This window comes from Streptomyces sp. NPDC048664 (genome assembly GCF_040650555.1).
In the GTDB taxonomy this organism is placed as follows: Bacteria; Actinomycetota; Actinomycetes; order Streptomycetales; family Streptomycetaceae; genus Streptomyces.
The window spans coordinates 114,322-171,444 of record NZ_JBEZHK010000001.1 but is presented as its reverse complement, the minus strand read 5'-3'; the positions used below and the strand labels follow the sequence as shown (position 1 = coordinate 171,444).

51 protein-coding genes (2 of these 51 cut by a window edge) are annotated in these 57,123 nt (G+C 72.8%); 37 read left to right on the top strand and 14 right to left on the bottom strand.

Going from position 1 to position 57,123, the window contains the following annotated elements; all coding sequences use genetic code 11:
• The 5 genes from AB0C59_RS00745 to AB0C59_RS00725 form a co-directional block, all read left to right on the top strand.
• A protein-coding gene (locus tag AB0C59_RS00745) for an NAD(P)H-hydrate dehydratase (protein ID WP_362999966.1) crosses the window boundary here: on the top strand, positions 1–301 show its end. The gene continues 1,133 nt to the left of window position 1, outside the view; the window shows 301 of its 1,434 coding nt (coding positions 1,134–1,434); its start codon lies beyond the left edge, outside the window; it ends in the stop codon at positions 299–301.
• A 293-nt stretch (positions 302–594) separates the two neighbouring features.
• Positions 595–1,761: an alanine racemase gene (alr, locus tag AB0C59_RS00740; RefSeq protein WP_362999965.1), complete on the top strand. Its 1,167-nt coding sequence runs from the start codon at positions 595–597 to the stop codon at positions 1,759–1,761.
• Positions 1,762–1,829: 68 nt separating this feature from the next.
• Positions 1,830–3,059 carry an alpha/beta hydrolase gene (locus tag AB0C59_RS00735; RefSeq protein ID WP_362999964.1) on the top strand — a complete coding sequence of 410 codons (1,230 nt, stop codon included), beginning with the start codon at positions 1,830–1,832 and terminating at the stop codon, positions 3,057–3,059.
• A complete protein-coding gene (tsaE, locus tag AB0C59_RS00730) occupies positions 3,028–3,558 on the top strand; it encodes a tRNA (adenosine(37)-N6)-threonylcarbamoyltransferase complex ATPase subunit type 1 TsaE (protein WP_362999963.1) in 531 nt (176 codons plus the stop codon). The genes AB0C59_RS00735 and tsaE overlap by 32 nt, the downstream gene beginning before the upstream one ends.
• A gap of 160 nt (positions 3,559–3,718) precedes the next feature.
• On the top strand, positions 3,719–3,940 hold the full coding sequence (locus AB0C59_RS00725; protein ID WP_362999962.1) for a hypothetical protein: 222 nt from the start codon (positions 3,719–3,721) through the stop codon (positions 3,938–3,940).
• A gap of 43 nt (positions 3,941–3,983) precedes the next feature.
• Here the strand turns inward: AB0C59_RS00725 and AB0C59_RS00720 are convergent, their stop codons facing one another.
• Positions 3,984–4,538, bottom strand: a complete 555-nt coding sequence (locus tag AB0C59_RS00720) for a hypothetical protein (protein WP_362999961.1) — start codon at positions 4,536–4,538, stop codon at positions 3,984–3,986.
• Positions 4,539–4,642: 104 nt separating this feature from the next.
• Between AB0C59_RS00720 and tsaB the strand changes: the two genes are divergently transcribed.
• The 6 genes from tsaB (at position 4,643) to AB0C59_RS00690 (ending at position 9,075) form a co-directional block, all read left to right on the top strand.
• The gene (gene tsaB, locus AB0C59_RS00715; protein WP_362999960.1) at positions 4,643–5,296 is read left to right on the top strand and encodes a tRNA (adenosine(37)-N6)-threonylcarbamoyltransferase complex dimerization subunit type 1 TsaB; all 654 of its coding nucleotides are present in this window, start codon (positions 4,643–4,645) and stop codon (positions 5,294–5,296) included.
• Between the two features lie 38 nt (positions 5,297–5,334).
• Positions 5,335–5,832 (top strand): ribosomal protein S18-alanine N-acetyltransferase, encoded by a 498-nt coding sequence (rimI, locus tag AB0C59_RS00710; protein WP_363000144.1) that lies wholly within the window; start codon positions 5,335–5,337, stop codon positions 5,830–5,832.
• Positions 5,825–6,928, top strand: coding sequence for a tRNA (adenosine(37)-N6)-threonylcarbamoyltransferase complex transferase subunit TsaD (tsaD, locus tag AB0C59_RS00705; protein ID WP_362999959.1), 1,104 nt, complete (start codon positions 5,825–5,827; stop codon positions 6,926–6,928). The genes rimI and tsaD overlap by 8 nt, the downstream gene beginning before the upstream one ends.
• Positions 6,925–7,185 carry a hypothetical protein gene (locus AB0C59_RS00700; protein WP_362999958.1) on the top strand — a complete coding sequence of 87 codons (261 nt, stop codon included), beginning with the start codon at positions 6,925–6,927 and terminating at the stop codon, positions 7,183–7,185. The genes tsaD and AB0C59_RS00700 overlap by 4 nt, the downstream gene beginning before the upstream one ends.
• Positions 7,186–7,324: 139 nt before the next feature.
• The gene (locus tag AB0C59_RS00695; protein WP_362999957.1) at positions 7,325–7,681 is read left to right on the top strand and encodes a YciI family protein; all 357 of its coding nucleotides are present in this window, start codon (positions 7,325–7,327) and stop codon (positions 7,679–7,681) included.
• Positions 7,682–7,746: 65 nt separating this feature from the next.
• Positions 7,747–9,075, top strand: coding sequence for a sigma-70 family RNA polymerase sigma factor (locus tag AB0C59_RS00690; protein WP_362999956.1), 1,329 nt, complete (start codon positions 7,747–7,749; stop codon positions 9,073–9,075).
• Positions 9,076–9,227: 152 nt separating this feature from the next.
• Here AB0C59_RS00690 and AB0C59_RS00685 read toward each other — a convergent pair whose 3' ends face one another.
• Positions 9,228–10,400, bottom strand: coding sequence for a methyltransferase domain-containing protein (locus AB0C59_RS00685; RefSeq protein WP_362999955.1), 1,173 nt, complete (start codon positions 10,398–10,400; stop codon positions 9,228–9,230).
• A gap of 90 nt (positions 10,401–10,490) precedes the next feature.
• On the opposite strand from AB0C59_RS00685, the gene AB0C59_RS00680 reads away from it, so the two are divergent.
• From AB0C59_RS00680 to groL, 4 genes are all read left to right on the top strand, one after another.
• Positions 10,491–11,456, top strand: coding sequence for a polysaccharide deacetylase family protein (locus tag AB0C59_RS00680; protein ID WP_362999954.1), 966 nt, complete (start codon positions 10,491–10,493; stop codon positions 11,454–11,456).
• Positions 11,453–12,316: a polysaccharide deacetylase family protein gene (locus tag AB0C59_RS00675; protein ID WP_362999953.1), complete on the top strand. Its 864-nt coding sequence runs from the start codon at positions 11,453–11,455 to the stop codon at positions 12,314–12,316. The genes AB0C59_RS00680 and AB0C59_RS00675 overlap by 4 nt, the downstream gene beginning before the upstream one ends.
• Positions 12,317–12,564: 248 nt before the next feature.
• Positions 12,565–12,873, top strand: a complete 309-nt coding sequence (groES, locus tag AB0C59_RS00670) for a co-chaperone GroES (RefSeq protein ID WP_360972947.1) — start codon at positions 12,565–12,567, stop codon at positions 12,871–12,873.
• A gap of 150 nt (positions 12,874–13,023) precedes the next feature.
• Positions 13,024–14,646: a chaperonin GroEL gene (gene groL / locus AB0C59_RS00665; RefSeq protein WP_362999952.1), complete on the top strand. Its 1,623-nt coding sequence runs from the start codon at positions 13,024–13,026 to the stop codon at positions 14,644–14,646.
• A gap of 148 nt (positions 14,647–14,794) precedes the next feature.
• Here the strand turns inward: groL and AB0C59_RS00660 are convergent, their stop codons facing one another.
• The 3 genes from AB0C59_RS00660 to AB0C59_RS00650 all read right to left on the bottom strand — a co-directional run bounded on the left by AB0C59_RS00660 (position 14,795) and on the right by AB0C59_RS00650 (position 16,670).
• Positions 14,795–14,977, bottom strand: a complete 183-nt coding sequence (locus tag AB0C59_RS00660; protein WP_362999951.1) for a hypothetical protein — start codon at positions 14,975–14,977, stop codon at positions 14,795–14,797.
• A gap of 162 nt (positions 14,978–15,139) precedes the next feature.
• Complete coding sequence (locus tag AB0C59_RS00655; protein WP_362999950.1) at positions 15,140–15,913, bottom strand: SDR family oxidoreductase; 774 nt, start codon at positions 15,911–15,913, stop codon at positions 15,140–15,142.
• A gap of 88 nt (positions 15,914–16,001) precedes the next feature.
• Entirely contained in the window at positions 16,002–16,670 is a 669-nt protein-coding gene (locus tag AB0C59_RS00650) for an MOSC domain-containing protein (protein WP_362999949.1), read from the bottom strand.
• A 116-nt stretch (positions 16,671–16,786) separates the two neighbouring features.
• Between AB0C59_RS00650 and AB0C59_RS00645 the strand changes: the two genes are divergently transcribed.
• Positions 16,787–17,683, top strand: a complete 897-nt coding sequence (locus tag AB0C59_RS00645; RefSeq protein ID WP_362999948.1) for a LysR family transcriptional regulator — start codon at positions 16,787–16,789, stop codon at positions 17,681–17,683.
• 90 nt (positions 17,684–17,773) lie between these two features.
• Here AB0C59_RS00645 and AB0C59_RS00640 read toward each other — a convergent pair whose 3' ends face one another.
• On the bottom strand, positions 17,774–18,106 hold the full coding sequence (locus tag AB0C59_RS00640; RefSeq protein ID WP_362999947.1) for a WhiB family transcriptional regulator: 333 nt from the start codon (positions 18,104–18,106) through the stop codon (positions 17,774–17,776).
• Positions 18,107–18,487: 381 nt separating this feature from the next.
• Here AB0C59_RS00640 and AB0C59_RS00635 point away from each other — a divergent pair, with 381 nt between their 5' ends.
• From AB0C59_RS00635 to AB0C59_RS00620, 4 genes are all read left to right on the top strand, one after another.
• A complete protein-coding gene (locus AB0C59_RS00635) occupies positions 18,488–19,099 on the top strand; it encodes a response regulator transcription factor (RefSeq protein WP_003948568.1) in 612 nt (203 codons plus the stop codon).
• 257 nt (positions 19,100–19,356) lie between these two features.
• Positions 19,357–19,932 (top strand): sigma-70 family RNA polymerase sigma factor, encoded by a 576-nt coding sequence (locus AB0C59_RS00630; RefSeq protein WP_362999946.1) that lies wholly within the window; start codon positions 19,357–19,359, stop codon positions 19,930–19,932.
• A 177-nt stretch (positions 19,933–20,109) separates the two neighbouring features.
• Entirely contained in the window at positions 20,110–21,615 is a 1,506-nt protein-coding gene (guaB, locus tag AB0C59_RS00625; protein ID WP_362999945.1) for an IMP dehydrogenase, read from the top strand.
• Between the two features lie 138 nt (positions 21,616–21,753).
• Positions 21,754–22,878 (top strand): GuaB3 family IMP dehydrogenase-related protein, encoded by a 1,125-nt coding sequence (locus tag AB0C59_RS00620; protein ID WP_362999944.1) that lies wholly within the window; start codon positions 21,754–21,756, stop codon positions 22,876–22,878.
• A gap of 717 nt (positions 22,879–23,595) precedes the next feature.
• Here the strand turns inward: AB0C59_RS00620 and AB0C59_RS00615 are convergent.
• Positions 23,596–24,804 (bottom strand): nucleotide sugar dehydrogenase, encoded by a 1,209-nt coding sequence (locus tag AB0C59_RS00615; RefSeq protein ID WP_362999943.1) that lies wholly within the window; start codon positions 24,802–24,804, stop codon positions 23,596–23,598.
• 266 nt (positions 24,805–25,070) lie between these two features.
• Between AB0C59_RS00615 and AB0C59_RS00610 the strand changes: the two genes are divergently transcribed.
• Positions 25,071–26,777, top strand: a complete 1,707-nt coding sequence (locus AB0C59_RS00610; RefSeq protein ID WP_362999942.1) for a glycerol-3-phosphate dehydrogenase/oxidase — start codon at positions 25,071–25,073, stop codon at positions 26,775–26,777.
• A gap of 88 nt (positions 26,778–26,865) precedes the next feature.
• On the opposite strand, the gene AB0C59_RS00605 is transcribed toward AB0C59_RS00610, so the two are convergent.
• Positions 26,866–27,939, bottom strand: a complete 1,074-nt coding sequence (locus AB0C59_RS00605; RefSeq protein WP_362999941.1) for a serine hydrolase domain-containing protein — start codon at positions 27,937–27,939, stop codon at positions 26,866–26,868.
• A 283-nt stretch (positions 27,940–28,222) separates the two neighbouring features.
• Between AB0C59_RS00605 and AB0C59_RS00600 the strand changes: the two genes are divergently transcribed.
• The 6 genes from AB0C59_RS00600 (at position 28,223) to AB0C59_RS00575 (ending at position 40,456) form a co-directional block, all read left to right on the top strand.
• Positions 28,223–30,433: a serine/threonine-protein kinase gene (locus AB0C59_RS00600; protein ID WP_362999940.1), complete on the top strand. Its 2,211-nt coding sequence runs from the start codon at positions 28,223–28,225 to the stop codon at positions 30,431–30,433.
• A gap of 169 nt (positions 30,434–30,602) precedes the next feature.
• Positions 30,603–33,131 (top strand): protein kinase, encoded by a 2,529-nt coding sequence (locus AB0C59_RS00595; RefSeq protein ID WP_362999939.1) that lies wholly within the window; start codon positions 30,603–30,605, stop codon positions 33,129–33,131.
• A gap of 231 nt (positions 33,132–33,362) precedes the next feature.
• A complete protein-coding gene (locus AB0C59_RS00590) occupies positions 33,363–34,964 on the top strand; it encodes a serine/threonine-protein kinase (protein ID WP_363000143.1) in 1,602 nt (533 codons plus the stop codon).
• 105 nt (positions 34,965–35,069) lie between these two features.
• Complete coding sequence (locus AB0C59_RS00585) at positions 35,070–36,734, top strand: serine/threonine-protein kinase (RefSeq protein WP_362999938.1); 1,665 nt, start codon at positions 35,070–35,072, stop codon at positions 36,732–36,734.
• 203 nt (positions 36,735–36,937) lie between these two features.
• On the top strand, positions 36,938–38,578 hold the full coding sequence (locus AB0C59_RS00580; protein ID WP_362999937.1) for a succinic semialdehyde dehydrogenase: 1,641 nt from the start codon (positions 36,938–36,940) through the stop codon (positions 38,576–38,578).
• Between the two features lie 69 nt (positions 38,579–38,647).
• Positions 38,648–40,456: a GMC family oxidoreductase gene (locus AB0C59_RS00575; RefSeq protein ID WP_362999936.1), complete on the top strand. Its 1,809-nt coding sequence runs from the start codon at positions 38,648–38,650 to the stop codon at positions 40,454–40,456.
• Between the two features lie 98 nt (positions 40,457–40,554).
• Here the strand turns inward: AB0C59_RS00575 and AB0C59_RS00570 are convergent, their stop codons facing one another.
• Positions 40,555–41,184: an LPXTG cell wall anchor domain-containing protein gene (locus tag AB0C59_RS00570; protein ID WP_362999935.1), complete on the bottom strand. Its 630-nt coding sequence runs from the start codon at positions 41,182–41,184 to the stop codon at positions 40,555–40,557.
• 37 nt (positions 41,185–41,221) lie between these two features.
• On the opposite strand from AB0C59_RS00570, the gene AB0C59_RS00565 reads away from it, so the two are divergent.
• Together AB0C59_RS00565 and AB0C59_RS00560 are read left to right on the top strand one after the other, a co-directional pair.
• The gene (locus AB0C59_RS00565) at positions 41,222–41,629 is read left to right on the top strand and encodes a hypothetical protein (RefSeq protein ID WP_362999934.1); all 408 of its coding nucleotides are present in this window, start codon (positions 41,222–41,224) and stop codon (positions 41,627–41,629) included.
• Between the two features lie 120 nt (positions 41,630–41,749).
• Positions 41,750–42,859 (top strand): hypothetical protein, encoded by a 1,110-nt coding sequence (locus AB0C59_RS00560; RefSeq protein ID WP_362999933.1) that lies wholly within the window; start codon positions 41,750–41,752, stop codon positions 42,857–42,859.
• Between the two features lie 290 nt (positions 42,860–43,149).
• Here AB0C59_RS00560 and AB0C59_RS00555 read toward each other — a convergent pair whose 3' ends face one another.
• Positions 43,150–43,461 (bottom strand): chorismate mutase, encoded by a 312-nt coding sequence (locus tag AB0C59_RS00555; RefSeq protein ID WP_362999932.1) that lies wholly within the window; start codon positions 43,459–43,461, stop codon positions 43,150–43,152.
• A 325-nt stretch (positions 43,462–43,786) separates the two neighbouring features.
• On the opposite strand from AB0C59_RS00555, the gene guaA reads away from it, so the two are divergent.
• The 4 genes from guaA (at position 43,787) to AB0C59_RS00535 (ending at position 48,516) form a co-directional block, all read left to right on the top strand.
• Entirely contained in the window at positions 43,787–45,367 is a 1,581-nt protein-coding gene (gene guaA, locus AB0C59_RS00550) for a glutamine-hydrolyzing GMP synthase (protein ID WP_362999931.1), read from the top strand.
• A gap of 158 nt (positions 45,368–45,525) precedes the next feature.
• Positions 45,526–46,320 carry a class II aldolase/adducin family protein gene (locus AB0C59_RS00545; protein WP_362999930.1) on the top strand — a complete coding sequence of 265 codons (795 nt, stop codon included), beginning with the start codon at positions 45,526–45,528 and terminating at the stop codon, positions 46,318–46,320.
• 198 nt (positions 46,321–46,518) lie between these two features.
• Positions 46,519–47,796: a hypothetical protein gene (locus AB0C59_RS00540; protein WP_363000142.1), complete on the top strand. Its 1,278-nt coding sequence runs from the start codon at positions 46,519–46,521 to the stop codon at positions 47,794–47,796.
• A 165-nt stretch (positions 47,797–47,961) separates the two neighbouring features.
• On the top strand, positions 47,962–48,516 hold the full coding sequence (locus tag AB0C59_RS00535) for a DoxX family protein (RefSeq protein WP_362999929.1): 555 nt from the start codon (positions 47,962–47,964) through the stop codon (positions 48,514–48,516).
• A gap of 35 nt (positions 48,517–48,551) precedes the next feature.
• Here AB0C59_RS00535 and AB0C59_RS00530 read toward each other — a convergent pair whose 3' ends face one another.
• Both AB0C59_RS00530 and AB0C59_RS00525 read right to left on the bottom strand, forming a co-directional pair.
• Positions 48,552–48,788: a hypothetical protein gene (locus AB0C59_RS00530; protein ID WP_362999928.1), complete on the bottom strand. Its 237-nt coding sequence runs from the start codon at positions 48,786–48,788 to the stop codon at positions 48,552–48,554.
• Positions 48,775–50,370, bottom strand: a complete 1,596-nt coding sequence (locus AB0C59_RS00525) for a PspC domain-containing protein (RefSeq protein WP_362999927.1) — start codon at positions 50,368–50,370, stop codon at positions 48,775–48,777. The genes AB0C59_RS00530 and AB0C59_RS00525 overlap by 14 nt, the downstream gene beginning before the upstream one ends.
• 189 nt (positions 50,371–50,559) lie before the next feature.
• On the opposite strand from AB0C59_RS00525, the gene AB0C59_RS00520 reads away from it, so the two are divergent.
• Both AB0C59_RS00520 and AB0C59_RS00515 read left to right on the top strand, forming a co-directional pair.
• The gene (locus AB0C59_RS00520; RefSeq protein ID WP_362999926.1) at positions 50,560–51,855 is read left to right on the top strand and encodes a PspC domain-containing protein; all 1,296 of its coding nucleotides are present in this window, start codon (positions 50,560–50,562) and stop codon (positions 51,853–51,855) included.
• On the top strand, positions 51,852–52,580 hold the full coding sequence (locus tag AB0C59_RS00515; protein ID WP_362999925.1) for a response regulator transcription factor: 729 nt from the start codon (positions 51,852–51,854) through the stop codon (positions 52,578–52,580). The genes AB0C59_RS00520 and AB0C59_RS00515 overlap by 4 nt, the downstream gene beginning before the upstream one ends.
• A gap of 19 nt (positions 52,581–52,599) precedes the next feature.
• Here the strand turns inward: AB0C59_RS00515 and AB0C59_RS00510 are convergent, their stop codons facing one another.
• Complete coding sequence (locus AB0C59_RS00510; RefSeq protein ID WP_362999924.1) at positions 52,600–53,688, bottom strand: NlpC/P60 family protein; 1,089 nt, start codon at positions 53,686–53,688, stop codon at positions 52,600–52,602.
• A 438-nt stretch (positions 53,689–54,126) separates the two neighbouring features.
• Between AB0C59_RS00510 and AB0C59_RS00505 the strand changes: the two genes are divergently transcribed.
• Positions 54,127–54,480, top strand: a complete 354-nt coding sequence (locus tag AB0C59_RS00505; RefSeq protein ID WP_362999923.1) for a hypothetical protein — start codon at positions 54,127–54,129, stop codon at positions 54,478–54,480.
• Here AB0C59_RS00505 and AB0C59_RS00500 read toward each other — a convergent pair.
• On the bottom strand, positions 54,458–55,432 hold the full coding sequence (locus AB0C59_RS00500) for a tellurite resistance/C4-dicarboxylate transporter family protein (RefSeq protein ID WP_362999922.1): 975 nt from the start codon (positions 55,430–55,432) through the stop codon (positions 54,458–54,460). The genes AB0C59_RS00505 and AB0C59_RS00500 overlap by 23 nt on opposite strands.
• 164 nt (positions 55,433–55,596) lie before the next feature.
• Here AB0C59_RS00500 and pcrA point away from each other — a divergent pair, with 164 nt between their 5' ends.
• Positions 55,597–57,123 carry the 5' portion of a DNA helicase PcrA gene (pcrA, locus tag AB0C59_RS00495; RefSeq protein WP_362999921.1) on the top strand. Its footprint extends 993 nt past the window's final position, so 1,527 of the gene's 2,520 nt are visible here — the first part of the coding sequence; the start codon lies at positions 55,597–55,599; the stop codon falls past the right edge of the window.

Here is a 57,123-nt window from a genome sequence, read left to right as displayed (position 1 = left end):
GGCGCGCTATGGGGCGACCGTGCTCCTCAAGGGCTCCACCACGCTGGTCGCGGACCCCGGCGGCGGCCCGGTGCGGGTGAACTCCACCGGAACGCCCTGGCTCGCGACGGCGGGCAGCGGGGACGTGCTGTCGGGACTGTCCGGTTCGCTCCTCGCGGCGGGCCTCGCGGCGCGCGACGCGGGCAGCGTGGCCGCGTACCTGCATGGCCTCGCCGGCCGCTACGCGTCGAACGGCGCCCCGACCGGCGCCCACGACGTGGCCGCCGCCCTCCCGGAAGCCTGGCGCAACACCCGAGACTGACCCGAACCGCCCCCGTCAGGGGCGCGGGGAACGGCGCGAGCAACCACGACGTACCCGCACACGAACTCGCACCGCCACCCCCCGTCAGGGGCGCGGGGAACGGCGCGAGCAACCACGACGCACCGGCACACGAACTCGCACCGCCACCCCCCGTCAGGGGCGCGGGGAACGGCGCGACCAGCCACGACCTACCCGCACACGACCACGCACCCCCAGCCCCCGCCGCCGCCACCACTCACCCACCCCCGTGGCCCCGGCACCGCCCCCCACCCCCGATGAGACACTAAGCCGCGATGACCAGTTCTGAGACAGCACCCCTCCGCGCCCGCGCCGAGATCGACCTCGCGGCCCTGCGGGCGAACGTCCGCGCCCTGCGCGCCCTCGCACCCGGTGCCGCTCTGATGGCCGTGGTGAAGTCGGACGCGTACGGCCACGGCGCGGTGCCCTGCGCCCGCGCCGCGCAGGCGGCGGGAGCCGAGTGGCTCGGCACGGCCACCCCCGAGGAGGCGCTCGCCCTGCGCGCGGCGGGCCTGTCGGGGCGCGTGCTGTGCTGGCTCTGGACCCCCGGCGGCCCCTGGCGCCAGGCCGTCGAGGCGGACGTGGACGTCTCCGTGAGCGGCATGTGGGCCCTGCGCGAGGTGTGCGACGCGGCACGCGCCGCGGGCACGCCCGCCCGGGTGCACCTCAAGGCCGACACCGGCCTCGGCCGCAACGGCTGCCAGCCCGCCGACTGGCCGGAACTCGTCGCCGAGTCCCTGCGGGCCCAGGCGGCGGGCCTGGTCACCGTCGTCGGCCTGTGGTCGCACCTCGCCTGCGCCGACGAACCCGGTCACCCCTCCATCCGCTCCCAACTCGACTGCTTCCGCGAGATGGTGGCGCACGCCGAGGAGCAGGGCGTCCGGCCCGAGGTCCGCCACATCGCCAACTCGCCGGCCACGCTCACCCTTCCCGAGGCCCACTTCGACCTGGTCCGCACGGGCATCGCGGTCTACGGCGTCTCCCCGAGCCCCGAACTCGGCACCTCGGCCGACCTGGGCCTGCGCCCGGTGATGTCGCTGAAGGCCTCGCTGGCCCTGGTGAAGCGGGTCCCCGGCGGCCACGGCGTCAGCTACGGCCACCTCTACACCACCCCCGGCAGCACGACCCTGGGCCTGGTCCCCGTCGGCTACGCGGACGGCATCCCGCGCCACGCCTCCGGCACCGGACCGGTCCTCGTCGACGGCAAGCTGCGCACGGTCGCCGGACGCATCGCCATGGACCAGTTCGTGGTGGACCTCGGCGGCGACGAGCCCCCGCCCGGCACGGAGGCCGTTCTCTTCGGTCCGGGCGACCACGGTGAGCCCACCGCGGAGGACTGGGCCCAGGCGGCCGGCACCATCGCTTACGAAATCGTGACCCGGATCGGCACCCGCGTTCCCCGCGTCTATATGAATGTGGAAGACGAACACCACGACGTGTAACCCACACGGGTGAGTCTGGGCAGCCTACGGCTGTACGAGAGAAGCCGTCGGCAGGGAGGGAACGGGACGTGAGCGAGAACGGCGCCGAGGCCGCGGAGGCCGTCGCGGGCGCGGCCGCCTCCGCCGCCGGGATCGGGCGCATCGCCGGTATCGCCGGGGCCGCGATCGGCGTGGTCGCGGCAGGAGCCGCCGCCGGGGTCGCGATAGAGAGGCTGACCGTCGGCCGCGGCATGCGCCGCAAGGCCCGGCTCGCCCTCGACTCGACGGGCCCCTACGGCTCGCTGCGCGGCACCCCCGGCAAGGCGTACGCGGACGACGGCACCGAGCTGTACTACGAGGTGGACGACGTCGAGCCGGAGAGCGGCACCGCGCCCCGCCGGCGGCGGCTCTTCGGCCGCAAGGCCCCCACCCCCGTGACCGTCGTCTTCAGTCACGGCTACTGCCTCAACCAGGACTCCTGGCACTTCCAGCGGGCCGCGCTGCGCGGTGTCGTGCGGACCGTGCACTGGGACCAGCGCAGCCACGGCCGCTCCGGGCGGGGGTTCGCCCAGGCCGAGGGCACCGCCGTCTCCATCGACCAGCTCGGGCGCGACCTGAAGGCCGTCATCGACGCGGCCGCCCCCGAGGGGCCCGTCGTGCTCGTGGGCCACTCCATGGGCGGCATGACGGTCATGGCCCTCGCCGACCAGTACCCGGAGCTGATACGCGACCGGGTCGCCGGTGTGGCGCTGGTCGGCACGTCGGCCGGGCGGCTGGGAGAGGTCAACTTCGGACTGCCGGTGGCGGGCGTCAACGCCGTACGGCGCGTCCTGCCCGGTGTGCTGAAGGCGCTGGGCCAGCAGGCGGAGCTGGTGGAGCGCGGCCGCAGGGCCACCGCCGACCTGTTCGCGGGCATCATCAAGCGGTATTCGTTCGGCTCCCGGGACGTCGACCCGGCCGTGGCCCGGTTCGCGGAACGGATGATCGAGGGCACACCGATCGACGTGGTCGCCGAGTTCTATCCCGCGTTCACCGAGCACGACAAGACCACGGCGCTGGCCCGTTTCGCGGAGCTTTCCGTGCTCGTCCTCGCGGGCACCCGGGATCTGGTGACCCCCAGCGAGCACAGCGAGGCCATCGCCGATCTGCTGCCGGACGCGGAGCTGGTGCTCGTGCCCGACGCCGGGCACCTGGTGATGCTGGAGCACCCGGAGGCCGTGACGGACCGCCTCGCCGACCTCCTCATGCGCTCGGGCGCGGTCCCGGCAGGGGCTACCGTGGGTGGTTATGGAAGCAGCAGCACCGCACAGCCCGGCTGAGGCCCCCGCGTCGGGCGTCACCACCGAGTTCACCGTCACCTCCCCCGAACAGATGCGGGAGCTGGGCCGCCGGCTGGCCGAGCTGCTGCGCGCCGGGGACCTCGTGATGCTGAACGGCGAGCTGGGCGCCGGCAAGACCACCCTGACCCGCGGGCTCGGCGAGGGCCTCGGCGTGCGGGGCGCGGTCACCTCCCCGACGTTCGTGATCGCCCGCGTGCACCCGTCCCTCGGGGACGGCCCGCCCCTGGTCCACGTGGACGCGTACCGCCTGGGCGGGGGCCTGGACGAGATGGAGGACCTGGACCTCGACGTCTCGCTGCCCGAGTCCGTGATCGTCGTGGAGTGGGGCGAGGGCAAGGTGGAGGACCTCACGGACGACCGGCTGCACGTGGTCATCCACCGCGCGGTGGGCGACACCACGGACGAGGTGCGGCACATCACGGTCGCCGGGCTCGGCCGGCGCTGGGCCGCGGTGGATCTGGGCGTGCTCGCGGCGTGAGGGCCGCGGCGCCCGGTGCGGCGCCGCAGGCGCTCCCCGGCCGCGTTCCGACAACTCGTCGGCAAGGTGTTGCGCCTTGGGCGCCGGGCATGGTCACATGGACACGAGTGCGTGGTTAGGTCTACCTAACCACGTCGCCCCGCCACTTCAGGAGGCGTCCATGCCGGTTCCGGGACGAGACCAGACACCGCCGCGCGCGGGTGCCGGGACGGCGTCGGCCGGGGTGTCGATGCGGGACCTGCTGGCGTCGTGCGCCGCGGCCAAGGCGGTCTCCACCCCGCCGAGGGACCCCGTGCCCGAGGTGCGGGCGACGACAGCGGCGCAGGCCGCCCAGCCCTCCAGGACGGCGCACATCGCCGAGGAGCACCCCAGGGCCGCGTAGGGCCCGCGTGGGGGCCGACCCGCGCCGGCGCCGCTCGGCCTCGCTACTTCACGACGACCTTCCGGCCGGCCGTGGCGAACTCCCACACGGCCGTGCCGTCCGCGCGTGACTCGCGGATGCCGCCCAGCTTCTTCCCCGCGTCCGGCTTGGACATCGAACCGTCGGCCGCCGCGCTGAAGCCGATCACCACGCCCCCGTGGGACGCGAACCGCACGATGTGCTCGACCCGCGTGCCGTCCGAGCCGGTACCGGTCGCCGTACGGGAGGTCACGTTGTAGGTGCCCGACAGCGGGTCCACCGTCCCCGGCGTGACCTTGAAGGTGCGCTGGACCTTTCCGTCCGCGCCGACCAGCCAGACCCGGTCGTCGCCGAGCGCGTACACGACCCGCTCCCCGGTGCCGGAGCCGGCCGGCAGGGCGGCGGTCGTCGCCTGCCTGCCCCGCGACGGCTTGGGGGCCTGGGCCTTGGGCGACTCCTTCGTCCGGGGCCTGCCCAGCGAGTCCGGCACGTGCGCCGACGCCTGGTAGGCGAGGAACCCGACGACGGCGATCGCCGCCGCGGTGAGCCCGGCCACGAATCCCGAGCTGCCCCTTGCCACCTGTGCCCACCTCTCCGCCGTAAGTCGTCGCTGTGACGGTAGCAGCAGACATCGCGGGGACCGTCTCGGCCATGCGCCGGGCCCGGGCGCCGTACGCTGTTCGCGTGCTCTTGCTCGCTCTGGATACCGCCACCCCCGCCGTCACCGTCGCCCTGCACGACGGGACGTCCGTCGTCGCCTCGTCGAGCCAGGTGGACGCGCGCCGGCACGGGGAACTCCTGCTGCCCGCCGTCGACCGGGTCCTCGCCGAGGCGGGCACCCGCCTCGACGCCGTCACCGGCATCGTCGTCGGGGTCGGCCCCGGCCCGTACACCGGGCTCCGCGTCGGACTGATGACCGCCGACACCTTCGGCCTCGCCCTCGGGGTGCCCGTGCACGGCGTGTGCACCCTGGACGGGCTCGCCTACGCCTCCGACCTCTCGGTGCCGTTCGTGGTCGCCACGGACGCGCGCCGCAAGGAGGTCTACTGGGCCCGCTACGACGACTCCCGCACCCGGGTCACCGAGCCCGCCGTGGACCGGCCCGCCGACATCGCCGAGGCGGTCGCGGGACTGCCCGCCGTCGGCGCCGGGGCGCTGTTGTACCCGGAGGTGTTCCCGCAGGCGCGCGAGCCCGAGCACGTCACCGCGGCGGCGCTCGCCGCTCTCGCGGTGGAGAGGCTCACGGCGGGCGAGGAGCTGCCCGCCCCCCGCCCGCTGTATCTGCGCCGCCCCGACGCGCAGGTGCCCAAGAACTACAAGGTGGTCACCCCCAAGTGACCACGCCCGTGACGCCCGCGACCCCCGTGCTGCGCGAGATGCGCTGGTGGGACATCGATGCCGTGCTGGAGCTTGAGCGGGACCTCTTCCCCGAGGACGCCTGGTCGCGGGGCATGTTCTGGTCCGAGCTGGCGCACTCGCGGGGTGCGGAGGCGACCCGGCGGTACGTCGTGGCGCTCGACGGCGAGCGGATCGTCGGCTACGCGGGGCTGGCCGCCCAGGGCGACCTCGGCGACATCCAGACCATCGCCGCCGTCCGCGACCACTGGGGCACGGGGCTCGGCGGGATACTGCTGACCGAGCTGCTGCGGGCCGCGACCGCGTTCGAGTGCGCCGAGGTGATGCTCGAGTGCCGCGTCGACAACGTGCGCGCGCAGAGGCTCTACGAGCGCTTCGGCTTCGAACCCATCGGCTTCAGACGGGGCTACTACCAGCCGGGGAACGTGGACGCCCTGGTGATGCGGCTGACCACAGCGCCCGACGGCGGCTTCGCCCCGGACACCTCCTCAAGTCAAGGAACCGAGAACAATGGCTGACGAACCCCTGGTCCTGGGGATCGAGACCTCCTGCGACGAGACCGGTGTGGGCGTCGTCCGCGGCACCACCCTGCTCGCGGACGCCATCGCCTCCAGCGTGGACGAGCACGCGCGTTTCGGCGGAGTCGTGCCCGAGGTCGCCTCCCGCGCGCACCTGGAGGCGATGGTGCCGACGATCGAGCGCGCGCTGAAGGAAGCCGGGGTGAGCGCGAGGGACCTGGACGGCATCGCGGTCACCGCCGGCCCCGGTCTCGCGGGCGCGCTGCTGGTCGGCGTGTCGGCGGCGAAGGCGTACGCGTACGCGCTGGGCAAGCCGCTGTACGGCGTCAACCACCTCGCCTCCCACATCTGCGTGGACCAGCTCGAACACGGCCCGCTGCCGGAGCCGACGATGGCGCTGCTGGTGAGCGGCGGCCACTCCTCGCTGCTGCTGTCCACCGACATCACCTCGGACGTACGGCCGATGGGCGCGACCATCGACGACGCGGCGGGCGAGGCCTTCGACAAGATCGCACGCGTGCTGAACCTCGGCTTCCCCGGCGGACCGGTCATCGACCGCTACGCGCGCGAGGGCGACCCCGCGGCCATCGCGTTCCCGCGCGGTCTGTCCGGACCGCGCGACCCGGCGTACGACTTCTCCTTCTCCGGCCTGAAGACGGCCGTGGCCCGCTGGATCGAGGCCAAGCGGGCGGCGGGGGAGGACGTGCCGGTGCGCGACGTGGCGGCCTCCTTCCAGGAGGCGGTGGTGGACGTCCTGACCCGCAAGGCCGTACGGGCCTGCAAGGACCAGGGCGTCGACCATCTGATGATCGGCGGCGGCGTGGCGGCCAACTCCCGGCTGCGCGCGCTGGCGCAGGAGCGCTGCGAGGCGGCCGGGATCCGGCTGCGGGTGCCCCGGCCCAAGCTGTGCACCGACAACGGCGCGATGGTCGCCTCGCTGGGCGCGGAGATGGTCTCCCGGGGGCGCTCCGCGTCGGCCTGGGACCTGTCGGCCGACTCCTCGCTGCCGGTGACGGACACGCATGTGCCGGGCGAGGCGCACACCCACGACCACGATCACGTCCACGAGGTCAGCAAGGAGAACCTGTACTCGTGACGGTCGCCCTGATGTGGGAGGCGCGGGCGGTCCCCGGACGGGGCGGGGACCTGCTGGCCTGGGCCGCCGCCCAGGGACTGACACCCGCGCCCGGACGCCGTGAGACCTTGCGGGCGCCCCAGGACCGGGTCCTCGTGATCACCTGGTGGGAGGGCGCCGACCTCGCCGACGACCTGCCCGAACTCCCGGAGCCCGGCGGCGACCTGGTGACCCGGCCGGTGCACCGCTGGCGCTTCGAGTCGGTCGCGACGGACTGAGGACGGCCTGAAGACGGACCGAGGTCGCCCCCGGAAAAAATCCTCGAGGAATTCCGGCAGGTGTGTCGATCCGGCTCCCCGCCGTTCGACGCACAGGTGAGAGGCGGGGAGAGGCCCCGCACCCGTCGAAGGAGTCACCATGCCGCGCTACCTGTCCCTCGTGCGGATCGACGAGAACAGCGCCCCCGCCGAGGGGCCGAGCCCGGAGCTGATGCAGCGGATGGGCGAGCTGATCGAGGAGATCACCAAGGCGGGCGTCATGCTCGACACCGCCGGACTCACCCCCACCGCCCAGGGCACCCGGGTGCGCTGGGAGAGCGGCGAGCTGTCCGTCACCGACGGGCCCTTCACCGAGTCCAAGGAGGTCGTCGGCGGCTACGCGCTCATGCAGTGCAAGGACATGGCCGAGGCCGTCGAGTGGACGAAGCGGTTCCTGAAGGTGCACGAGGACTTCTGGACCGTGACCTGCGAGGTGCGGGAGATCGCCGAGGGCTGACCGCCCTCCGGCGTTCCCCGGTGTTCCTTGGCGTACGGCGGCCGGGGGGTGTTGCATGGGGGTTTGTGGAACCGCAGCCCACCCCTGCCGCCCCGGCGGCCGACGCCGCCACCGCGCTGGCCATCGAGACCGTCTTCCGCCTGGAGTCCCCCCGCGTCATCGCCGGCGCCGCCCGCGTCGTACGGGACGTCGGCGTCGCCGAGGAGCTCGCGCAGGACGCACTGGTCGCGGCGCTGGAGCGGTGGCCCCGGGACGGGGTGCCGGACAACCCCGGTGCCTGGCTGATGGCGACCGCCCGGCATCGCGCCGTCGATCTGGTCCGCCGCCGGGAGCGCTACGCGCGCAAGCTGGCGGAGATCGGCCGCGACCTGGAGCCCGCGGCACCCCCGCCGGAGCCCGCCGACCCGGACGACATCGACGACGACCTGCTCCGCCTCGTCTTCACCACCTGCCACCCGGTGCTGTCCGCGAAGGCGCGCACCGCCCTGACCCTGCGTCTGCTCGGCGGCCTCACGACGGCCGAGATCGCCCGCGCCTTCCTGGTGCCGGAGCCGACGGTGGCCCAGCGGATCGTCCGCGCCAAGCGCACCCTGGCGGAGAGGAAGGTCGCCTTCGAGGTGCCGTACGGGCCCGACCGGGAAGCTCGGCTCGGCTCGGTCCTCGACGTGGTCTACCTGATCTTCAACGAGGGGTATGCCGCCACGGCGGGGGACGACTGGCTGCGCCCGGGCCTGTGCGAGGACGCGCTGCGGCTGGCCCGCCAGTTGTGTGCCCTGATGCCCGGGGAGCCGGAGGTCCACGCGCTGGCCGCCCTCCTGGAGTTCCAGGCCTCGCGCACCGCCGCGCGCACCACCGCGGACGGCCGCCCGGTCCTGCTGGAGGACCAGGACCGGCGTCGCTGGAACCGCCTGCTGATCGCCCGGGGCGTGGACGCCCTCGCCCGCGCGGACTCGGTCGCCACCGGTCCCCCGGGCCCCTATGTCCTCCAGGCCGCGATCGCCGCCTGCCACGCCCACGCGCACACCTACGAGGAGACGGACTGGCCGCGCATCGCCACCCTCTACGACCTGCTGGCGGCCCGCGCACCGTCCCCGGTCGTCGAACTGAACCGTGCGGTGGCCGTCTCGATGGCGAAGGGCCCGGGCGCGGCCCTGGAGATCGTGGACCGCCTGGCCGCGGAACCCGCCCTGCGGGACTACCACCTGCTGCCGAGCGTACGAGGCGACCTGCTCGCGCGCCTGGGCCGCACGGAGGAGGCCCACCGGGAGTTCACCCGCGCGGCAACCCTGACCAGGAACGAACAGGAACGCCACCTCCTCCGCTCCCGCGCAGCCACCACCCGCGACCAGCCCCCACCCCAGAACCCCGACCCGCACCCCCAGCAACCGACGTAGGCCCGCACGGTCAGGGGCGCGGGGAACTGCGCAAATCACCACGACGCACCCGCAGGGACCGACGTAGGCCCGCCCGACCAGGGGCGCGGGGAACTGCGCGAACCACCACGACGCACCCGCAGGTGAAGCCCCCCGACCCCGCGGAGCGCACCTCACACAGGCCCCCCCAGCAACATCACCGGCGCCCCCGCCATCCGCGTGAGGAACACCGTCACCACCCCCGCCCCCCACCCCTTCGGCAACACCTTGCGCCGCAGTTCCTCGGGCTCCACCGCCGACCCCCGCTTCTTCACGGTCAGCACCCCCACCTCCCGCTCCCGAAGCAGCGCCTTCAACCGCTTCACGTTGAACGGCAGCCAGTCGGTGATCTCGTACGCGCTGGCGTACGGAGTGTCCCGGTACTCGTCCGCCGTCACATACGCGATCGTCTCGTCGATCAGCCCCCCGCCCACCTCCTCGGCCACCTCGGCCACCAGATGCGCCCGGATCACCGCGCCGTCGGGCTCGTACAGGTACCGCCCCAGCGCCCGCACCGCCGGATCGGGCAGCCCGCGCCCCCGCAGCGCGCGCGGCCCGGGCAGCAGCGTGGCCCGGACGAGCCCTGGCTCGGTCCCGAACCACAGCACCGCCTCCTTCACATCGCCGCCGTCCGAGATCCACTCGGCCTCCGCCCCGGCCGGCACCGCCTCGTGCGGAATGCCCGGCGCGACCTTCAGCGCGGCGTGGGCGGCCTTCGACGCGGTGGCCACGGCCCAGGACAGGGGCGGCGAGTACGCCTCCGGGTCGAAGATGCGGCCGCGTCCACCCCGCCGCGCGGGGTCCACGAAGACGGCGTCGTAGGACGACACGTCCACCTCGGCGACATCCGCCTCCCGCACCTCGATCAGCCCGGCGAGGCCCAGCGCGTCGGCGTTCGCCCGCGCCACCGCCGCCGTCAGCGGGTCGCGGTCCACGGCCAGGACGCGGATCCCGGCCCGCGCCAGCGCGATCGCGTCGCCGCCGATGCCGCAGCACAGATCGGCGACCGAGGTCACGCCCAGCGCGCGCATCCGCTCCGCGCGGTACGCGGCGACCGCCGTCCTGGTGGACTGCTCCACGCCGTTCGGGGTGAAGTACATGCGCTCCGCGTCCTGGGCGCCGAACTTGGCCGCGGCCCGTTCCCGCAGCCGCGCCTGCCCGAGGGCCGCCGAGACCAGTTCCACGGGGTGCTCACGGCGCAGCCGGGTCGCGACGGCCAGTTCCTGTGCCGGAGCGGTGCCGCGCACCTCGTCGAGCAGGGCCTGGCCCTCGGATGTGAGCAGTGCGGCGAAGGAGAGGTCGTTCACCCGGACATTGTCGGCCAGTCGGTGGATGACGTGCGCCCGGGCGCGGTGTCGGCGCCCGCGAGCGGGTGGCGGCTGGAAGGATCCCGCGCCATGGGGCTCGTACGACAAGATGACGAAGAGTGCGCGACCTGCCCTGCCCAGCGCGCGGGGCGCGCACGGCGCGCGGCCCGCGTCCGGTGCGCGACCCTCGTCCTGCTCGCCGTCGCCGCGTCCGCCACCGCCTGCTCCGACCCGCAGGCGCACGACCCGCACGCCCGGCCCGGCGCCCACGGCCCTCAGCAGCCCAAGGCGCCGGTCCGCGACTACTTCGCCACCCACCCGCGCGCCCTGTACGCCCGCCGGGCCGCGGCCATCAGGACCTGGGGCGTGGCCGAGGTGCCCCTGGCGGCCCCCGCGCCCCCGGCCAGGAAGCCGCGGATCGTCTCCAGGAAGGGCCTCGGGATCCAGGGCGGCACCGACCTGCCCCCGGTCTTCACCACGGTCCCCACCGCCGACAAGGTCGTCTTCCTCACGGTCGACGACGGCGCCGAGAAGGACCCGGACTTCGTCCGGATGATGGACGACCTGAAGATCCCGTACACGGCGTTCGTCCACGACTACCTCAACGACGACGACGGAGACGGCTACGGGTACTTCCGCAGGGCGCGCGACCTCGGCGCCGCACTGGGCAACGCCACCCTGCACGACCGCTATCTGCCCGGGCTGCCCTACGACGTGCAGCGGGAGGAGGTCTGCGGCATGCAGGACGTGATGGCGCGGGAGTTCGGCCGCCGCCCGACGGTCCTGAGACCGGTGGGCGGCAGCTACGACACCGACACCCTGCGCGCCGCGAAGTCCTGCGGAGTCAGGTACGTGCCGCTGTGGAACGCGGAGGTGTTCGCCGACCGCTGGGAGTTCCGCCAGTGGGACGGGCGCCTGCACCCCGGCGACATCGTCCTGACCCACCTCCCGGGCACGCCCCAGGCGCGGGGCACGATGCCCGGCGTGATGCGCCGCTTCCTGGAGAAGGTCACGGGCGCGGGATACGCGGTGGCGCGCCTGGAGGACTACCTGTGAGGGCGCGGGTGCCGTTCGCCGCGCTCCTCGCGGCCGCGCTCGCGGCCGGACCGCTGTCCGGCTGCGCCCCGTCCGTGGACCCCATCGAACGGCTGGGCAGGAAGGCGGCGCAGAAGGTCGGACCGCGGCACGAGCGGCCGGACCGCCCCTACCGCCGCTGGGGACTCGACGCCCCGCTGGCCCCCGCCCCGAGGCCGCCCCGGCCACCCGCCGACTGGTCGTCCCCGAAGCGAGCCGGACCGCCGAAGGTGCTGGACCGGGTCCCCACCCGGGACAGGGTCGTCTTCCTGACCTACGACGAGGGCGCCGAGCGCAACCCCCGGTTCCTCGACATGGTCCGCGAACTGCGGCTGCCCGTCAGCGTCTTCCTCGGCGAGGCGGCCGCCGGACCGGACGACGCGCGGCTCGCGCGGCTGCGCACGGCCGGCGCGGTCGTCGAGAGCCGTCCCCTGGGCCATCGGGCCCTGCGCGGTCGGCCGTACGGCGAACAGCGGGCCGCGATCTGCGGCCGGCGGGACCGGCCGCGGCGGCCGCCGGGGTCATCTCCCCGGCTGCTGCGCCCGCCCTACGGCGCCTACGACAGGACGACCCTGCGGGCGGCGGCGGACTGCGGCGTCACGGCCCTGATCCTCTGGCGCCCGCGCCCGTTCCCCCCGCCGGTGCCGGGCGCGGGCCCGGGGTCCCTCGTAGGGGGGACACCGGATCACGGTCCCCCGCGTGCGCCCCTCGGACCCGGCGACATCGTGCGCCCGCACGAGCCGGGCCACCCGCTCGCCGAACTTCCCGCGGAGACGGCCCGCGTGCTGCGCCGTGCCCAGGCCTCTGGCCTCACGGTGGCGCGCCTGGAGGACTATCTGTAGCGCCGCTCGCCCGGCCGATCGTAGGACCGCCGGTGCCGTCGCCGGCGTCCCCGTTCGCGCGCCGCGCCACGGTCGACTGGCACTCCGCTTGACCGAGTGCTAATCGCGGTCATAGTCTCGGCCCTGGCACTCCCCACTGGAGAGTGCCAACACGCGACGGGCAGGTCCGGCACCCGCGACGACGGATCCACCTGGTCGCCACCTCAGACAGTTAACCCCGTGAGATCTCCGAAGGGGGAGGTCGGATCGTGACGACCACCAGCTCCAAGGTTGCCATCAAGCCGCTCGAGGACCGCATCGTGGTCCAGCCGCTGGACGCCGAGCAGACCACGGCCTCTGGCCTGGTCATCCCGGACACCGCGAAGGAGAAGCCCCAGGAGGGCGTCGTCCTCGCGGTGGGCCCGGGCCGTGTCGAGGACGGCAAGCGCGTCGAGCTCGACGTCAAGGTCGGCGACGTGGTGCTTTACAGCAAGTACGGCGGCACCGAGGTGAAGTACAACAACGAGGAGTACCTCGTTCTCTCGGCTCGCGACGTGCTCGCGATCATCGAGAAGTAATTCACCCCAAGCAGACTGCTTGAGAACTGCGCCCCCGGCCCCCGCGACCGTTGAAAAGCCGGGTGTCGGGGGCGCGGTTCGTTTTTCCACGCGATGGCGGCCGCCCGGGAGAGGCGGCCGGGGATCGCGACGAGAGGACTGGAACGCTCCATGGCGAAGATCCTGAAGTTCGACGAGGACGCCCGTCGCGCCCTCGAGCGCGGCGTCAACAAGCTGGCCGACACGGTCAAGGTGACGATCGGCCCCAAGGGCCGCAACGTCGTCATCGACAAGAAGTTCGGCGCGCCCACGATCACCAACGACGGTGTCACCATCGCCCGTGAGGTGGAGATCGAGGACCCGTACGAGAACCTCGGCGCCCAGCTGGTGAAGGAGGTGGCGACCAAGACCAACGACATCGCGGGTGACGGTACGACCACCGCCACCGTGCTCGCCCAGGCGCTGGTGCGCGAGGGCCTGAGGAACGTCGCCGCCGGCGCGTCCCCCGCCGCCCTGAAGAAGGGCATCGACGCCGCCGTCAAGGCCGTCTCCGAGGACCTGCTCGCCACGGCCCGCCCGATCGAGGAGAAGTCCGACATCGCCGCCGTGGCCGCGCTGTCCGCTCAGGACCAGCAGGTCGGCGAGCTGATCGCCGAGGCGATGGACAAGGTCGGCAAGGACGGTGTCATCACCGTCGAGGAGTCCAACACCTTCGGTCTGGAGCTGGACTTCACCGAGGGCATGGCCTTCGACAAGGGCTACCTGTCCCCGTACTTCGTGACGGACCAGGAGCGTATGGAGGCCGTCCTCGACGACCCGTACATCCTCATCAACCAGGGCAAGATCACCGCCATCGCGGACCTGCTGCCGCTGCTGGAGAAGGTCATCCAGGCCGGCTCCTCCAAGCCGCTGCTGATCATCGCCGAGGACCTGGAGGGCGAGGCCCTCTCCACCCTCGTGGTGAACAAGATCCGCGGCACCTTCAACGCCGTCGCGGTGAAGGCCCCCGGCTTCGGTGACCGCCGCAAGGCGATGCTCCAGGACATGGCCGTCCTCACCGGCGCCACCGTCATCTCCGAGGAGGTCGGCCTCAAGCTCGACCAGGTCGGTCTGGACGTGCTGGGCTCCGCCCGCCGCGTGACCGTCACCAAGGACGACACGACCGTCGTGGACGGCGGCGGCAAGTCCGAGGACGTCGTCGGCCGCATCGCCCAGATCAAGGCGGAGATCGAGAACACCGACTCCGACTGGGACCGCGAGAAGCTCCAGGAGCGCCTGGCCAAGCTGGCCGGCGGTGTCTGCGTGATCAAGGTCGGCGCCGCCACCGAGGTCGAGCTCAAGGAGAAGAAGCACCGTCTGGAGGACGCCATCTCCGCGACCCGCGCCGCGGTCGAGGAGGGCATCGTCTCCGGTGGTGGCTCCGCGCTGGTCCACGCCTCCAAGGTGCTGGAGAGCGGCCTGGACAAGCAGGGCGACGAGGCCACCGGTGTCGCCATCGTCCGCCGCGCCGTCGTCGAGCCGCTGCGCTGGATCGCCGAGAACGCCGGCCTCGAGGGCTACGTCATCGCCTCCAAGGTGGCCGAGCTCGACAAGGGCCAGGGCTACAACGCGGCCACCGGCGAGTACGGCGACCTGGTCAAGGCCGGCGTCATCGACCCGGTCAAGGTCACCCGCTCCGCCCTGGAGAACGCCGCCTCCATCGCCTCCCTGCTGCTCACGACCGAGACCCTGGTCGTGGAGAAGAAGGAAGAGGAAGAGCCGGCGGCCGGTCACGGCCACGGTCACTCCCACTGACCCAGGCACTCCGTACGTCCGAAGGCCCGGCACCCCGTGTGCCGCCTTCGGCGTCACCGCCCGGCGGCGAAGCCGCCGCACCGCGCACCCACCAACGCCGGCGGGCCGTCACCGGATCAATCGGTGACGGCCCGCTGGGGTGAGGTGATCATGCGGCGAGGACGTTCAGCGCGCGGCGTGCGCGCTGGGTGACGCGCTCGGCGCGGCGCTGGAGGCGCATCGCGCGCACGAGGCGTTCTCGCTCCGCCTCCCGCATGCGCTCGCTCATCAGCTCTCGGGTCTGGTCCGCGTACAGCATCGTGTCCCCCTGGGGCGGCGGACCCTCAGGCATCCGGATGATGCCAACCTCGTCAGGTCGCGCCTTCTGCCTAGGATTCTACAACCATCCGCGCGCCATCGCCTTCGGTTTAATCCCCACGCTCGAAGATGACCTACCGATGACAGGTCCGTGCACGTCAGGAGACACGAAGGTGCAGGATCCGGGTCCGGGCGTCTACCGCGGACCGTACTTGCGCCCCGTACGCGAGGTGATCCCGCCGAGCAACGCACGAGGCGTCACCTTCACCACGCCCATCAGCGCCTTGTAACGGGGATCCGGGATCGACAGCGTCCTGCCCCGCGACAGGTCCGCGAGGGCCGCCGCGACCAGCTTGTCGGCGTCGAGCCACATCCAGTTCGGGATGTTGTCCGTGCCCATCCCGGCCCGCTCGTGGAACTCCGTACGGACGAAGCCCGGGCACAGCGCCATCAGCCGGACACCGGAACCGGCCAGGTCCCGTGCCGCCCCCTGCGTGAACTGCACGACCCACGCCTTGGACGCCCCGTACGTGCCGCGGGGCACGAACGCCGCGACCGAGGCCACGTTGACCACCCCGCCCCGCCCGCGCGTGCGCATCGCCTCCGCCGCCGCGCTGGTCAGCCGGAGCACCGCCTCGCAGTGCACCTTGAGCATGCGCAGCTCGTCCGCCATCGGCACGTCGAGATAACGGCCCTTGTTGCCGAAGCCCGCGTTGTTGACCAGCAGGTCCACCGGCTTCCTGCGGTCGGACAGCCGCGCCACCACCGCCTCGATGCCCTCGTCGCCGGCCAGGTCCGCGCTCAGCACCTCGACCTCGACGCCGTGCCGGTCGTGCAACTCCGTGGCCTGCTCCCGCAGTCGCTGGGAGTCGCGTGCCACCAGGACGAGGTCATGGCCGTCGGCGGCCAGCCGCCGTGCGAACGCGGCGCCGATGCCCGCGGTCGATCCCGTAATCAGAGCCGTTGTCATGGGCCAACGATAGTGACCCGGACCGGCCGGGTCCGCCCGCCGGACCGACTGCTCGACCGGCCCCCGGGCGGGCGCCCGCGGGCGCCGGTCAGTTGCGGTCGGCGTACTGCCGCACGTACTCCCGTGCCTTCGCCGCGTGCCGCGGGTGCAGCGCGTCGCCCGCCGCCAACAGGCCGGGCAGCAGATGCCGTTCCGTCGTGGAGGCGCGGAACTGGAGGGCGACCGTGACGTCGTGGGCGGGCCGGTGCACGACCGAGACGGGGTCGCCCACCCGGATCTCACCGCCCTCGATCACGCGCAGGTACGCCCCGGGTGCCGCCCGGTGCGTGAACTTCTTGACCCAGCCGTGCTCGCCCAGGTGGCTCTGGAAGGTGCGGCACGGGATCCGGCCGGAGGTCACCTCCAGTACCACCTCGGCCCCGACCCGCCACCGCTCACCGATGAGCGCGCCGGACACGTCGACGCCCTGGGTGGTGAGGTTCTCGCCGAAGCAGCCGTTCGACAGCTCGCGGCCGAGTTCCCGCTCCCAGTCGTCCAGGTCCTCCCGGGCGAAGGCGTACACCGCCTGGTCGTCGCCGCCGTGGTACCGCAGATCGCACACCGCGTCGCCGGCCAGGCCGCTCGCCCCGCCCGGCCCGGGCGCGGCCACCCGCACGGGCCCGTCCACCGGCCGCTTGTCGATGCCGGTGACCCCGTCGGCCTGGTCGGTGTGGTCGACGGCCACGGGCCGCCCCAGGTTCAGTGACAGAAGCCTCATGCCAGCACCGTAGACGACGGTGGCACGACGGGGGCAGCCGTGCGACGGGGTCCGCCGTCCTCAAAGTCCCGCCGCATCGTTCGCCCTCGTGTCCAAGTCCCGCTTATGCTCACGAGGTGATCGAGGCCCGACATCTCCGTGTGCTGCGCGCCGTGGCCGCCACCGGCTCCTACTCGGCGGCGGGGCGCGAACTGGGCTGCACCCAGCCGGCCGTCAGCCAGCAGATGAAGGCGCTGGAGGCGTCGGTGGGCACCCCGCTGCTGGTCCGCAGCGGACGCGACATGCGGCTGACCGAGGCCGGTGAGGCGCTGGTGCGGCACGCGGCCGGCATCCTCGCGGGGCTGACCGCCGCCGAGGAGGAGGTCGCCGCCATCGCGGGCCTGCGCGCGGGACGCGTCCGCCTCGTGTCCTTCCCGAGCGGCAGCTCCACGCTCGTCCCCACCGCGCTCGCCGCCCTGCGCGCCGCGCACCCCGGCACCCGCGTCTTCCTGGAGGAGGCCGAGCCGCCCGAGTCCGTGGAGAAGCTGCGCGCCGGAGACTGCGACATCGCCCTCGCCTTCCGGTACGAGGGCGCGGCGGGCGCCGAGGAGTGGGACGACCTGGTGGCGCGCCCGCTGCTGGTGGACCGGCTGGTCGCCCTCGTGCCCGAGAGGCACCCGCTCGCCCGCTCGGGGTCCGTCGCCATCGGCGAACTGGCCGACGAGTCCTGGATCGCGGGCTGCCCCCGCTGCCGCGGTCAACTGGTGCAGGCGTGCGCCAACGCGGGCTTCCTGCCCCGCATCGACTTCGCGACCGACGACTATCCGGCCGTGATGGGCCTGGTCGGCGCGGGACTCGGGGTCGCCGTGCTGCCGCAGCTGGCCCTCGAGTCCGTACGGCCGCGCGGGGTGCGCCCCGTGACACTGGAACCCGCGGTGCGGCGCGAGATCGTCGCCCTGACCCTGCCGGACCTGGAGCAGGTGCCGGCGGTGGCGGCGACGCTGGGAGAGCTCGCGAGGACGGCCGTCAGATAGCGGCCCCGCGCGGCGCCTGAGGCACGGCACCCCAAAACGGGCACACGTGTGCGCGCCCGTGGTGAAGACCCGTGCTGAAGAAACGTTCCTTCAATTGTTCGAGCCGGCCGGTCCTCCGCTGGTGGTGGAGGCCGGCACCAGCCGGTTCCGGGCCCGTCCCATGAGTTCCTCCCGCTCGTCCTCGGTCAGCCCGCCCCACACGCCGTACGGCTCACGCACCGCCAGTGCGTGCGCCGCGCACTCGGCGCGTACGGGGCACCTCATACAGACCTCTTTGGCCGAGTTCTCGCGAGCGCTCCGGGCCGCTCCGCGTTCGCCCTCCGGATGGAAGAAGAGCGAGCTGTCGACCCCACGGCAGGCCGCATGGAGCTGCCAGTCCCACAGATCCGCGTTCGGACCGGGAAGGCGTGAGAAATCTGCCATTGCGTGTCCCCTTGTTGCCGTTCTGGGCGGATATCTGTGCCCTCGACCGTACATCCACGATCTTAGGAGATGAAAATATGACTCATTGCGAATCTAGCCCTAGACACCAGCCAACGGGAAGAAAAGCGGCTAAATGGGGCATAGGTTGTGATGAAAGTTCGAGGGTCGGACGCGCATGTCTGCCCCGTATCCGCCCCCTCACGTACAGTGCCGAAGACGGCGTGCTGCACCGTAACTCTTTCGAGTGACCATCGTTGAGAGTGCGGAGGCGGTTGAAACAACAAGCGCTCGGGCTGGCGTCCGAGGGCGTCGACCGCACAGGTGACGATTCGTACCAGCCTGGAGGCTCAAGGTGACGCGCATCAGCTGCGGAGGGCGGTCATGACATCCGTCCTCGTCTGCGACGACTCCCCGCTTGCCCGAGAGGCGCTCCGCCGCGCGGTCGCGACCGTGCCCGGTGTCGAGCGTGTGACGACGGCGGCCAACGGCGAGGAAGTCCTCCGCCGCTGGGGTGCCGACCGCTCGGACCTGATTCTGATGGACGTACGCATGCCCGGACTGGGCGGCGTGGAGACCGTGCGGCGCCTGCTGTCCGCCGACCCCGGTGCGCGCATCATCATGCTCACCGTCGCGGAGGACCTGGACGGCGTGGCACTGGCGGTCGCCGCCGGGGCGCGCGGTTATCTGCACAAGGACGCCTCGCGCGCCGAACTGCGGGCGACCGTCACCCAGGCCCTCGCCGACCCGACCTGGCGGCTCGCCCCGCGCCGGCTGCGCTCGGCCGAGATGGGGGCCGCCCCCACGCTCACCGCGCGCGAGATCCAGGTCCTGGAGGGCATGAGCCACGGTCGCTCCAACGCGGAGATCGGCCGTGAGCTCTTCCTCTCCGAGGACACGGTGAAGACCCACGCCAGGCGACTGTTCAAGAAGCTCGGCGCCTCGGACCGTGCGCACGCGGTGGCGCTCGGTTTCCGGTGGGGCCTGGTCCGTTAAGTGGACCACCGCGGGGGCAAGCGGATCCCCGCCTACCGCATGGTGGGCGGGATCGGCAACATGGCCTGCCGGGTGCCCGCTGCTCGTTTCGCCGCGGATGCCGCATCCTTGGAGGTGTGGAGTTCCTCGGGGACGAGTCGATCGAGCGGCAGGGGAGGGCGCAGGAGATGAGTTCCGGCGCACCTGCTCATAACGCTTCGGTGCACAACTATGGACGCGGTGCTACGGATCGCGCGGCGCCGAGGCACCATGGACCGATGCGCGACGACGAGACGACGGTGATCGGTGCGCTCGTTCATCTCGCCGTCGACGGCGACGAGCAAGCCACCCATGACCTGCTCGCCCGCGTCCATCCGCTGGCCCTGCGCTACTGCCGTACCCGGCTGTCCCGGCTGCCGGGCGACGCCCGGCACTTCGTGGAGGACCTCGCGCAGGAGGTGTGCGTCGCGGTCCTTCTCGCGCTGCCGCGCTACAAGGACACCGGGCGGCCCTTCGAGGCGTTCGTCTTCGCCATCGCCGCGCACAAGGTCGCCGACCTCCAGCGCGCGGCGATGCGCCATCCCGGATCCACGGCGGTGCCGTCGGACGAGATGCCGGAGCGCCCGGACGACTCGCTGGGCCCCGAGGAGCGGGCGCTGCTCAGCAGCGACGCCGAGTGGGCCAAGAAGCTCCTCGCCAACCTGCCCGAGAACCAGCGTGAGCTGCTTCTGCTCCGTATCGCGGTGGGCTTGACCGCCGAGGAGACCGGGCAGATGTTGGGAATGTCACCAGGAGCGGTGCGCGTGGCTCAGCACCGGGCGCTGAGCAGGCTGCGGGCGCTGGCCGAGCAGTAGGACATCGCGGCCGCGGGCCTGTTCCCAGGGCTCGGGCGCCGCATGGCCGCGCCGTCGCGGCCGGTGCGTTCGGAGGAACGTATGAAGTCCTGGAGCTCCTCGCCGCGTGGAAGGGGAGCCCGGCGCTTCCCGTTAGCATGGACATCCGCACCGATCAAGGCCATTGGGGAAGGTGTCATGACTGCCAACGTCGACGGAGTGCCCGAGAAATTCGCGACACTCGGGCTGACCTACGACGATGTGCTGCTGCTGCCGGGCTCGTCGGACATGGCGCCCGACGAGATCGACACCGCCTCGTACATCTCCAGGAACGTGCGGGTCAGCGTCCCGCTCCTGTCCGCCGCCATGGACAAGGTCACCGAGTCGCGCATGGCGATCGCCATGGCCCGACAGGGTGGCGTCGGCGTGCTGCACCGCAACCTGTCCATCGAGGACCAGGCCAACCAGGTCGACCTGGTCAAGCGCTCCGAGTCCGGCATGGTGGCCAACCCGATCACCATCCACCCGGACGCCACGCTCGCCGAGGCCGACGCGCTGTGCGCGAAGTTCCGCATCAGCGGTGTCCCGGTCACCGACCCCGCGGGCAAGCTCCTCGGCATCGTCACCAACCGCGACATGGCCTTCGAGAACGACCGCTCCCGCCGGGTGAGCGACGTGATGACGCCGATGCCGCTGATCACCGGCAGGGTCGGCATCTCCGGTGACGAGGCCATCGAGCTGCTGCGCAGCCACAAGATCGAGAAGCTGCCGCTCGTCGACGACTCCGGCGTCCTCAAGGGCCTGATCACGGTCAAGGACTTCGTGAAGGCGGAGAAGTACCCCCGGGCCGCCAAGGACGCCGAGGGCCGTCTCGTCGTCGGCGCCGCGGTGGGCGTGGCGGGCGACGCCTTCGAGCGGGCCCAGGCCCTGATCGAGGCGGGCGTCGACTTCATCGTGGTCGACACGGCGCACGGTCACTCCAGGCTGGTCGGCGACATGGTCGCCAAGATCAAGTCGAACTCGTCCGGCGTCGACGTCATCGGCGGCAACATCGCCACGCGCGACGGCGCCCAGGCCCTGATCGACTCCGGTGTGGACGGCATCAAGGTCGGCGTCGGACCGGGCTCCATCTGCACCACGCGCGTGGTCGCCGGCATCGGCGTCCCCCAGGTCACGGCCATCTACGAGGCCTCGCTCGCCGCCAAGGCGGCCGGCGTGCCGGTCATCGGCGACGGCGGCCTGCAGTACTCGGGCGACATCGCGAAGGCCCTGGTCGCGGGCGCCGACACGGTGATGCTCGGCTCCCTGCTCGCGGGCTGCGAGGAGTCGCCGGGCGAGCTGCTGTTCATCAACGGCAAGCAGTTCAAGTCGTACCGCGGCATGGGCTCCCTGGGCGCCATGCAGTCCCGTGGCGAGCGCAAGTCCTTCTCCAAGGACCGCTACTTCCAGGAGCGCGTCGCCTCCGACGACGAGCTGGTCCCCGAGGGCATCGAGGGCCAGGTCCCCTACCGCGGCCCGCTCTCCTCGGTCGTCCACCAGCTGGTCGGCGGTCTGCGCCAGTCGATGTTCTACGTCGGCGGCCGGACGGTCCCGGAGCTCCAGGAGCGGGGCCGGTTCGTGCGCATCACCGCGGCGGGCCTCAAGGAGAGCCACCCGCACGACATCCAGATGACGGTCGAGGCGCCGAACTACAGCAGGAAGTGATCCGCTGACCCGCGGTTTCGCGTCCCAGGGGCGGTCCCGGAATCCCGGGACCGCCCCTGTCGCACCTCCGAGGCGGCTCGCACCCTGGCCGTCGGCGATACTGGAAAGCGCTGAAACGCAGAGGGAAAGGCCACAGACGTGACTGAGATCGAGATCGGGCGCGGCAAGCGCGGCCGCCGGGCGTACGCCTTCGACGACATCGCCGTCGTCCCCAGCCGCCGTACGCGGGACCCGAAGGAGGTCTCGATCGCCTGGCAGATCGACGCCTACCGCTTCGAGCTGCCCTTCCTGGCCGCACCCATGGACTCGGTCGTCTCCCCGGCCACCGCCATCCGCATCGGTGAGCTGGGCGGCCTCGGCGTCCTCAACCTCGAGGGCCTGTGGACGCGGCACGAGGACCCGCAGCCGCTCCTGGACGAGATCGTCTCGCTGCCCGACGAGGTCGCCACCCGCCGCCTCCAGGAGATCTACGCGGCTCCCATCAAGGAGGAGCTGATCGGGCAGCGCATCAAGGAGGTGCGCGACTCGGGCGTCGTGACCGCCGCCGCGCTCTCCCCGCAGCGCACGGCCCAGTTCTCCAAGGCCGTGGTGGACGCGGGCGTGGACATCTTCGTCATCCGGGGCACCACGGTGTCGGCGGAGCACGTCTCCCACTCGCACGAGCCGCTGAACCTGAAGCAGTTCATCTACGAGCTCGACGTGCCGGTGATCGTCGGCGGCTGCGCCACCTACACCGCGGCGCTGCACCTCATGCGCACGGGTGCGGCCGGCGTGCTGGTCGGCTTCGGCGGCGGCGCCGCGCACACCACGCGCAACGTGCTCGGCATCCAGGTCCCGATGGCCACCGCCGTGGCGGACGTCGCCGCGGCCCGCCGGGACTACATGGACGAGTCCGGCGGCCGCTATGTGCACGTGATCGCGGACGGTGGCGTCGGCTGGTCCGGCGACCTGCCGAAGGCCATCGCGTGCGGTGCCGACTCCGTGATGATGGGATCCCCGCTGGCCCGCGCCACGGACGCGCCCGGCAAGGGCAACCACTGGGGCATGGAAGCGGTCAACGAGGAGCTTCCGCGCGGCAAGAAGGTCGACCTCGGCACGGTCGGCACCCTCGAGGAGGTCCTCACGGGCCCGTCGCACACCCCCGACGGTTCGATGAACTTCTTCGGCGCCCTGCGCCGCGCCATGGCCACCACCGGATACAGCGAGCTGAAGGAATTCCAGCGCGTCGAGGTGACGGTGGCGGACTCGCAGCACAAGCGGTGAGGTGACGCTCCGCTCGCACTGAGCGAGGCACCGAGGGGCCCGGCCACCCGAAAGGGTGGCCGGGCCCTTTCGTGTGCGTAAGTGCCCTGGTGGGGGCGCGTCTTGCGGGGGAGGGGCGCACGGTTGCGTTCGGGGCGAAAGGGTGAGGAACGGGCGGATCGAGCCGATAGTGTCCGTGATCGGCGACCCAGTTGTCCGGGGCCGCCCCCTTCTGCGGAGAGCGTTCCGGACCCCGGCCCTCGGGGCCCGGCCCGAACTCCAATGGACCGTCCACCGGGCTGACTGGGCGGCGTCATGGAAGGGGGCGCGCCCGTGGGCCGTCACCGCAAACCAACTCGCTGGGACCTGTTCCGTCTGCGGATGGTGCAGTGCCGGAGGAGGTGGATCTTGCGGATTTTCGGTTGGTGAGCGGCCACCCCTACAACAACTAGGGGTGGGCACTCCGTTCACCGGCTCGGAGCCTGCCGCAGCAGCCACTGCGGTGGGCTCCACCTTTTTGTACGGTACCGGATTCGCCGTGGGGCGGTCGGGTGCCGTGGGGGGTGGATCTTGCGGATCTTCAGTTGGTGAGCGGCTACCCCTACAGACAATAGGGGTGGACACTCCGTTCACCGGCTCGGAGCCTGCCGCAGTATGCCCCCTGCGGTGGGCTCCACCTTTTTGTACGGTACCCGATTCGTCCTGTTCCAGCGGCTTCCGCGCGCCTGTGCGCCTCCCTCACAACCGATGCGCCGCCCCCGTAGGAGTAGCGCCCCGGGTGTCGAACAGCAGCTGCGCCTTCACCGACAGGCCCTGCAGGTCGTACACGCGGTGCTGCTGGAGCAGGATCGTCAGGTCGGCGCCCGCCGCCGCCTCGTAGAGGGAGTCGGCGCGCGGGATCGGGCGGTCGAGGACGCTCCAGGCGGGGACGTGCGGGTCGTGGTAGCTGACGGAGGCGCCGAGTTGCATCAGCCGCACGGCGATCTCGTCGGCGGGGGAACCCTGCTGGTCCGCGAGGTCGGGTCTGTACGTCACCCCGAGCAGCAGCACGCGGGCGCCGCGAGCCGACTTGCCGTACTCGTTCAGCAGGGTGGCCGCGCGCTGCGTCACGTACTGGGGCATGTGCTGGTTGACCTGCTCCGCCAGTTCGACCATCCGCAGACAGCGGCCGGTCAGACCCGCCAGGTCCTGGGGTACCGCGTGGCCGCCGACGCCGGGGCCGGGGCGGAAGGCCTGGAAGCCGAAGGGCTTGGTCTCCGCACAGCGGATGACGTCCCACAGGTCGACGCCCAGGTCGTTGCAGAGCACCGCCATCTCGTTGACGAGGGCGATGTTGACCTGGCGGTAGTTCGTCTCCAGGACCTGCACGGTCTCCGCCTCGCGCGGCCCGCGGGCCCTGACCACCTTGTCGGTCAGGCGCCCGTAGAAGGTGGCGGCGGACTCGGTGCAGGCGGGGGTGAGGCCTCCGATGACCTTCGGGGTGTTGGCGGCGCCGAAGTCCCGGTTGCCGGGGTCGACGCGGCTCGGCGAGTAGGCGAGGTGGAAGTCGCGCCCCGCCCGCAGCCCGGATTCCTCTTCCAGCAGGGGCCGCAGGAACTGCTCGGTGGTGCCGGGGGGTACCGGTGACTCCAGGATGACGGTGGTGTGCGGGCGCAGCCGTTCGGCCAGGGTGCGGGCGGCCGCGCCCACCTGGCCGAGGTCGAGTCTGCCGTCGGCGCCGCGCTGGACGGGTGCGCAGATGACGGCGGTGCGGACCCGGCCGAGCTCGGCGGCGTTGGCGGTCGGGCGGAAGCCGCGGGAGAGCATCCGGCGCAGTTCGGCGGCGGTGAGGGAACCGGCCTCGGGGCCCGTCCGGTATCCGAGCGTGGGGATGCCGGCGGCGACGGCGGCCTGGGCCAGGGGCAGCCCTAGATGACCGAGTCCGATGACGGCGAGATCTGCTGGCATGGGGGGTGGGCCGTCCTTCCCAGTAGCCGAAGCGGTACAGGTGCGCAAGCTCTGTGGACAGAATGAGCGAGTGCAATGTCAGACTAGGAGTAAATATGACCGATTTGCGGGATTGACTCGGCGTGTTTCCTTGTGTGTTGTCCACAGGCCGTGAGCGCGTGGTGGCCGAAGCCGGTCATCAAGGTCAGACTTTGGGCATGGGGACGTGATCCGGGCTTCGCCGGACAGGTGCGGCCGACGCGACTGCTAGCGAGCGGGAGGCAGCGGTGAGGACAGGGACACTGGGTCCGGCGCAGCGCGCCGAGGCACTGGAGGCGATGGCCGAGCAGGAACTGGACGTGCTGGTGGTGGGCGCGGGCGTGGTCGGCGCCGGCACCGCCCTCGACGCGGCCACGCGCGGGCTGTCCACGGGCCTGGTCGAGGCCCGTGACTGGGCCTCGGGCACCTCCAGCCGGTCCAGCAAGCTGATCCACGGCGGCCTGCGCTACCTGGAGATGCTCGACTTCGCGCTCGTGCGGGAGGCGCTGAAGGAGCGCGGGCTCCTGCTGGAGCGGCTGGCGCCCCATCTGGTGAAGCCGGTCCCCTTCCTGTATCCGCTGCGGCACAAGGGCTGGGAGCGGTGGTACGCGGGTTCGGGCGTCGCGCTGTACGACGCGATGTCGATGGCCCGCGGACACGGCCGGGGACTGCCGGTGCACCGCCACCTGAGTCGCCGTCACGCCCTGCGTGTCGCGCCCTGTCTGAAGAAGGACGCGCTGGTCGGGGCGTTGCAGTACTACGACGCCCAGATGGACGACGCCCGCTTTGTCGCCACCCTGGTGCGCACGGCCGCGTGGTACGGCGCGAAGGTGGCCAACCGCGCCCGGGTGACGGGCTTCCTGAGGGAGGGTGAGCGGGTCGTCGGCGCCACCGTGCAGGACGTGGAGGGTGGCGGGGAGTACCGGATCCGCGCCCAGCAGATCGTCAACGCGACGGGTGTGTGGACCGACGACACCCAGGCGATGGTCGGCGAGCGCGGCCAGTTCCACGTGAGGGCGTCCAAGGGCATCCACCTGGTCGTGCCCAAGGACCGGGTCAGCTCCTTGACCGGGCTGATCCTGCGGACCGAGAAGTCCGTGCTGTTCGTCATCCCCTGGGGGCGGCACTGGATCATCGGCACCACCGACACCGACTGGAACCTCGACAAGGCCCATCCGGCGGCCTCCAGCGCGGACATCGACTACCTGCTGGAGCATGTGAACTCGGTCCTCGCCGTCCCCCTCACCCGTGACGACGTGGAGGGGGTCTACGCGGGACTGCGCCCACTGCTCGCCGGGGAGTCCGACGCCACCAGCAAGCTGTCCCGGGAGCACACCGTCGCCCATCCGGCGCCCGGGCTCGTGGTGGTGGCGGGCGGCAAGTACACCACCTACCGGGTGATGGCCAAGGACGCCGTGGACGAGGCGGTGCGCGGCCTGGACCGGCGGATCGCCGAGTGCGTCACCGAGGACGTACCGCTGCTGGGCGCCGAGGGCTACCGGGCGCTGTGGAACGCCCGGGCACGCATAGCCGCGCGCACGGGACTGCACGTGGTGCGCGTGGAACACCTGCTCAACCGCTACGGAGCGATGGCGGAGGAGGTGCTCGACCTGATCGAGGCCGACCCGTCCCTCGGTGAACCGCTCCACGCGGCCGACGACTACCTGCGCGCCGAGGTGGTGTACGCGGCCTCGCACGAGGGGGCGCGCCACCTGGACGACGTGCTGACCCGGCGGACCCGCATCTCCATCGAGACCTTCGACCGCGGCACGCGCAGCGCGCGGGAGGCGGCCGAGCTGATGGCGCCGGTGCTCGGGTGGGACGTGGACCAGATCGCACGCGAGGTCGAGCACTACGAGAAGCGGGTGGAGGCGGAGCGGGAGTCGCAGCGTCAGCCCGACGACCTGACGGCGGACGCGGCGCGACTGGGCGCACCGGACATCGTGCCGCTGTAGTGCCGCTGTGGTCCGGGCCGAGCCGGCCGACCGTGCTTCACTCGAACGGGTGCTCTGTCTCGGGATCCTTGTGCGGAACCGGCTCGTTCTACGAGGTGCGGGGGCAGAACTCGGCGGTGAGCAGGGCCCGCTCCAGTCCGGAGTTCGTGAACCCGTCCGTGTTCACACGGAAGGTGAGGACATGACGGCCGTCGGCGGTGGCCGCGGTGCGCACGAAGCTGCCGAGGATGCGCCCGTTGTGTCCCCACACCGTCGTGCCGCACGGAAGCCTCACCGGATAAAGGCCCATGCCGTACACGCCTTGTGCGGCCCGGGTGTCGCGCATCTCGCGCAGCTGGCGCGACGGCAGCAGCCGACCGCCCAGCAGGGCCGCGTAGAAGCGGTCCAGGTCGGCGAGCGTCGTCACCAGCTCGCCCGCGGCGCCGGCCACGCGCGGGTCGATGTCGGTGACGTCGGAGCCGTCGGCGGCAAAGGCGCGGCCGTGCGGTGCGGGCAGCGTGGTGCGTGCGCCAGGGAAGGAGGTGCTGGTCAGACGGAGGGGAGCGATGATGCGGCGCTCGGCCTCGGCGGCGTAGGAGCGACCGGTCACCTGCCGGATGACCATGCCGAGGACGACGTAGTTGGTGTTGGAGTACGAGAAGCGGCCCCGGGCCGCAGGAGGGCGGGTGAGCGCGATGCGTACGGCCTGAAGCGGGGTCAGGGGGATGCGGCCACCGGTGGCGGCGGTGAAGTCGGCCAGGCCGCTGGTCTGGGTGAGCAGCTGGCGCAGGGTCAGCAGGCGGCCGTCGTTGCCCGCGCCGCGCACCAGCCCCGGCAGATGCTCCTCCACCGTGTCCGACAGGGACAGTCGGTGCTCGGCGGCCAGCTGCAGCACCACCGTCGCGATGAAGGTCTTGGTGACGCTGCCTGCGCGGAAGTGGTCGAAGCGGGAGATGCCGTGACCCGCCTGCGCGAAGTGCCGGCCTTTACCGCTGCGGGTCAGCAGCGCGGCGGCGGGAGCCCCGCCCTCGGAGACGAGCCGCCGGAGCACCGCGTCCGTCGCCGGGACCGGCGAGGCGGCCGGAGCCGTCGGCGCCCCGGAGCCGGCCGGGGCGAGTCCGAGGACCAGGCACACCGTTACGGCCAAAAGAGTCCGCGTCCGGGGTGTCCGGCGCAGCGGCATCGGGTTCCCTCCTCTTCGGGGCCCATCATGGAGGACGACCTTACGGCGTGCGGTCCGCCATGCCCACCTCCGGCTCCCCCTGGCGCCGCGGCGGCGCCAGGGCCACGCGCGGGCCTCCCGCGGCGCGCGCCCGGACTCCGGCACCCGGGTGTTCGCCCCGCCCGAACGTCCCATAAGTCCCGGACGCGCGACGAGCCGGAGCAACAGGGCCCCCTGGGCGCCGGGCGGTCCGTGCGTGAGGGACAATGAAGGCTCTGTCAGGGCGGGTTGCATGAGGGGACGCATGTCGGAGGCGGAGCGGGCGGGGACATCCCGTCAGGACAAGAGTGAGCGTCTCCTCGCCGGGCGGTACCGGCTGGGGGACGTACTCGGCCGCGGGGGCATGGGCACGGTGTGGCGGGCCAAGGACGAGACCCTCGGACGCACGGTCGCCGTGAAGGAACTGCGGTTCCCGTCGAGCATCGACGAGGACGAGAAGCGCAGGCTCATCACACGGACCCTGCGCGAGGCCAAGGCCATCGCCCGGATCCGGAACAACGGCGCGGTGACCGTCTTCGACGTGGTGCACGAGGACGACCGGCCCTGGATCGTGATGGAGCTGGTCGAGGGCAAGTCGCTCGCCGAGGCCATCCGCGAGGACGGCCTGCTGACCCCGAAACGGGCCGCCGAGGTGGGCATCGCGGTGCTCGACGTGCTGCGCGCCGCGCATCGCGAGGGCATCCTGCACCGTGACGTGAAGCCCTCCAACGTGCTGATCGCCGAGGACGGCCGGGTCGTGCTCACCGACTTCGGCATCGCCCAGGTCGAGGGCGACCCCTCGATCACCTCCACCGGGATGCTCGTCGGCGCCCCCTCCTACATCGCACCCGAGCGGGCCCGTGGCCACAAGCCCGGCCCGGCCGCGGACCTGTGGTCGCTCGGCGGACTGCTGTACGCGGCGGTCGAGGGCGTGCCCCCCTACGACAAGGGATCGGCGATCGCCACGCTGACCGCGGTGATGACCGAGCCGGTGGAGGAGCCCAAGAACGCGGGCCCGCTGAAGGACGTCATCTACGGGCTGCTCGCCAAGGATCCCGAGCAGCGGCTGGAGGACCGCAGCGCGCGGGCGATGCTGAACGAGGTCCTCCACGCCCCTGACCCCGAGGAGGAGGTGCCGGCCGACGCGACCCGGGTCGTGGAGCTGCCGCCGGCGCCCGACAAGCCCTCGGGCAAGGCGTCCGGCAAGGAGCCCTCGGACACCGGGGCGGCCAAGCGGGGCGAGGAGGCCGGCGAGCGGCTGCGCGGGGCGCTGCGCTCCGTGCGCAAGGCCGCGGCGTCGGCGGGCGCGGCCACGGCCGCCGCGGCGGCCTCCGCACGGTCGAAGACGTCCGGCCCCGCCGCCGGGCAGGAGCCCGGGAGCACGGGCTCCGCGCAGGCGTCCGGGACCGAGTCCGCCGAGAAGGCGGGCTCCGGGGGAACGACGGCCAAGGCGACGAGCGCCAAGGGGACGAAGGCCAAGGGCACCGACGCCAAGGGCGCGGCGTCCGGCGGCGGGAAGGCGGCCGCGGCACCGGCCGCCATCGTCACCGGTGCGGCGGGCGAGGCGGGCGGCGCCCGGGACAAGAGCGCGGCCACCGGGTCGGACTCCGGCACGGGCAAGCCGCGTTCGGGCTGGCCCGTCGTCCCGGATCCGGACCGGCCGCCGCGGCCGGCCGTGCCGCCGAGGGCACCGCTCACCGACGTGGTGCCCAAGCGCACGCTGGTGATCATCGCAGTCGTCGTGGCGCTCGCCGTGCTCGGCACGGTGCTCGCGCTCACGCTGCCCGGCGCCGGCGGCGACGACGCGCGCGACGGCAAGGGGGGCTCGGCGAACCCCGCCGCGTCCTCGGCCGCGTCCACCGGGAAGGACGGCCAGGGCGACAAGGACGGCAAGGGCGGACAGAGCGGCTCGCACACCGACACCGGCAGCACGAGCGGCACCGCCGGAAACGGCTCCGACGGGCAGGGCAACGCGAACGGCACCCCCGGCACCGGCACGGGCTCGAACGCCGGCGGCGCGTCGCCCGGCGCCTCGGGCGGCGAGGTGGCGGTGACGACGTACCACGGCGACCAGGGGTACTCGATCGGGCTGCCGGCGGGCTGGAAGTTCAAGTCCTCGGACGAGAACGGCGACCGTTTCACCGGCCCCGGCGACCAGCGGCTGCTCATCGGCTGGACGTCCACACCCAAGGACGACCCGGTGGCGGACTGGGAGAACCAGGAGCACAGCATGGTGCGCCCCAACTACCACCGGATCCACATCGGCAAGGCGACGTACAACGACTGGAACACGGCGGACTGGGAGTTCTCCTACACCGACGGGGGAACCGAGTACCACGTGATCGACCGCGGATTCGTCGTCAACCCCCATCAGGGCTACGGACTGATGTACACGGCGAAGGCGTCCGACTGGGACGGCGCGCTGCGGCAGAGCACCTGGAAGGCGCTGACCGGGACCTTCCGGCCGAAGCCGTGACGTATCGCGCCCCGGCCCAGAGCACCGGCGGTCGGGGCGCGCGGAGATACGGCACTTCCGGGTTGCGGGTTGCCTCGGCCACGTATCGTGAAGGACCGCGGGGCGCCCGGAGCCGGAACGGGGCGCTGGACGAACGGAATTGACCAACCGTGCGGCCGGGGGAGGCATCGTGGACGACTACGCGGGACGGGTGCTCGCGGACCGCTACCGCCTGCCCCTGCCGCCGGCCGACGCCCACGAACCGGCCGAGACCCGGGCCTTCGACACGTACAGCGGCCAGGAAGTCCTCATCCGGCAGGTGCCGTTGCCCGAGGTGGTCGAGGCGGAGGTGCTCGACGCCGACGGCTTGCCCGAGGGCTATGTCGCCAAGGGCGGCGGCTTCCGCGGCGCTTCGGCCCGTGCGGCCACGCGGGCGTCCGCCGATCCGACCGTGCGGCGCGCGATCGAGGCCGCGCAGGCCGCCGCGCGGATACCCGACCACCCTCGGCTCGACCAGGTCTTCGACGTGTTCGCCGAGGGTGGTTCCCTGTGGGTGGTGAGCGAGCTGGTGGCCGCCCGGCCGCTGGCGTCGCTGCTCGCCCACCGGCCGCTGGCGCCCTACCGCGCCGCCGAGATCGCCTCCGACGTTCTTATGGCGCTGCGTGTGCTGCACGCCCATGGCTGGGTGCACCGCAACATCACCCCGCGCACCGTGCTCGTCTGCGCCGACGGCCGGGTGGTGCTGACCGGCCTGGCAGCCGGCGCGGCGGAGGAGGCGCTGTGCGGATACGACCCCGTTCCCGTGGGTGAGGCCGAGCACGAGGGCCGGGGGGACCGGACGGAGCCGCAGGCCAGGGTGGAGCAGCCGGAGCACGCCCCACGGCCGATCGACCCGGAGTCCGCGCGGCGGGCCGCGATCGAGGCGCGGGCGACCGGCACGCCCCCGGCCGGTGGCGGTACGGCCGGCGGTGGTGGGCCCGTCGCCGGCTCGCGGGCGCCGGAGTCCACCTCGGACGTGCGGGCGGCACGCGCCGGAGCCATCGCGGCGTACCGGGCGGGCGCACGGGCCGCGGCCCGGGGCTGGGACGAACAGGGCGGCGGGCCGCCCGCGCTGCCCGCCCCCAGGACGGCCGGCTCCGGCGAAGGCGCCCTGCCGGGGCAGCCGGGGGCAGGCCGTCCCGGGGCGGCCGTACCCGGGCAGATCGCCGACCCCTACGACACGGGGCGGACGGCGCCTTCGCACGGAGGCGTTCCGCGCCCGGCGGCCCCCGCCGATCCCGACTCCCGCCACGACCGCGACTCCCGCCCCGACCGGGACCCCGGCCACGGCCGGAACCGCGAGCTCCCCACCGGGCAGGACCCCGGCAGCGGGACCGGCGCCGGCCGCGGCCGTGTCGCCGCCCAGCCCGGCGGCACCCCCGCCGCCCCCTGGAGCCGTCGCGGGCCCGCCACCGCCCTCGCCGCCGAGCGGGCCCGGCAGGCGCGGATGGCCGTCGTCGGGCCCGTCACCGAGCGGTGGGCGCCCGAGCAGGCCGGCCCCGTGCACGAGAACTGGCAGCTGGCGGCACCCATCGGCCCGGCGACCGACCTGTGGGCCCTGGGCGCGCTGCTGTTCCGTGCCGTGCAGGGGCACGCCCCCTACCCGGAGGACGGCTCCGCCGAGCTCGTGCAGCTCGTCTGCGCCGAACCCCCCGCCTACGCCGAGGAATGCGGGCCGCTGCGCCCGGTCGTGGAGTCGCTGCTGCGTCAGGACCCGACCGAACGGCCCGACGTCGAGGAACTGAGCGGATGGCTGCGCTCCCTCATCCGCTCCGCGCCCGAACCCGAGGCGGGCGCCCACGTCGTCGTGGCGCCTCCGGTCGACTCCGCGCGGCTGCCGATCGTGCGGCGCCGTGGCGAGCTGGTCCGCCGGCGCCGCGCCGGGCTGCCCGCGACCGCGCACGCCCGCCACCGAAGGGCCAAGGACCAACGCCCCCGCCGGCCCGGCAGGCTGGGCCGCACCTTGGTCCTGCTGATCCTGCTCGCGCTGGCCGCGGCGATCGCGTACGCGCTGGCCTTCATGCCGAAGGCCGCACCCCGAGACGGCGGCGACGGCGCGGGCGCCGGGGGAGAGGGGACGGGCACCACGGCGCGGAGCGCACCCGCCCCGCGTCGGACCGGTTCGGACGCGGACCCGGGCGGCGCCCGGCCACCCGGCGCGACCGGCACCAAGAACCCTTCCTCGCCCGCCGGTTCCACCCAGACGCAGACCAGCGGCGCGCCGCTCGCCGAGGGCTTCACCCTGCGCTCCGACCCCGAGGGCTTCCGTGTCGCCGTGGCCGACGGCTGGAGCCGGACGCCCAGGAACGGTCAGGGCCAGGTGACCTACTCCCAGGGTGACTTCGAGCTGATCGTCGTGCCGGGACGGGACGCCACCAGCCGCTACGGCGCCGATCCGCTCACCTACCAGCGGGAGTCGGAGCCCGAACTCCAGCCGTTCCGCGACTCGACCTGGGCCACCTCCAGCGGGATGCGTCGCACCGACGTCGGCGGACTGACCATGGCGGAGGGCCAGTTCACCTGGACCGACGGCAGCGGGCGCGCCCTGTTCGTGCGCAACCTCGCCCTCGTCGTCGCCGGCCACTACCACGTGGTCCAGGTGCGCGGCCCGGAAGCCGAACGTGACGAGGTGACACGGCTGTACGAGCAGGCGCAGCAGAGCTACCAGGTGACGGGTTGACACCGCGCGGCCACGCGGCACTAGTTCGACCGACTCCGCGTCATCTCGCGTGGTCTGCACGCACCGTAGGCGGAAGCGGGTCCGATTGGCCTGCATGTGCGGTGGTTGCGACCTGTACGGGGAGGCGATAACCGTCACAGTGCGGTCAACGCTCGGCCCCGCCCGTTCCCTGTGCGGGGGCCGCTCTCTAGTCTGACCTCGTCAAGAGCATTGCGGGGAAACGTGAATCAGATGCAGGGCCTGCTCCTCGCGGGCCGCTACCGCCTCGTCGACACCATCGGCAGCGGGGGCATGGGCAGGGTGTGGCGCGCCCAGGACGAGGTGCTGTCCCGGACGGTCGCCATCAAGGAACTGACGGCCGCTCTGTACGTGACGGACAGTGACCGCGCGGTTCTGCTGGCCCGTACCCACGCCGAGGCACGAGCCGCCGCGCGCATCAACCACTCGGCCGTCGTCACCGTCCATGACGTCCTGGAACACGACAGCCGCCCGTGGATCGTCATGGAGCTGGTGGAGGGCGGCTCGCTGGCCGACGCGGTCAAGGAACAGGGCCGCATCGCTCCCGCGGAGGCCGCGCGGATCGGGCTGTGGGTGCTGCGGGCGCTGTGCGCCGCGCACGCCGCGGGGGTGCTGCACCGCGACGTGAAGCCGGGCAACGTCCTGCTCGCCTCCGACGGCCGCGTCCTGATCACCGACTTCGGGATCGCCCAGGTCGAGGGCGACTCTACGATCACGCGTACGGGAGAGATCGTCGGCTCGGTCGACTACCTCGCGCCCGAGCGCGTCCGCGGCCACGACCCGGGCCCGTCCTCCGACCTGTGGGCGCTGGGCGCCACCCTGTACACGGCGGTGGAGGGCCGGTCGCCGTTCAGACGCACCTCGCCGCTGACCACGATGCAGGCCGTCGTGGACGAGGAGCCGTCCCCCGCGCAGTACGCGGGCGTGCTGGAGCCGGTCATCACGGCCCTGCTGGCCAAGGACCCGGCGCACCGGCCCGACGGGCCGCTGCTGGAGCAGATGCTGGCCGAGGCAGCCGAGGGGCGGCGCCCGGCGGCCGCGCAGGAGTACGTGCCGACCCGGCACACGGACCTGAACGGCACGGAGGGCACGACCACGCATGTGCGCCGCAGGCAGGCGCGTGACGCGAGGACACCGGCCGGAACCGCGCAGCAGCCCGCTCCGCCGGCCGCGTCCCCGGGACGCGGGGCAGGGCGCGGGCGCACGGTCGCGCTCGTCCTCGCGGTGGCCGCGGTCATCGGCGCGGGCGGCGCCCTCGCGGTGAACCAACTGGGCGGCCACACGGGCGGCGAGCCGACGCCGTCCCGGTCGGGCACCGCCGAGCCCGGGGGGCAGCAGCCCGCGAGCTCGCTCCCGCCGGGCTGGGTGCACAAGAAGGACCCGGCGGGCTTCACCCTGGCGCTGCCCAGCGAGCAGTGGAAGCGGCGGAAGTTCGACGCCAACCAGACCGACTACTCGCCCGACGGCGGAAAGCACTTCATCCGCATCTCCATCGACAGCTCCCCGGACTTCGACGACGCGAACCAGCACCAGCTCGACCTGGACCAGCAGCTCCACCGGCTGGTCGACTACAAGCGGGTGACGCTGAAGCGGAACATCTACCGCGACTGCTCGGGCTCCCTGTGGGAGTACGCCTGGACGGCGCAGGCCAAGGACACCCCGTTCCCCGGACCGCGGCACGCGGTGGAGGAGACGTACTACTCGCGCGACGGCGTCGAGTACGCGATCAACATCTCCGGCCCCGAGGCCGACTGGGACACGACGCAGAAGCAGTTCGACACGATCCTCCGGGCGTGGCGCCAGCCGTCGGGCTGACGGCGCGTACGGACACCTCGTCCGCGCGCCCCCTTGCGTCGCTTGTCGGCCACCATCGCGACGGTGTCCCGGAGGGTTCGGGCCGGGTGCGGCATGATGGGGCGCATGGGGACCGAGGGGGAGAACGTCCGTGTGATCGCGGGCCGCTACCAGTTGGAGGAGCGGATCGGCCGGGGCGGCATGGGCGTCGTCTGGCGGGCCTACGACCGGCTGCTGGGCCGTCAGGTGGCGGTCAAGGAACTCTCCCTGGACACCTCGCGCTCCGCCGAGGAGATCCGGCTCCAGCGCGACCGCACCCTGCGCGAGGCGCGCGCGGTGGCGCAGCTGAGACACCCGCACATCATCGTCGTCCATGACGTCGTGGAGCACGACGGACGCCCGTACATCGTGATGGAGCTGCTCGACGGCGGTTCGCTCGCCGAACGCCTCGACACCCGGGGCCCCGTGGACGCCCGGGAGGCCGCCCGCATCGGCATCGCGCTGCTGGGCGCGCTGCGCCGGGCGCACGAGGCGGGCGTCCTGCACCGCGATCTCAAGCCGGCGAACGTCCTGCTGGAGGCCGGCACCGACCGGGCCGTCCTCACCGACTTCGGCATCGCGCAGGTCGCGGGGGCCACCACACTCACCGAGACCGGCTCCTTCGTCGGTTCGCCCGAGTACACCGCGCCCGAGCGGATGTCGGGGGAGCGTACGGGCCCCGAGTCCGACCTGTGGTCGCTGGGCGCGCTGCTGTGCACCGTGCTGAGCGGCGAGTCGCCGTTCCGGCGGGACTCGCTCGGCGGGATCCTGCACGCCGTGGTCGTCGACGACATCCGGCCGCCCGCCCAGGCGCAGCCGATCCTGCCCGTCGTGCGGGGATTGCTGGAACGCGATCCGCGGCGGCGACTGGACGCGGCACAGGCGGAGCGGCTGCTGCGGGAGTTCCTGGAGACGGGCCGCACACCGCGGGCCGTCCTGCCGCACCCGCCGACGCAGCGGGACGTGCCCCGGCGCGTCGTGCCGCCGCCCCCGGCGCACCCGCCCGAGGCGGTGACCCCGGCGCGCTCCGCCACCGGGCGGCCCTCCGGGTACTCCCGGCGCGGGGTGCTCGTCGCCGCCACGCTCGTCGCGGCCCTGGCGGGCGCGGGCGTCTCGGCGGCGGCGCTGCTGATGGGGGGCGGCGGGGGCGCGAGCGGCACACCGGTGAGTCCGGGGCCGCCCGGGGCGGCGGTGACCGGGGGCGCGTCCGGCTCGTCGGCCGCGGGGACCCCGGTGGCGCCCACGGTCACGGTGACGCGGTCGCCCTCACCGGCCTCCGCGTCCGCGTCGGTCTCCCCCGCGCCCCGTACGGCGCCCTCGGGGTACCGGCTGGTCCACGACCCGGACGGGTTCTCGCTCGCGGTGCCCGAGGGGTTCACCCGCAGCCCGCAGGGGGCTCGGATCTTCTACCTGTCGCCGGGCGGGACCTTCCGTCTGGGAGTGAAGACGACGGACCCCGCGGCGGGGGGCCCGTCGGCGGTGATGCGGCGTTCGGACGCGCAGGGGCCGTCCAGCAATCCGGGCTACCGCGACGGCCGGGTCACCCGCACCGCGCACGACGGTCACGAGGCCGCGCTCTGGGAGTTCACCTGGGACGGTTTCACGGCGGCCGAGGGCCCGCGGCACACCTACGACCTGTGCTGGGAGCAGAACGGGCGGATGTACGACGTGTGGGTGTCGGCGCCGGTCGGCAGGACACGGCAGGCGAAGGAGTACTTCGACGTGGCCCTGGACACCTTCGCACCGCCCTGAGCCGGCGCCGCAGCCGGCGACGCGGTCGGCGGCGAGCCGGCGTCGCACCAGCCCGTGAAAAAGTCGGCGTCACCTGGCCGACACCCGACAACGCCCTGATCAGCGCATTTCCTGCCAGCGAACACTGGCGCGGTGTGGATGCCCGGTGAAAGCGCGTTACCGACGGGTACCCAAACGCGTCGGCCCGGCATACCCTGCGCGTCATGACGGACTCGCAGGCTTTGGACAACGCCACGGAGAAGACCGGTACGGGCACGGCCGGCACCAACCCCCTCGCGCCCGCCCCCGCCGGCGTCCGCGGCGCCGTCGACGTGGTCACGCCCGAGCTGGTCGCCCAGCTCACCAAGGGCGTGGTCGGCTCCGGCCGCACCGCCAACCACACGCCGTTCACCGGCGAGAAGCTGGCCGACCTGCCCGAGTCCACCCCCGAGGACGTGGCGCGGGCGTTCACGCGGGCCCGCGCCGCCCAGTCCGCCTGGGCCGCGACGCCCGTACGGGAGCGCGCCGCCGTCCTGCTGCGTTTCCACGACCTGGTGCTCGCCCGCCAGTCCGAGATCCTCGACCTGATCCAGCTGGAGACGGGCAAGGCCCGGCTGCACGCCCACGAGGAGGTGCTGGCCGTCGCCATCGCCGCCCGGCACTACGGCCGCCGGGCGGCCGCCTACCTCAGGACCAAGCGCCACACCGGTGCCATCCCGGTCCTCACGCACGTCACCGAACTGCGCCACCCGCGCGGTGTCGTCGGCCAGATCGCCCCCTGGAACTACCCCCTGGAACTGTCGGTCGGCGACGCGATCCCCGCGTTCGTCGCGGGCAACGCGGTGGTGATGAAGCCCGACACGGAGACGTGTCTGACCGCGCTGTGGGCGCGCGACCTGCTGATCGAGGCCGGGCTGCCCGCCGAGGTCTTCCAGGTCGTCATCGGTGACGGCCCGGTCGTCGGCCCCGAGATCGTCAAGCACGCCGACTACGTCTCCTTCACCGGCTCCACCCGCACCGGCCGCGAGGTCGCCCAGGGCGCCGCCGCCCGGCTCGTCGGGGTCTCGCTGGAGCTCGGCGGCAAGAACGCCATGCTGGTGCTCGAGGACGCCGACATCGAGAAGGCCGCGGCGGGCGCGATCCGGGCCTGCTTCTCCTCCGCCGGCCAGCTGTGCATCTCCATCGAACGGCTGTACGTCCACGCGTCGATCGCGGACGCCTTCCTGGAGCGGTTCGTGGCCCGCACCAAGGCGATGCGCCTCGGGCGGTCCCTCGCGTACGGCGCGGACATGGGATCCCTGGTCGGCGAGCGACAGCTCGAGACCGTGACCCGGCACGTGGAGGAGGCGGTCGCCAAGGGCGCCAAGGTCCTGGCCGGCGGCGTCGCCCGGCCCGACATCGGCCCGTACTTCTTCGAGCCGACGATCCTCGACGGGGTCGAGGCGCCCATGTCGGTGTGCGCGGAGGAGACGTTCGGCCCGGTCGTGTCCGTCTACCGGTTCGGGACGGAGGACGAGGCGGTCGAGCACACCAACGCCACGCCGTACGGCCTGAACGCGTCCGTGTGGTCGAAGGACGGCCGGCGCGCCCGCGCGATCGCCGCCCGGCTGCGCACCGGCACGGTCAACGTCAACGAGGGCTACGGGCCCGCGTACGGCAGTGTCCAGTCGCCGATGGGCGGCATGAAGGACTCCGGCCTGGGCCGCCGCCACGGCTCCGAGGGCATCCTCAAGTACACCGAGGCCCAGACCGTCGCCCACCAGCGGCTGCTGCCGATGGCGCCGTCGTTCGGCATGGACGACGAGAAGTACGCGGCGCTGATGAGCCGCAGTCTGAGGCTCATGAAGGCCTTCCGCCTCCGGTAGCGCCCCCGCGCATCGCCCCGCGCCGCCGCCGGAGCACTGATTACCACCCGTTCTCGACGAGGAGAGCACGTGTCACAGGAGAAGCCGGTCAACGCCCGGGACGAGGACGACGGATACGACTACGACGTCATCGTCGTGGGATCGGGGTTCGGCGGATCCGTCTCCGCCCTGCGCCTGACCGAGAAGGGCTACCGGGTGGGCGTCCTGGAGGCCGGCCGCCGGTTCACCCGCGACTCCCTCCCGAAGAACTCCTGGGACCTGAAGAACTACCTCTGGGCCCCCAGACTCGGCATGTACGGCATCCAGCGCATCCATCTGCTGGGCAAGGTGATGGTCCTGGCGGGCGCCGGGGTCGGCGGCGGCTCCCTCAACTACGCCAACACCCTCTACGAGCCGCTGAAGCCGTTCTTCGAGGACCCGCAGTGGCGGGACATCACCGACTGGCGGGAGGAGCTGAAGCCGTACTACGACCAGGCGCGGCGCATGCTCGGGGTCCGGCTCAACCCGACCATGACGCCCTCCGACGTCCATCTGAAGGCCGCCGCCGAGCGGATGGGCGTGGGCGACACCTTCCACATGGCGCCGGTCGGCGTCTTCTTCGGCGACGGCCAGGACGCGGACGGCACCGCGAAGGCGAAGGCGGGGGAGCAGGTCGCCGACCCCTACTTCGGGGGCGCCGGGCCGGACCGCAAGGCCTGCACCGAATGCGGCGAGTGCATGACCGGCTGCCGCCACGGCGCGAAGAACACCCTGAACGAGAACTACCTCTACCTCGCCGAGAAGGCGGGCGCGGCCGTGCACCCCATGACGACCGTCGTGTCCGTGACGGAGGACTCGCAGGGCGGGTTCGCGATCGCCACCCTGCCCACCGACAACCGCCGCAAGGGCCGGGGCCGGACCTTCAAGGCGCGGCGGGTCGTCGTCGCGGCCGGCACCTACGGCACCCAGAGCCTGCTGCACCGGATGAAGTCGAGCGGGCACCTGCCGTACGTCTCGGCGCGCCTGGGCGAGCTGACCCGCACCAACTCCGAGGGGCTGGTGGGCGCGCAGACGAGCGACCGGCGCTATCGGAAGGCCACCGGTCGGGCGCGGGTGGACTTCACGCGCGGAGTCGCCATCACCTCCTCGGTCCACCCGGACGAGAACACCCATATCGAGCCGGTCCGCTATGGCAAGGGCTCCAACGCGATGGGCGGCCTGTCGATCCTTCAGGCGCCCTACGCCGGCGGCTCGTCACCGGTCGGGGCCTGGGCCCGCAACGCCGCCCGCCATCCCCTTCTGCTGCTGCGCTCGCTCTCCAACCGCCGCTGGTCGGAGCGCACCATCATCGGTCTGGTGATGCAGTCGCTGGACAACTCCCTGACGACGTTCCTGAAGCCGGACGGGGTCGGCAAGGGCCTGCTGCACGCCCGCCAGGGGCACGGCTCGCCCAACCCCCGTCAGCTCAAGGCGGCTTCCGAGGGCGCCGACGCCCTGGCAGCCGAGATCAACGGCTTCGCCGGATCCAACGTCGGTGAGCTGATGGGAACTCCGGCGACCGCGCACTTCCTCGGCGGCTGCGTGATCGGTTCCTCCCGGGAGAACGGGGTGATCGACCCGTACCACCGGCTGTACGGCCACCCGGGCATCTCCGTCGTGGACGGCGCGGCGATCTCCGCGAACCTCGGCGTCAACCCGTCCCTGACCATCACCGCGCAGGCCGAGCGCGCGATGTCGTACTGGCCCAACAAGGGCGAGGCCGACCCGCGCCCGGCCCAGGGGGCGGCGTACGAGCGCCTGAAGCCGGTGGAGCCGCACTCGCCCGCGGTCCCGGCCGAGGCGTTCGGCGCGCTCAGGCTGCCGTTCCTCGGGATCCCCGCGGTGCCACCGAAGAAGTAGCGCGGACGAAGAACGCGGGCGAAGAAGAAGGAGACGAAGAAGAAGGACCTGTGCCCCCCTCCGAGCTCAGGTCCTTCTTCTTCACCGGTCCCCGGGCCTTACGCGGCCGGGGCGCCCGCCTTGCGGCGCCGCAGCGCGAACACCACACCGCCACCGGCGACGACCGCGACACCGCCGATGAGGGCGATGGTCGGAAGCGCGGAGGAGGAACCGGTCGACGCGAGGCTGCCGGTCACCTCCTGGGTGTTGGACCTGCTCGGCTCGGTGGTGGGAACCGGAACCCTGCCGCCCTCCTGGGGCTTGGTGCCGCCGGTGTCCGTACCGGCCTTGACGATCTGGAGGATGTAGCCGGTCTGGTTCGCCTCCACGCAGCTCGCGTCCTCGTCCACGGGCACGCCGCCGCCGATGGTCAGACCCTTGCCGACGGGGGCCGTCGCGCTCACGTTCAGACGGAGCTGGTAGCCGACCGTCTTGCCGGCGCCGATGTCCGAGAGGTCGAGGTAGCCCAGGGAGTAGCCCTCGTCCTGGACGTCGTACCAGGTGCCGCCGACCTTCGCCTGAAGCCGGACCTCGCTGGGCTTGAACGCGTGGTCGCCCGCGGTCGGGCCGACGCCCGCGTAGAAGATGACGTCCTTGGCGTCCGCCGCCGACGGGTTGGTGATCTGGAGCGTGAACGGGTGCCAGCCGCTGCCGACCGCGATCTTGCCGGGCAGCCCGACGAGCGCCACGCCGAGCTGCGTCTTGTGCCGGGTGCAGTCGTCCGGCGTGCTGCTGTCGGACGGCGAGGGGGGCGTGGCGGGCGCCGAGGGCGGGACCGAGGTCGACGTGGACGCCGACGGGGCCGCGGACGTGCTGGTCGACGCGGACGTCGAGGCGGACACGGACGGGGACGCGGAGTCCGACGCGGACTGCGACGGCGACGCGCTGGTGCTCTCGGACGCCGACGTGCTCGGCGACACGCTGTCCGACGGGGACGAGGTGGGCGTTTCCCCGGCGAACGCGGCCGGCGCCGATATCAGCCCGATCGGGGCGATGGCGGCCGTCGCCGCCGCGGCGGCCAGGGCACGGCGAAGCTTCATGAAGACCTCGGGAAGTCTGATGCGCCGCGACAGCACGGCACAGGCTGGAGAGGCCTCCGCGTGTGGGGCGCGGGTGTGGCCGTTGATTCGGTAGGTGTGACCCGCGGTTGCTGTGAATGGTTGTGGCGTCTTCACACCGTTCTTATGTGGGGTGGGTCACATTCATGACGGAATTGTGAACGAATGTTCACCATCACCGTTAGAACTGACTTTCGTGTCTGATCATCCCGAGCAGTCCCCCCTCCCCGACGACGTGTGGGAGCGGTTCGCCCAGGACTCCGAGCGCGACATCCGGGCCTCGGCGCCCAAGGAGCCGTCCGCGAGGGCGCGCATGGTCACCGAGCGGCTTCGCCGGCAGGACGAGCTCGGCATACGTCCCGACGCCTGGCGCGCCCCCGCGGCGACCGCGGGCCGGCGCACCCGGCGCACGGTGTGGACGGTGGCCGGGGTGCTCGTCGCGGCCGCGGTCGCCGTGGTCGCCATGAGGCCGTCGCTGCTGCCCGGCGACCCGTTCGGCACCGGCTCCGCGGCCGGCGCGGACACCGCGCCGCTGCCCGCCGAGTCCGCTCGGCCCACGGCGCCGCCCCCGTCCGCCGCCGCGGACACGCCCACCCTTCGGCACCCGTTCGCCGGCTCGCCCGCCCAGGGCTGGGCCGAGGGCGCGTCCGCGATCGCGATGCCCACGGCGGAGCCGGTCGGCACCATGACGAGCAGCCAGGTCGCCACCGCCCTGCGGCAGACGAGGACCCTGCTCGTCGACGCCAACCTCGACCCCGCCACCCTGCTGGGCAAGCGGCCCACGGCGGCCCTGGGCGTCCTGGACCCGCAGCAGCCGAAGCTCCTCCCCGGCTTGAACCGGTCGCTCGACGCGCCGACCGAGAAGGACGACCCGCTGCTCCTGTTCACCCGCTTCGATCCCCAGGAGGTGCGGCTCGTCGGCGACGCCGTGAAGGTGCGCGGGCGCACCACCGTCTCCGCCGGCGACCACGCGGTACGGGTCCACGCCGACTACACCTTCGTCTACGCGCTGACCCGGGGCGATTCCGGGGAGGTGGCCCGCACGATCGTTCGCCGGGTCATCGACACCGAGGTGGCCGACCCGACCCGTGTCCGGGTCACCCCGGGCCGGATCCAGCTCATCCGCTACGAGTCGTATCACGGCAACACGGCCTGCGGCGTCCACGACGGCTTCCTGCACCCGGGGTTCCCGACGGCGGACCCGTCCGGCACCCCGGCGACCGGGCCGACGTCGGACCCGTACGACAGCAGCAGGGATCTGAGCAGGACGGACAGCGCGACCTGCGGCACCGTGTCCAGGACCTAGTCCCGGGCCGGTGGTGACACGCGCCGGCCGGCCCCGGGCGTCCCCGGGGCCGGCCGCTCTCCGGTGACCGGGCTGCTGTCCCCTGCCGTCCGGTCACATCCCTGGAGCGAGGTCCCACAGCGCACGGGCACGGTCCGTGCTCGTGCGCATCATCGCTCCAGGGGAGCCACGCGTGGTTCTTTCGGGCCCGCCCCTGGCTGACACGGACACCGGTACCAACGAAGCCCGCGGGGCCCCGGTCACGCACCGGACGAGTGAGAAGGCATACGAACGTGGGTGCGCGCCGGTCGTCAGACGCGCCCCCGGCACAGTTCGAGCAGGGTCATAGCGAGGGCCGTGCCGGGCTTGCCGAGCGCGTCCCGGTAGTGGGCGAGGATCTCCATCTCGCGGGACAGGTTCACCCGCCGGCCGCCCGAGGTGATGCGTGCCTCCTGGATGACGGCGGAGACCGCCATGCGTTCCTGGACGAGGCCGATGATGCGGTCGTCGAGCGCGTCGATGCGTTCACGGGCGCCGGTGATCACACCGGCGGCCGCGGGGATGCGGGCGCCGGTGTGATCGGCGCCGCTCGTGTTCTCGGTCGCTGCGCTGGTGACGGTCATGGCGGGGGCTCCTCGGAGTCGGCGGCGATGTCGCCGCGGTGGGGCCCCGGATCCCGATGACGGTCCGCACACGCCAGGCGCCCCGGACCGAAACGGCCCGGGGCGCCTGGGAAGTCGCTTGTCAGTAGCTCAAGCAGCACGACCATGGCAGCCGGCGGGCCGGATGCCATAGGTAAAGACGCTGGTCGCGTGCAGATGCATGCAGCCAGTATGCCCGTGGCGCGCCCGGGCTCCAAGCCGGCCCGGATCGTGGGACGGGAAGCCGCCCCGTTCGCCCCGTTAGAATCGGAGGCACAGCCCCTGTCAAGCCGCCGGAAGGCAACCCGTGTCATCAGCGACCCCCGCTGCCGCCGCCCCCGACACCGTCCTGGTCGTCGATTTCGGCGCGCAGTACGCCCAGCTCATCGCCCGTCGCGTCCGCGAGGCCCGGGTCTACAGCGAGATCGTGCCGAGCACCATGCCGGTCGCGGAGATGCTCGCCAAGAACCCGGCGGCGATCATCCTCTCCGGCGGCCCCTCGTCGGTCTACGAGGAGGGCGCCCCCACCGTGGACCGCGCCCTCTTCGAGGCCGGAGTGCCCGTCTTCGGCATGTGCTACGGCTTCCAGCTGATGGCCCAGGCCCTCGGTGGCACCGTCGACAACACCGGAGCGCGGGAGTACGGCCGCACGGCTCTGGCCGTCTCCCGGCCGTCCTCCACGCTCTTCGAGGGCACCCCGGCCGAGCAGGCCGTGTGGATGTCCCACGGCGACGCCTGCTCGGCGGCTCCCGAGGGCTTCATCGTGTCGGCGTCCACGGACGTCGTCCCGGTGGCCGCCTTCGAGAACGACGAGAAGAAGCTGTACGGCGTCCAGTACCACCCCGAGGTCATGCACTCCACGCACGGCCAGCAGGTGCTGGAGCACTTCCTCTACCGCGGCGCGGGCCTGACCCCCACCTGGACCACGGGCAACGTCATCGAGGAGCAGGTCGAGGCGATCCGCGCCCAGGTCGGGGACAAGCGGGCGATCTGCGGCCTGTCGGGCGGCGTGGACTCCGCGGTCGCCGCGGCCCTGGTGCAGAAGGCCATCGGTACCCAGCTGACCTGCGTCTACGTCGACCACGGCCTGATGCGCAAGGGTGAGACCGAGCAGGTCGAGAAGGACTTCGTCGCGGCCACCGGCGTCCAGCTGAAGGTCGTCGACGCCGAGGAGCGCTTCCTCACCGCGCTGAAGGGCGTCTCGGACCCCGAGGAGAAGCGGAAGATCATCGGGCGCGAGTTCATCCGCGTCTTCGAGCAGGCCCAGGCCGAGATCATCGCCGACGCGGGTCCCGCCGTCGAGTTCCTGGTCCAGGGCACCCTCTACCCCGACGTGGTGGAGTCCGGCGGCGGCACCGGCACGGCCAACATCAAGTCCCACCACAACGTGGGCGGCCTCCCCGAGGACCTGGAGTTCCAGCTCGTCGAGCCGCTCCGCCAGCTGTTCAAGGACGAGGTCCGCATGGTCGGCCAGGAGCTCGGCCTGCCGGAGGAGATCGTCCAGCGCCAGCCCTTCCCGGGACCGGGCCTCGGCATCCGCATCGTCGGCGAGGTCACCAAGGAGCGCCTCGACCTGCTGCGGGACGCCGACGCCATCGCCCGTGAGGAGCTGACGGCGGCCGGGCTCGACCGGGAGATCTGGCAGTGCCCGGTGGTCCTCCTGGCCGACGTCCGCAGCGTGGGCGTCCAGGGCGACGGCCGCACGTACGGCCACCCGATCGTGCTGCGCCCGGTGTCCTCCGAGGACGCCATGACGGCCGACTGGTCCAGGCTCCCGTACGACGTGCTGGCGAAGATCTCCACCCGCATCACGAACGAGGTGCGCGACGTCAACCGCGTGGTGGTCGACGTGACGTCGAAGCCCCCGGGCACCATCGAGTGGGAGTGACCCCCACCTCCACCCGGACCCCCGCGCCCCACCAGGGACGCGGGGGTTCTTGCTGAGTGGGGGCGGAGTGCGTCCGAATCTTCACCAACCGCCTCTGGCCACCTGCGCACACCGCCGGTAACTTCCGCTCCGTACAGGAACCCAGTGCTGGAGGACACATGCACGGGCCGACCCCCCCATCGCCCCTGCCCACCGAGAAGCTGCAGTTCGCGATGCCGCCGATGCACGAATCCCCGGCCGACGAGCGGCAGCACCGCAAGGAGCGCCTGGCCGGCGCCCTGCGGATCTTCGGACGGCTGGGCTTCGAGGACGGGGTGTCCGGGCACATCACGGCCCGCGACCCCGAGTTCAGCGACTGCTTCTGGGTCAACCCCTTCGGGATGCCCTTCCGGCACGTCACCGTCAGCGATCTCGTCCTGGCGAACCAGGACGGGCAGGTGATCGAGGGCCGCTACCACGTGAACCAGGCGGCGTTCACCGTACACGCCCAGGTCCACGCCGCCCGCCCGGACGTCGTCGCGGTCGCCCACTGCCATTCGATCCACGGCCGGGCCCTCGCGGCGCTCGGCGATCTGCTGGACCCCCTCACCCAGGAGTCCTGCGCCTTCTACGAGGACCACGCGGTGTACGACTCCTACACCGGGGTGACCGTCGACGCCGAGGAGGGCCGCCGGATCGCGTCCGCCCTCGGCAGCCGCAAGGCGCTGGTCCTGCGCAACCACGGGCTGCTGACCGTGGGCGACTCGGTGGACGCGGCGGCCTGGTGGTTCCTGTCGCTGGAACGCTCGGCCCAGGTGCAGCTCACCGCGAAGGCGGCGGGACGGCCCGTCCTGATCGAACACCGGCAGGCGGTGGCGACACGGGAGCAGCTCGGCGGGGACCTGGTGGCCTGGATCAACTACCAGCCGCTGTGGCAGGACATCAGCCGTGGTGAACCGGACCTGCTGAGCTGACGCGCCCCGACGCGACCGCCGCCTCGCGACCGCGAGAACCGGGCGGCAGTCAACCCGGAGATTCCACATTCACTCTCCCGGACCGCAGGCGGCGGACGTGGCCCGTCCGGTACGGCACAATTCGCTTGCGCCGCCCGGAAGTTGCCGTGGCGGATGCGGGCGTGGTCGATGAACTGGCGCGGGAAGGCGGCAGCGGGCGTGGCGGTGCAGGAGGCGAGGCAGGGCGGCGCGGAGCGCGGCGACGAGGGGGGCTGCACCTGCGGGGACTGCCCGCACGGCGCACGCGAGGGGCATCGGCGCGCCGTCGCCGAGTTCCTGGCGAAGCGGGAGGAGTTCGCGTCCGGGCGGGGGCTGCCCCCGGCGGTGGCACACTCCGCGTCGGCGTCCCGCCAGTGGGTGTCCGACGAACTGACCCGGTCCGCGGGCCTGATCGCCGAGCGCGGCCGGGCCGAGGGCGAGGCATGGCTGGCCAGGCTGTGGCCGCGTACGGCGTTCGCGGTGGGGAGCACGACGGCCGTGCTGCTGGTGGTGCAGGCGCTGACGGCGATCGGCGCGGGCTGGACCGTGGCCCGCACGGCCGGGCTGGTCGCGGCCGCGGTGACCGGCGCGGGGCTGAGCGCGGCGGCATATCTGCACCGGGCGCGCGGCGGGGTGCTCGCCCCCGTGATCGGGGAGGACAACCGGCTGTCGACCTCCCGGGCGGTCGCGGCCGGGTGGGTGCTGTTCGTGGTCTACGCGATGCTGGTGCTGGTCTGCGAGCTGGCGGCGGCGTCGGCGCGGGGCCGGCGGGACGCCCTGCTCGCCGGACTCGGGCCGGCGCACGGGGCGGGCGTGGTGACCGTGGTCGCGGTGGTCTGCGGGATCGCCGTCCTGGTGCGGCGTGTGGTGGGCCTGCGGGTGCTCGGCCAGCGCCTGCAGAAGATCCGCGCCCACCGGCCGCGCGCGGCGGACCTGCTGACGGACGACGGAGGCCGGGGCAGCTTCGCCGACACGCAGTACGTGGTGGTCAGCGCCGTCGCGCTGGCCTTCGCGGTGGTGCGTCTGGCTCGACGCCCCGACCGGCTGCCCGACCTGCCGTGGAGCCTGGCTCTGCTGGTTCTGGTCTCGGCGGCCACCTACCTCGCGGCCAAGTACGCCGAGGGCGGCCGCCCGGTGCTGCTCTCGGTGGTCCGGGTGCGGGAGGCGGGCGATCTCGACGCGCCGATCCGCACGGGCGACGACATCGAGATCCGCGGCGCCGGTCTCGTGCCGGCCGGTGCTCGGACGGCGGACCGCCTGTCCCGCATGGTGGTCCGTATCGGCGCGGTCCACGTCCATGTCCCGCTGGTTCCGGTCACGGGCGGATTCAGCAACCCGACCGACAGCGCGGTGCAGGTCCCGGTCCCGGTGGAGGTGGAGCCCGGACGGGTGGAGGTGCAGGTGGTGACCGCTGCCGGGGTGGAGACCAATCGGGTGGCGATCGAGGTCATGGAATGAGGACCCGTCACGAGCGCCTTGTCGCAGGCAGGCGGCGGATCGAGGAACGCCGACCGCGCCGGAAAGTATGAAAAATCAGGGCGCGGTGCTTGAGTCGGGGTCGCTCTCCGCACGTATGGTCGGTTGAGGGGCCAACGGCATGGAGAGCGAGAGGCGGCGGACACGATGGCCCAGGACATTCGCACGGACTCCCACACCACTCATCTGGAGGGGCGCCGGGACCGGCGGGACACCGCCGCCCGGTACGCGCTCCTTCCGCTGCGCGTCTTCCTCGGCGTCACCTTCGTCTACGCGGGCCTGGACAAGCTCACGGACAGCGCCTTCCTGCGCGCCTCCGGCGCCGGCTCCGTCGGTGACCTCATGCACGGCGTGCGCAGCTCGTCGGCCGTCCCGGCCCTGGTCGACCTGGCGCTGAGGAGCCCGGTCGGCTTCGGCTACGCCATCGCCTTCGGCGAACTCGCCGTCGGCATCGGCACGCTCCTCGGCCTGCTGGGCCGCGTAGCCGCGCTCGGTGGCGCGCTCATCTCGCTGAGCCTGTGGCTGACCGTCAGCTGGGCCTCCAGCCCCTACTACTACGGCAACGACCTCCCGTACATGATGTGCTGGGTCCCCCTCGTGCTGGCGGGGACGTCCTTCTGGTCCCTGGACGCCCTGATCAGGAGCCGGCGGCAGGGGCACGCCCAGGCGGGGCTCCTGGCGACCAGCGGTAGCCGCTCCTAGTCGGCCGTGCCGGTGCTGGTGCCGGTGCGGCGTCGTCAGGTGTCCGGTCGCTCGGCGTACGGAGCCCGAGGGGTCCGGCGGCGTCCTCGGCGCATCGCGCCGGCCACCAGGCCCGTGAGGGCGGCGAGGCACAGGCCGCCCCCGACCATCGGGGCGACGAGGAACCACGGAGTGCGCCAGGCGCCGTACGCGTCCCCGAGGGAGAGGACTCCCGTGGCGGCCAGGACGGCTCCGGCGATCAGCCTGCCCGGCTGGAACTCATGACGCAGCACGGATCACCTCCACCTGTCCCACGCCGACCTCGAGGGCGAGCCGGAGCGTGGCCGGGTGCCGCGTCCCCGGCACGGGGGAGAGCGTCACCTGCTCGTGTCTGTCCGGCCGCACGTCCACGTCCTTCCCGGACCGGCCCGGCAAGGCGATGTCGCCGATGCCCGCGTCCGCCGTCAACTCCACCCTGACGCCTTCGGGGACCACCACTTCGAGGCGGCCCACGCCCACCTCGGCCCGCGTCGTGACGATCTGCCCCCCGGCCGGTCTCAGACGACCGAGGTCGAGGGTGCCGACGCCGGCGCCGAGTTCGTACCGCTCCTGGACCGCCGCCGCCGTGGCCGGTGCCCAGGTCGTCCGGCTCCAGTGTGTGCCGACGGTGTCCGGCAGGGCGCTCGCCCCGGCCAGCAGTCCCGCGGTGACGATCGCCAGAAAGACCGACCCCGCTCCCGTACGCCCCAGGAACGAGCTGATCGCCATCCCCAGGCCCAGCACCAGGAGCGCACTCGCCAGCCCTGTCTGCAGACTCGTCCCGAGCGGCCGTTCGTGCCAGGTCAGGCCCGAGCCGAGCGCACCGGCGAGCAGAGCGAGCAGAAAGATCCAGCCGCCCGTCCAGCGCGGGCCCTTGGGCCGCGACGGTGCCTCGCTCCGCGGACGCCGCCCGTACGGCCGGCCGAGGGAGCCGCCGGCCGCCACCTCCGCGGCGTCGCGGCCGGGTGTGTCACTCGGGCCCCACAGATAGCCCGTACCGCCCACGTGCGTGCCGTCCTTGACGATGGGGTCGCGCCACCAGGACGGATAGGAGTCGGGGACGGGCGGCGCCGTGGCCTCCGGCGGGGCGTCGGCGACGGCCTGGGCGGCGAGTGCGTCGGGAGCGGGGGTGCCGCGCTGCCGGGACCAGTAGCCCGCGCCCGCCAGGAGCAGCGACAGGACGGCGGCGAAGGTCAGCACCCCGCCGTTTCTGAGCATCGAGAGGAAGACACCGCAGCCCACCAGCGCGAAGAGGACCGCCGCCAGCGCCTGGCCGTCGACCCGGCCGGTCAGCAGCTTGCGGATCTCGTTCTCCTCCTCGCCCTCGTAGGGGATCAGGAGCCAGGCGAAGCCGTAGAAGATGAGACCGAGGCCGCCCGTCGCCGAGAGCACCACGAGCACGATGCGGAAGATCACCGGGTCCATGTCGCACGCGCGGCCCAGGCCGGAGCAGACGCCCCCCAGCACCTTGTGGCGCCGGTCCCGCCGGAAGAGGCCATGCTCCTCGGCCGCCTCCGAGCCGGAGAGCGAACCCGCACCCCCAACCGAAGCCGCCCTCCTGCCCGGCCCCGCGCCCGAGCCCGAATCCACTCTTGGTCCCGCGCCCGGTCTCGCGCTCGCGCCTGAAGCCGGACCCGCGTCCGCACGTGAATCCGCGCCCTCGTTCCCGGTGTCGTCTCCGGAACCGGTCTGATCGCTCCACACGGCCGCATCCTGCCGTACGCCCCTGTCCTCTTGCGCGCGCGGCTCCTCCTCGGCCGCGGAGCCGTGCCCGGCGGCGGAGGCATGCCCCGCGCCGGGGTCGTCCCCCGCTGCCGCGTGCTGCTCGTCCGTCATGGGTCCATGGTCGCCGCCGCGACCGCCCGGCGGGAGTCGGGACGACCCTGGCAGAACCCTGAGATCTGCCCTGACACCCCACCGGGGAAGTGTTCGATCACCACCAACGCGGCGCCGGATCGAAGATCAGGGGAGTCTAGGGGGCCGACCCTGATGTCCCGCCGCGCCGGCCGTGTGACCATCGATGCCATGCCGGACGCCGCCGCAGCAGTGCCCCTCTCCGACCCGCGGCCTCCGCGCAAGCTCTACCGCAGCAGCGACGGACGCTGGCTCGGGGGCGTGGCGCGGGGGCTGGCCGGCCATCTCGGGCTGCCCGTGATCTGGGTGCGGCTGGTCTTCGTCGGCCTGGCGACGGCGGACGGCCTGGGCGCGCTGCTGTACGCCGCGTTCTGGTTCTTCGTCCCGCTGGGCGTCGGCGGTGTGGAGGACCGGCGTTCCCCGTCCCCGGCCGGGGCGGAGACCTCCGCCGAGGGCCGCCGCCGACTCGTCGCCCGCAGACCCGACCGCGGGCAGATCGTCGCCCTGCTGCTCATGGTCGTCGTGGCGCTGTCCTTCGTGGGCAGCGTGAACCTCGGCGGCGCCGCCAAGGCCTACCTCGTCCCCGCGGTGCTGGTCGCCGCGGGCGTCGCCCTCGTCTGGCGCCAGGCGGACAACGCGCGCCGTGCCCGCTGGGTCGAGGTCGGCAGCCGCCGGCGCACCCTCACCCTGCTGCGGGCCGCGGCGGGGGTGCTGCTGGTCACGGCCGGCGTCTCCGCCATCTTCGTGCTCCAGGGCTCCGCCTCCCATCTCGGCTCCGTCCTCCAGGCCGCCCTCGCGGTCCTCGTCGGCATCACCCTGCTCGCCGGTCCCTACCTCGTCCGGATGACCCAGGACCTGTCCGAGGAGCGCCTGATGCGCATCCGGGCCCAGGAGCGCGCCGAGGTCGCCGCCCACGTCCACGACTCGGTGCTGCACACCCTGACGCTGATACAGCGCAACGCGGACAACGCCGGCGAGGTGCGCCGTCTCGCCCGCGCCCAGGAACGCGACCTGCGCGCCTGGCTCTACAAGCCGGAGGGCACCGGCGAACAGGAGGGCGAGGAACCCGGCACCCTCGCGGAGGCGGTCCGGCGCAACGCGGCGGAGGTGGAGGACAAGCACGGCGTGCCCATCGAGGTCGTGGTCGTCGGCGACTGCCCCCTCGACGAGCGGATCGGCGCACAGATGCAGGCCGCGCGCGAGGCGATGGTGAACGCCGCCAAGTACGGTGGCGAGGGCGGGGCCGTCCAGGTCTACGCCGAGGCCGAGGGGCGGGCGGTCTTCGTGTCGGTCCGCGACCGCGGCCCGGGCTTCGACCCCGACGCGATTCCCGCCGACCGCATGGGTGTCAGAGAATCGATCATCGGCCGTATGGAGCGCCATGGCGGTACGGCACGGCTGCGGGCCGTACCCGGCGGTGGCACGGAGGTCGAGCTGGAGATGGAGAGGTCGGAGGACACGTCATGAGCGACGCGAGCGGGTCGGCGGGCCCGGTGGAGCCGGGGAGCACGAGCGGGGGCGCGGCCGGGGGGCGGCGTGTGCGGGTCGTCCTCGTGGACGACCACCGTATGTTCCGGACGGGGGTCCAGGCCGAGATCGGGGAGACCGAGCGGACCGGGGTGGAGGTCGTCGGTGAGGCCGCCGACGTCGACCAGGCGGTGAGCGTCATCACCGCCACCCGTCCCGAAGTGGTCCTGCTCGACGTCCATCTGCCGGGTGGCGGCGGTGTCGAGGTGCTGCGCCGTTGCGCGCCCCTGATGGCCGACGCGCGCCAACCGGTGCGCTTCCTCGCCCTGTCCGTCTCGGACGCGGCGGAGGACGTGATCGGGGTGATCAGGGGCGGCGCCCGAGGCTATGTCACCAAGACGATCACCGGCACGGACCTGGTCGACTCCGTCTTCCGTGTCCAGGACGGCGACGCGGTGTTCTCGCCGCGTCTGGCCGGTTTCGTGCTCGACGCGTTCGCCTCCACCGACGCGCCGCCCGTGGACGAGGACCTGGACCGCCTCACCCAGCGCGAGCGCGAGGTGCTGCGCCTGATCGCCCGCGGCTATGCCTACAAGGAGATCGCCAAGCAGCTGTACATCTCGGTGAAGACGGTCGAGTCCCATGTCTCGGCGGTGCTGCGCAAGCTCCAGTTGTCCAACCGCCACGAGCTGACCCGGTGGGCGACGGCACGCCGGCTGGTCTGACGCCGCCCACCGGCACCGCTCACGCCACCCGGGTGGCGCCCGCGAACGGCATCTGGTCGATCGGGGCGAGCCGCACGGGCGCCGAGGGGTTGGGGGCATGGATCATCCTGCCGTTCCCCACGTAGATCCCCACATGGCTGACACCGGAGTAGAAGAACACCAGGTCGCCGGGGCGCAGTTCGGCGCGTGAGACGCGTCGGCCCGCGTCGATCTGGGAGTACGTCGTCCGCGGCAGCGAGATGCCCGCCGCGCGGTAGGCGGCCTGCACCAGGCCGGAGCAGTCGAAGGAGTGGGGGCCGGTGGCGCCCCATACGTAGGGGCTGCCCAGCTTCGCGTAGGCGTACGCCACCGCTTCCGCGGCCCGGGAGCCCGGCGCCTGCGCGGTCGGCGCCGCGACGGACACCGGCCCCGCGGCGGACGCCGGCCCCGCGTCGCGCCGGGTGTCGCGCGAGGCCCGGTCCGTGCCACCGGTGCTGTCCTTCGCGATCCGGGCCTGCTGCGCCCGGGTCAGCCGGGACAGCAGCTCGCGCGCCTGGCCGAGCTTCTTGTTGATCGTCTGCTGCTGCCGGCGCAGCTCCGCCTGCCGCGCCGTCAGGGTGGCGGTCTCCGCCCGCGCCGCACCGCGCAGCCGCTCGATCTCCCGCAGTTGGGCGCGCACGTCCGCGACGGCGGCGGCCTGCCGGTCGTCCGCCCGCTCGGTGAACGCCGCGTCGTCGAGATAGTGGCCGGGGTCCGTGGAGAGCAGGAGCCGCACCGAGGGGTCGATGCCGCCGTCGCGGTACTGCGCGGCGGCGGCGTGCCCCAGCGCCTGCCGGGCGGTGTCGAGCCGCTCGGTACGGCGTGCGGCCTCGTCCTGGAGCGCCGACAGCCGTGTCCGGGCCTTGTCCGCCTGCTCCTTCGCCCCGTCGTACCTCTCGGTCGCGGCCTCCGCCTGCTGGTAGAGCGTGTCGACCTGGGTCCTGACCTGGGCCGGGGAGAGACGGGGGTCGGCATGCCCCGTGCCGTCGAAGGCGGCGGCGCTCGCCGCTCCCGCGAGGGCGATCGTCGCCGCGGTCCGGGCCGTGGTGCCGCCGAGCGAACGCTGCCTGGGCTTGCGGTGCGCTGCCACCTGGACGTCCTGTCCCTTTCGTACGGCCGCCCGGGGCCACGAGCGGCGTCACGCGTCCGGCGGCGCCTCGCACAGGGGGAGCGGGGCACCGCCGGACTCTCGGCGGTGGCGTCCGGCGGCCGCCCTGACCCGGGCGGCGATGGGGAGCCGGTCACCTGGGCAAGGACGCTAAGCCGCGCCGTGACCACTTCGTGATGCGATGTGCGGAAGTGACGCGACAGGACTGACAGTGACCGTATGTGTCTGAAATTCAGTCATCGAGGTGCTGGCCTCACGCTGTGTGATGACCGATGTGGCGGTTTCCCGGGCGTGGGGCGACGACGGAGTGCTACAGCCACGCCCACGCGCCCCGGCGGCCGTCGGACCGACCGCCGCCGGTCGGCTCCCGGTGGGGCCGGTGTCCGGGGCTCCCGGGTCCACTGGCTAGGCTCCGGAGCCATGGACGTTCTCATCCATCTCTTCGTGGGCCTGCACATCATCGGCATCGCCGCGCTCCTCGGCGGCTTCCTCACCCAGATGAAGGCGATGGGCCAGGGCACGGCCCGTTTCGTGCCCGGCATGCTGCACGGCGCCCTGACCATGCTCGTCACCGGCGTCGCCCTGGTCGGCCTCGACCAGGCGGACCACCACGCGGTCAACACGATCAAGATCGGGGTCAAGCTGGCCCTGCTGGTCGTGATCCTCGGTCTGGTCTACGTCAAGCGCGACGAGGAGCGGGTCGAGAAGCCCTTCTTCGCTCTCGTCGGCGCGCTGACCATGGCGAACATCTTCATCGCGGTGCTCTGGACCTGAACCGTCCCGCGGCGGACGACATCGCTCCCACCAGCACCGCGCACCAGGCGGCCACCGCGATCCACAGCAGCACCTGGCCCGGACCGCGCAGCCACGACACCTTGAAGACGGAGCCGAAGGCCAGGACCGCCGTCGCCGTCATCCCCAGCGGGAAGACGGTCGCCCAGCGCCGCGGGTCGTACCCCGTCCGCGGCCGGAGCACCTCGGCCACCGCCAGGACGCCGTAGCCGACGAGCGCGAGGAAGAGGACGGTCACCGTCATCCCGCGCAGCGCGTGGTTGTCGTCGTTCGCCCACAGGTACATCCCGCTGTGCGCGGCGGCGACGAGCTCCGCCCCGCTCAGCGCGGAGATCGCGAGGGCGCCGACCGCGACCCAGTGGTCTCCCGCGCCCCTGACCAGCTCCCGCGGGTCGAAGCACCACAGCCCGGCCAGATAGCCGAGCAGGCCGAGCCAGAAGAACACCATGGCCGTGTGCGCGAGCCACGCCACCCCCAGGACGGCCGAGAGCGACGCGCCGAGCACCGACAGCGCCTGGGTCGCCACGCACCCCAGGAACACCGACCCGGGCAGAGGCCGCTCCCAGGCCCGTACCTCCGGGACGATCAGGACCGCCCACCAGACCGCGGCCAGCGCGAGGAGAGCCTCCGCGGCCGTCTGCCGGCCCTGCACGGACAGTCCCGTGCCGAGCGTGGCGCTCGCGGCGACCGGGGCGAGCGCGGTCGGGGAACCCGCCTCGGCGGGCCAGCGGCCCCGCTCCACGAACGCCCGTACGATGATGTCGACGACGAGTCCCAGCCACGCGACGGCGGTCAGGACCAGCGCGATACGGAAGAGGCCGGTGAATCCGGTCCGGTGCAGCCCGATCGCCAGGATGCCGGTCGCCATCACGGCGACCCCGACCGCGGGCGGACGCCGCGCCCACCAGGTGCTGAGCGTGGAGGTGCCTGACATGCGCCCGATGCTAAGCGCGGGACAGCCCTCGGGGACGCGCACACCGGTTGTGTCGGGGGCACGCGCGCGGGACGGCCGAAAACAACCCCCCGCGCGGGTGCGTCAGGGCGGAGTTGTCGGGGCGGCGGTCGGCTGTCGGTGGGGCGGCCTAGACTCGGAGAGCGATGAGCAGCCTCTTTGACGACAGCTTCCTGGCGGACCTCCAGGCCACCTCGGCCCAGGAGGAGGAACCCCCGCCGCCCGAGGACGAGCACCTCCCGGAGCCCGCTGCGGACGACCTGTTCGGCGGGCGCTTCGACGTGCCACCGGACCGGGACTCCCACTACCGCGACGGCGCGCCCCGCCCGGTGATCGACCCGAGGGCACTGCTGGAGGGGCTGAACGACAACCAGCGCGCGGCCGTCGTGCACGCCGGGTCCCCTCTGCTCATCGTGGCCGGTGCCGGGTCCGGCAAGACCCGGGTGCTCACCCACCGCATCGCCCATCTGCTGGCCGAGCGGAGCGTGCACCCCGGCCAGATCCTCGCGATCACCTTCACCAACAAGGCCGCGGGCGAGATGAAGGAGCGTGTCGAACAGCTCGTCGGCCCGCGCGCGAACGCGATGTGGGTGATGACCTTCCACAGCGCGTGCGTGCGCATCCTGCGGCGGGAGAGCAAGAAGCTCGGCTTCACGTCCTCCTTCTCGATCTACGACGCCGCCGACAGCAAGCGCCTGATGGCACTGGTCTGCCGCGACCTGGACCTCGACCCCAAGCGCTACCCGCCGAAGTCCTTCAGCGCCAAGGTCTCCAACCTGAAGAACGAGCTGATCGACGAGGAGGACTTCGCGGCGCAGGCGGCCGACGGCTTCGAGAAGACCCTCGCGCAGGCGTACGCGCTCTACCAGTCGCGCCTGCGCGAGGCCAACGCGCTCGACTTCGACGACCTGATCATGACGACGGTCAACCTGCTGCGCGCCTTCCCGGACGTCGCCGAGCACTACCGCCGCCGCTTCCGCCACGTCCTGGTCGACGAGTACCAGGACACCAACCACGCCCAGTACGCCCTGGTGCGCGAACTGGTGGGCCCGGCGGCCCGCCCCGACGACACGCCGCCCTCCGAGCACGATCTGCCTCCGGCCGAACTGTGCGTGGTGGGCGACGCCGACCAGTCGATCTACGCCTTCCGCGGTGCGACCATCCGCAACATCCTCCAGTTCGAGGAGGACTACCCGGACGCCACCACGATCCTGCTGGAGCAGAACTACCGCTCCACCCAGACGATCCTCAGCGCCGCCAACGCCGTCATCGAACGCAACGAGTCGCGCCGCCCGAAGAAGCTGTGGACCAACGCCGGTGAGGGCGCCCGGATCACCGGCTATGTCGCGGACACCGAGCACGACGAGGCGCAGTTCGTCGCCGACGAGATCGACCGCCTCACCGACGACCGCGAGGCGACGGCGGGCGACGTCGCCGTCTTCTACCGCACCAACGCGCAGTCACGTGTCTTCGAAGAGATCTTCATCCGGGTCGGTCTGCCCTACAAGGTCGTCGGCGGCGTCCGCTTCTACGAGCGCAAGGAGGTCCGGGACGTCCTCGCGTACCTGCGGGTGCTGGCCAACCCGGAGGACTCCGTGCCGCTGCGCCGCATCCTGAACGTGCCGAAGCGGGGCATCGGGGACCGCGCGGAGGCGATGATCGACGCGCTCGCC

What these genes read in the sequence shown, in the direction of transcription:
- alr (WP_362999965.1), top strand. Translation starts at nt 595, where the DNA reads ATGACCAGTTCTGAGACAGCACCCCTCCGCGCCCGCGCCGAGATCGAC.
- tsaE (WP_362999963.1), top strand. Translation starts at nt 3,028, where the DNA reads ATGGAAGCAGCAGCACCGCACAGCCCGGCTGAGGCCCCCGCGTCGGGC.
- AB0C59_RS00725 (WP_362999962.1), top strand. Translation starts at nt 3,719, where the DNA reads ATGCCGGTTCCGGGACGAGACCAGACACCGCCGCGCGCGGGTGCCGGG.
- rimI (WP_363000144.1), top strand. Translation starts at nt 5,335, where the DNA reads ATGCGCTGGTGGGACATCGATGCCGTGCTGGAGCTTGAGCGGGACCTC.
- tsaD (WP_362999959.1), top strand. Translation starts at nt 5,825, where the DNA reads ATGGCTGACGAACCCCTGGTCCTGGGGATCGAGACCTCCTGCGACGAG.
- AB0C59_RS00695 (WP_362999957.1), top strand. Translation starts at nt 7,325, where the DNA reads ATGCCGCGCTACCTGTCCCTCGTGCGGATCGACGAGAACAGCGCCCCC.
- AB0C59_RS00680 (WP_362999954.1), top strand. Translation starts at nt 10,491, where the DNA reads ATGGGGCTCGTACGACAAGATGACGAAGAGTGCGCGACCTGCCCTGCC.
- groL (WP_362999952.1), top strand. Translation starts at nt 13,024, where the DNA reads ATGGCGAAGATCCTGAAGTTCGACGAGGACGCCCGTCGCGCCCTCGAG.
- AB0C59_RS00660 (WP_362999951.1), bottom strand. Translation starts at nt 14,977, where the DNA reads ATGCCTGAGGGTCCGCCGCCCCAGGGGGACACGATGCTGTACGCGGAC.
- AB0C59_RS00655 (WP_362999950.1), bottom strand. Translation starts at nt 15,913, where the DNA reads ATGACAACGGCTCTGATTACGGGATCGACCGCGGGCATCGGCGCCGCG.
- AB0C59_RS00650 (WP_362999949.1), bottom strand. Translation starts at nt 16,670, where the DNA reads ATGAGGCTTCTGTCACTGAACCTGGGGCGGCCCGTGGCCGTCGACCAC.
- AB0C59_RS00640 (WP_362999947.1), bottom strand. Translation starts at nt 18,106, where the DNA reads ATGGCAGATTTCTCACGCCTTCCCGGTCCGAACGCGGATCTGTGGGAC.
- AB0C59_RS00635 (WP_003948568.1), top strand. Translation starts at nt 18,488, where the DNA reads ATGACATCCGTCCTCGTCTGCGACGACTCCCCGCTTGCCCGAGAGGCG.
- AB0C59_RS00630 (WP_362999946.1), top strand. Translation starts at nt 19,357, where the DNA reads ATGCGCGACGACGAGACGACGGTGATCGGTGCGCTCGTTCATCTCGCC.
- guaB (WP_362999945.1), top strand. Translation starts at nt 20,110, where the DNA reads ATGACTGCCAACGTCGACGGAGTGCCCGAGAAATTCGCGACACTCGGG.
- AB0C59_RS00615 (WP_362999943.1), bottom strand. Translation starts at nt 24,804, where the DNA reads ATGCCAGCAGATCTCGCCGTCATCGGACTCGGTCATCTAGGGCTGCCC.
- AB0C59_RS00605 (WP_362999941.1), bottom strand. Translation starts at nt 27,939, where the DNA reads ATGCCGCTGCGCCGGACACCCCGGACGCGGACTCTTTTGGCCGTAACG.
- AB0C59_RS00600 (WP_362999940.1), top strand. Translation starts at nt 28,223, where the DNA reads ATGTCGGAGGCGGAGCGGGCGGGGACATCCCGTCAGGACAAGAGTGAG.
- AB0C59_RS00590 (WP_363000143.1), top strand. Translation starts at nt 33,363, where the DNA reads ATGCAGGGCCTGCTCCTCGCGGGCCGCTACCGCCTCGTCGACACCATC.
- AB0C59_RS00585 (WP_362999938.1), top strand. Translation starts at nt 35,070, where the DNA reads ATGGGGACCGAGGGGGAGAACGTCCGTGTGATCGCGGGCCGCTACCAG.
- AB0C59_RS00580 (WP_362999937.1), top strand. Translation starts at nt 36,938, where the DNA reads ATGACGGACTCGCAGGCTTTGGACAACGCCACGGAGAAGACCGGTACG.
- AB0C59_RS00555 (WP_362999932.1), bottom strand. Translation starts at nt 43,461, where the DNA reads ATGACCGTCACCAGCGCAGCGACCGAGAACACGAGCGGCGCCGATCAC.
- AB0C59_RS00545 (WP_362999930.1), top strand. Translation starts at nt 45,526, where the DNA reads ATGCACGGGCCGACCCCCCCATCGCCCCTGCCCACCGAGAAGCTGCAG.
- AB0C59_RS00535 (WP_362999929.1), top strand. Translation starts at nt 47,962, where the DNA reads ATGGCCCAGGACATTCGCACGGACTCCCACACCACTCATCTGGAGGGG.
- AB0C59_RS00525 (WP_362999927.1), bottom strand. Translation starts at nt 50,370, where the DNA reads ATGACGGACGAGCAGCACGCGGCAGCGGGGGACGACCCCGGCGCGGGG.
- AB0C59_RS00520 (WP_362999926.1), top strand. Translation starts at nt 50,560, where the DNA reads ATGCCGGACGCCGCCGCAGCAGTGCCCCTCTCCGACCCGCGGCCTCCG.
- AB0C59_RS00515 (WP_362999925.1), top strand. Translation starts at nt 51,852, where the DNA reads ATGAGCGACGCGAGCGGGTCGGCGGGCCCGGTGGAGCCGGGGAGCACG.
- AB0C59_RS00505 (WP_362999923.1), top strand. Translation starts at nt 54,127, where the DNA reads ATGGACGTTCTCATCCATCTCTTCGTGGGCCTGCACATCATCGGCATC.
- AB0C59_RS00500 (WP_362999922.1), bottom strand. Translation starts at nt 55,432, where the DNA reads ATGTCAGGCACCTCCACGCTCAGCACCTGGTGGGCGCGGCGTCCGCCC.